52 protein-coding genes and 2 pseudogenes (1 of these 54 running past the window's edge) are annotated in these 55,631 nt (G+C 70.9%); 28 read left to right on the top strand and 26 right to left on the bottom strand.

What is annotated here, in order from left to right; translation table 11 throughout:
• Nucleotides 1–11 precede the first annotated feature (11 nt).
• The gene (locus tag AB0K67_RS00005) at nucleotides 12–125 is read left to right on the top strand and encodes an RICIN domain-containing protein (protein ID WP_364057352.1); all 114 of its coding nucleotides are present in this window, start codon (nucleotides 12–14) and stop codon (nucleotides 123–125) included.
• Nucleotides 126–270: 145 nt separating this feature from the next.
• Here AB0K67_RS00005 and AB0K67_RS00010 read toward each other — a convergent pair whose 3' ends face one another.
• Nucleotides 271–870 (bottom strand): ABATE domain-containing protein, encoded by a 600-nt coding sequence (locus AB0K67_RS00010; RefSeq protein ID WP_364050225.1) that lies wholly within the window; start codon nucleotides 868–870, stop codon nucleotides 271–273.
• A 289-nt stretch (nucleotides 871–1,159) separates the two neighbouring features.
• Here AB0K67_RS00010 and AB0K67_RS00015 point away from each other — a divergent pair, with 289 nt between their 5' ends.
• Nucleotides 1,160–1,750, top strand: coding sequence for an MBL fold metallo-hydrolase (locus AB0K67_RS00015; RefSeq protein ID WP_364050227.1), 591 nt, complete (start codon nucleotides 1,160–1,162; stop codon nucleotides 1,748–1,750).
• Between the two features lie 170 nt (nucleotides 1,751–1,920).
• Nucleotides 1,921–3,207: an MFS transporter gene (locus AB0K67_RS00020; RefSeq protein WP_364050230.1), complete on the top strand. Its 1,287-nt coding sequence runs from the start codon at nucleotides 1,921–1,923 to the stop codon at nucleotides 3,205–3,207.
• Between the two features lie 91 nt (nucleotides 3,208–3,298).
• Here AB0K67_RS00020 and AB0K67_RS00025 read toward each other — a convergent pair whose 3' ends face one another.
• From AB0K67_RS00025 to AB0K67_RS00045, 5 genes are read right to left on the bottom strand one after another with little or no spacing between them, the layout of a single operon-like run.
• On the bottom strand, nucleotides 3,299–5,323 hold the full coding sequence (locus AB0K67_RS00025) for a right-handed parallel beta-helix repeat-containing protein (RefSeq protein WP_364050233.1): 2,025 nt from the start codon (nucleotides 5,321–5,323) through the stop codon (nucleotides 3,299–3,301).
• A 26-nt stretch (nucleotides 5,324–5,349) separates the two neighbouring features.
• Entirely contained in the window at nucleotides 5,350–6,486 is a 1,137-nt protein-coding gene (locus AB0K67_RS00030; protein ID WP_364050236.1) for a mandelate racemase/muconate lactonizing enzyme family protein, read from the bottom strand.
• Between the two features lies 1 nt (nucleotide 6,487).
• Entirely contained in the window at nucleotides 6,488–7,315 is an 828-nt protein-coding gene (locus tag AB0K67_RS00035; protein ID WP_364050239.1) for a carbohydrate ABC transporter permease, read from the bottom strand.
• The gene (locus tag AB0K67_RS00040; protein ID WP_364050242.1) at nucleotides 7,315–8,250 is read right to left on the bottom strand and encodes a sugar ABC transporter permease; all 936 of its coding nucleotides are present in this window, start codon (nucleotides 8,248–8,250) and stop codon (nucleotides 7,315–7,317) included. Before AB0K67_RS00040 ends, AB0K67_RS00035 begins: the two co-directional genes overlap by 1 nt.
• A 2-nt stretch (nucleotides 8,251–8,252) precedes the next feature.
• Entirely contained in the window at nucleotides 8,253–9,521 is a 1,269-nt protein-coding gene (locus tag AB0K67_RS00045; protein WP_364050245.1) for an extracellular solute-binding protein, read from the bottom strand.
• Between the two features lie 138 nt (nucleotides 9,522–9,659).
• On the opposite strand from AB0K67_RS00045, the gene AB0K67_RS00050 reads away from it, so the two are divergent.
• Complete coding sequence (locus AB0K67_RS00050) at nucleotides 9,660–10,430, top strand: FadR/GntR family transcriptional regulator (protein ID WP_364050248.1); 771 nt, start codon at nucleotides 9,660–9,662, stop codon at nucleotides 10,428–10,430.
• Here the strand turns inward: AB0K67_RS00050 and AB0K67_RS00055 are convergent.
• From AB0K67_RS00055 to AB0K67_RS00070, 4 genes are read right to left on the bottom strand one after another with little or no spacing between them, the layout of a single operon-like run.
• Complete coding sequence (locus AB0K67_RS00055) at nucleotides 10,427–12,079, bottom strand: beta-xylosidase (RefSeq protein WP_364050251.1); 1,653 nt, start codon at nucleotides 12,077–12,079, stop codon at nucleotides 10,427–10,429. The genes AB0K67_RS00050 and AB0K67_RS00055 overlap by 4 nt on opposite strands.
• A 45-nt stretch (nucleotides 12,080–12,124) precedes the next feature.
• Nucleotides 12,125–13,042: a carbohydrate ABC transporter permease gene (locus AB0K67_RS00060; RefSeq protein WP_364050254.1), complete on the bottom strand. Its 918-nt coding sequence runs from the start codon at nucleotides 13,040–13,042 to the stop codon at nucleotides 12,125–12,127.
• Nucleotides 13,026–13,925, bottom strand: a complete 900-nt coding sequence (locus tag AB0K67_RS00065) for a sugar ABC transporter permease (protein ID WP_364050257.1) — start codon at nucleotides 13,923–13,925, stop codon at nucleotides 13,026–13,028. Before AB0K67_RS00065 ends, AB0K67_RS00060 begins: the two co-directional genes overlap by 17 nt.
• A 60-nt stretch (nucleotides 13,926–13,985) precedes the next feature.
• Nucleotides 13,986–15,302 carry an extracellular solute-binding protein gene (locus AB0K67_RS00070; RefSeq protein ID WP_364050260.1) on the bottom strand — a complete coding sequence of 439 codons (1,317 nt, stop codon included), beginning with the start codon at nucleotides 15,300–15,302 and terminating at the stop codon, nucleotides 13,986–13,988.
• 179 nt (nucleotides 15,303–15,481) lie between these two features.
• Between AB0K67_RS00070 and AB0K67_RS00075 the strand changes: the two genes are divergently transcribed.
• From AB0K67_RS00075 to AB0K67_RS00105, 7 genes are all read left to right on the top strand, one after another.
• The gene (locus AB0K67_RS00075) at nucleotides 15,482–16,522 is read left to right on the top strand and encodes a substrate-binding domain-containing protein (protein ID WP_364050263.1); all 1,041 of its coding nucleotides are present in this window, start codon (nucleotides 15,482–15,484) and stop codon (nucleotides 16,520–16,522) included.
• A gap of 156 nt (nucleotides 16,523–16,678) precedes the next feature.
• A complete protein-coding gene (locus tag AB0K67_RS00080) occupies nucleotides 16,679–17,659 on the top strand; it encodes a LacI family DNA-binding transcriptional regulator (RefSeq protein WP_364050266.1) in 981 nt (326 codons plus the stop codon).
• A gap of 178 nt (nucleotides 17,660–17,837) precedes the next feature.
• Nucleotides 17,838–19,985: an alpha/beta hydrolase-fold protein gene (locus AB0K67_RS00085; protein WP_364050269.1), complete on the top strand. Its 2,148-nt coding sequence runs from the start codon at nucleotides 17,838–17,840 to the stop codon at nucleotides 19,983–19,985.
• A 167-nt stretch (nucleotides 19,986–20,152) separates the two neighbouring features.
• Entirely contained in the window at nucleotides 20,153–21,550 is a 1,398-nt protein-coding gene (locus tag AB0K67_RS00090) for an extracellular solute-binding protein (RefSeq protein WP_364050272.1), read from the top strand.
• Between the two features lie 173 nt (nucleotides 21,551–21,723).
• Complete coding sequence (locus tag AB0K67_RS00095) at nucleotides 21,724–22,578, top strand: sugar ABC transporter permease (protein ID WP_364050275.1); 855 nt, start codon at nucleotides 21,724–21,726, stop codon at nucleotides 22,576–22,578.
• A complete protein-coding gene (locus AB0K67_RS00100; RefSeq protein WP_364050278.1) occupies nucleotides 22,575–23,453 on the top strand; it encodes a carbohydrate ABC transporter permease in 879 nt (292 codons plus the stop codon). Before AB0K67_RS00095 ends, AB0K67_RS00100 begins: the two co-directional genes overlap by 4 nt.
• 466 nt (nucleotides 23,454–23,919) lie before the next feature.
• The gene (locus AB0K67_RS00105; RefSeq protein ID WP_364050281.1) at nucleotides 23,920–25,296 is read left to right on the top strand and encodes an AI-2E family transporter; all 1,377 of its coding nucleotides are present in this window, start codon (nucleotides 23,920–23,922) and stop codon (nucleotides 25,294–25,296) included.
• On the opposite strand, the gene AB0K67_RS00110 is transcribed toward AB0K67_RS00105, so the two are convergent.
• Nucleotides 25,262–25,672, bottom strand: a complete 411-nt coding sequence (locus AB0K67_RS00110; protein WP_364050284.1) for a hypothetical protein — start codon at nucleotides 25,670–25,672, stop codon at nucleotides 25,262–25,264. The genes AB0K67_RS00105 and AB0K67_RS00110 overlap by 35 nt on opposite strands.
• Before the next feature lie 136 nt (nucleotides 25,673–25,808).
• Here AB0K67_RS00110 and AB0K67_RS00115 point away from each other — a divergent pair, with 136 nt between their 5' ends.
• Nucleotides 25,809–26,399: a hypothetical protein gene (locus AB0K67_RS00115; RefSeq protein WP_364050287.1), complete on the top strand. Its 591-nt coding sequence runs from the start codon at nucleotides 25,809–25,811 to the stop codon at nucleotides 26,397–26,399.
• 251 nt (nucleotides 26,400–26,650) lie between these two features.
• Here AB0K67_RS00115 and AB0K67_RS00120 read toward each other — a convergent pair whose 3' ends face one another.
• From AB0K67_RS00120 to AB0K67_RS00130, 3 genes are all read right to left on the bottom strand, one after another.
• On the bottom strand, nucleotides 26,651–27,592 hold the full coding sequence (locus AB0K67_RS00120) for an oxidoreductase (protein WP_364050290.1): 942 nt from the start codon (nucleotides 27,590–27,592) through the stop codon (nucleotides 26,651–26,653).
• 140 nt (nucleotides 27,593–27,732) lie between these two features.
• Entirely contained in the window at nucleotides 27,733–27,999 is a 267-nt protein-coding gene (locus AB0K67_RS00125) for a YciI family protein (protein ID WP_364050293.1), read from the bottom strand.
• Between the two features lie 177 nt (nucleotides 28,000–28,176).
• Nucleotides 28,177–28,488, bottom strand: coding sequence for a carboxymuconolactone decarboxylase family protein (locus AB0K67_RS00130; protein WP_364050296.1), 312 nt, complete (start codon nucleotides 28,486–28,488; stop codon nucleotides 28,177–28,179).
• 305 nt (nucleotides 28,489–28,793) lie between these two features.
• Between AB0K67_RS00130 and AB0K67_RS00135 the strand changes: the two genes are divergently transcribed.
• The 4 genes from AB0K67_RS00135 (at nucleotide 28,794) to AB0K67_RS00150 (ending at nucleotide 33,958) form a co-directional block, all read left to right on the top strand.
• Nucleotides 28,794–28,946, top strand: coding sequence for a hypothetical protein (locus tag AB0K67_RS00135; RefSeq protein ID WP_364057570.1), 153 nt, complete (start codon nucleotides 28,794–28,796; stop codon nucleotides 28,944–28,946).
• Between the two features lie 421 nt (nucleotides 28,947–29,367).
• Entirely contained in the window at nucleotides 29,368–29,727 is a 360-nt protein-coding gene (locus AB0K67_RS00140; protein ID WP_364050299.1) for a CU044_2847 family protein, read from the top strand.
• Nucleotides 29,724–30,965, top strand: a complete 1,242-nt coding sequence (locus AB0K67_RS00145) for a trypsin-like peptidase domain-containing protein (protein WP_364050302.1) — start codon at nucleotides 29,724–29,726, stop codon at nucleotides 30,963–30,965. Before AB0K67_RS00140 ends, AB0K67_RS00145 begins: the two co-directional genes overlap by 4 nt.
• A gap of 20 nt (nucleotides 30,966–30,985) precedes the next feature.
• Entirely contained in the window at nucleotides 30,986–33,958 is a 2,973-nt protein-coding gene (locus AB0K67_RS00150; protein WP_364050305.1) for a WD40 repeat domain-containing protein, read from the top strand.
• Nucleotides 33,959–33,962: 4 nt separating this feature from the next.
• Here AB0K67_RS00150 and AB0K67_RS00155 read toward each other — a convergent pair whose 3' ends face one another.
• The gene (locus AB0K67_RS00155) at nucleotides 33,963–34,826 is read right to left on the bottom strand and encodes an NAD(P)H-binding protein (protein WP_364050308.1); all 864 of its coding nucleotides are present in this window, start codon (nucleotides 34,824–34,826) and stop codon (nucleotides 33,963–33,965) included.
• A 143-nt stretch (nucleotides 34,827–34,969) separates the two neighbouring features.
• Here AB0K67_RS00155 and AB0K67_RS00160 point away from each other — a divergent pair, with 143 nt between their 5' ends.
• Nucleotides 34,970–35,647: a TetR/AcrR family transcriptional regulator gene (locus AB0K67_RS00160; protein WP_364050311.1), complete on the top strand. Its 678-nt coding sequence runs from the start codon at nucleotides 34,970–34,972 to the stop codon at nucleotides 35,645–35,647.
• Nucleotides 35,648–35,669: 22 nt separating this feature from the next.
• Here AB0K67_RS00160 and AB0K67_RS00165 read toward each other — a convergent pair whose 3' ends face one another.
• Both AB0K67_RS00165 and AB0K67_RS00170 read right to left on the bottom strand, forming a co-directional pair.
• A complete protein-coding gene (locus tag AB0K67_RS00165; protein ID WP_364050314.1) occupies nucleotides 35,670–36,338 on the bottom strand; it encodes a pyridoxal-phosphate dependent enzyme in 669 nt (222 codons plus the stop codon).
• 88 nt (nucleotides 36,339–36,426) lie between these two features.
• Nucleotides 36,427–36,642 (bottom strand): annotated as a pseudogene (locus AB0K67_RS00170) (hypothetical protein); the annotation flags it as partial.
• Nucleotides 36,643–36,764: 122 nt separating this feature from the next.
• Here AB0K67_RS00170 and AB0K67_RS00175 point away from each other — a divergent pair.
• From AB0K67_RS00175 to AB0K67_RS00195, 5 genes are all read left to right on the top strand, one after another.
• Nucleotides 36,765–37,529 carry an SGNH hydrolase domain-containing protein gene (locus AB0K67_RS00175; RefSeq protein ID WP_364050317.1) on the top strand — a complete coding sequence of 255 codons (765 nt, stop codon included), beginning with the start codon at nucleotides 36,765–36,767 and terminating at the stop codon, nucleotides 37,527–37,529.
• Between the two features lie 197 nt (nucleotides 37,530–37,726).
• The gene (locus AB0K67_RS00180; protein WP_364050320.1) at nucleotides 37,727–38,932 is read left to right on the top strand and encodes an acyltransferase; all 1,206 of its coding nucleotides are present in this window, start codon (nucleotides 37,727–37,729) and stop codon (nucleotides 38,930–38,932) included.
• Nucleotides 38,933–38,943: 11 nt separating this feature from the next.
• Nucleotides 38,944–39,462, top strand: coding sequence for a hypothetical protein (locus AB0K67_RS00185; protein WP_364050323.1), 519 nt, complete (start codon nucleotides 38,944–38,946; stop codon nucleotides 39,460–39,462).
• A complete protein-coding gene (locus tag AB0K67_RS00190) occupies nucleotides 39,459–40,139 on the top strand; it encodes a response regulator transcription factor (RefSeq protein ID WP_364050326.1) in 681 nt (226 codons plus the stop codon). The genes AB0K67_RS00185 and AB0K67_RS00190 overlap by 4 nt, the downstream gene beginning before the upstream one ends.
• On the top strand, nucleotides 40,136–41,575 hold the full coding sequence (locus AB0K67_RS00195; protein WP_364050329.1) for a HAMP domain-containing sensor histidine kinase: 1,440 nt from the start codon (nucleotides 40,136–40,138) through the stop codon (nucleotides 41,573–41,575). The genes AB0K67_RS00190 and AB0K67_RS00195 overlap by 4 nt, the downstream gene beginning before the upstream one ends.
• Here the strand turns inward: AB0K67_RS00195 and AB0K67_RS00200 are convergent.
• A complete protein-coding gene (locus AB0K67_RS00200) occupies nucleotides 41,547–45,674 on the bottom strand; it encodes a CHAT domain-containing protein (protein WP_364050331.1) in 4,128 nt (1,375 codons plus the stop codon). The genes AB0K67_RS00195 and AB0K67_RS00200 overlap by 29 nt on opposite strands.
• 440 nt (nucleotides 45,675–46,114) lie before the next feature.
• Between AB0K67_RS00200 and AB0K67_RS00205 the strand changes: the two genes are divergently transcribed.
• The gene (locus tag AB0K67_RS00205) at nucleotides 46,115–46,495 is read left to right on the top strand and encodes a hypothetical protein (protein WP_364050334.1); all 381 of its coding nucleotides are present in this window, start codon (nucleotides 46,115–46,117) and stop codon (nucleotides 46,493–46,495) included.
• 8 nt (nucleotides 46,496–46,503) lie between these two features.
• On the opposite strand, the gene AB0K67_RS00210 is transcribed toward AB0K67_RS00205, so the two are convergent.
• The 4 genes and pseudogenes from AB0K67_RS00210 to AB0K67_RS00225 all read right to left on the bottom strand — a co-directional run.
• The gene (locus tag AB0K67_RS00210) at nucleotides 46,504–46,884 is read right to left on the bottom strand and encodes an SDR family oxidoreductase (RefSeq protein WP_364057355.1); all 381 of its coding nucleotides are present in this window, start codon (nucleotides 46,882–46,884) and stop codon (nucleotides 46,504–46,506) included.
• A 77-nt stretch (nucleotides 46,885–46,961) separates the two neighbouring features.
• The gene (locus AB0K67_RS00215; RefSeq protein WP_364050337.1) at nucleotides 46,962–47,774 is read right to left on the bottom strand and encodes an enolase C-terminal domain-like protein; all 813 of its coding nucleotides are present in this window, start codon (nucleotides 47,772–47,774) and stop codon (nucleotides 46,962–46,964) included.
• A gap of 66 nt (nucleotides 47,775–47,840) precedes the next feature.
• On the bottom strand, nucleotides 47,841–47,936 hold the full coding sequence (locus AB0K67_RS00220) for a hypothetical protein (protein ID WP_364057358.1): 96 nt from the start codon (nucleotides 47,934–47,936) through the stop codon (nucleotides 47,841–47,843).
• Between the two features lie 76 nt (nucleotides 47,937–48,012).
• Nucleotides 48,013–48,156, bottom strand: a pseudogene (locus tag AB0K67_RS00225) (hypothetical protein); the annotation flags it as partial.
• A gap of 121 nt (nucleotides 48,157–48,277) precedes the next feature.
• On the opposite strand from AB0K67_RS00225, the gene AB0K67_RS00230 reads away from it, so the two are divergent.
• Both AB0K67_RS00230 and AB0K67_RS00235 read left to right on the top strand, forming a co-directional pair.
• Nucleotides 48,278–50,581 carry a polysaccharide lyase 8 family protein gene (locus AB0K67_RS00230; RefSeq protein ID WP_364050340.1) on the top strand — a complete coding sequence of 768 codons (2,304 nt, stop codon included), beginning with the start codon at nucleotides 48,278–48,280 and terminating at the stop codon, nucleotides 50,579–50,581.
• 157 nt (nucleotides 50,582–50,738) lie between these two features.
• Complete coding sequence (locus AB0K67_RS00235; RefSeq protein ID WP_364050343.1) at nucleotides 50,739–51,317, top strand: dihydrofolate reductase family protein; 579 nt, start codon at nucleotides 50,739–50,741, stop codon at nucleotides 51,315–51,317.
• 50 nt (nucleotides 51,318–51,367) lie between these two features.
• Here the strand turns inward: AB0K67_RS00235 and AB0K67_RS00240 are convergent, their stop codons facing one another.
• Nucleotides 51,368–51,793, bottom strand: a complete 426-nt coding sequence (locus AB0K67_RS00240) for a peptidase inhibitor family I36 protein (RefSeq protein ID WP_364050346.1) — start codon at nucleotides 51,791–51,793, stop codon at nucleotides 51,368–51,370.
• A gap of 216 nt (nucleotides 51,794–52,009) precedes the next feature.
• Between AB0K67_RS00240 and AB0K67_RS00245 the strand changes: the two genes are divergently transcribed.
• The 3 genes from AB0K67_RS00245 (at nucleotide 52,010) to AB0K67_RS00255 (ending at nucleotide 53,781) form a co-directional block, all read left to right on the top strand.
• Nucleotides 52,010–52,159: a GPGG-motif small membrane protein gene (locus AB0K67_RS00245; RefSeq protein ID WP_345405630.1), complete on the top strand. Its 150-nt coding sequence runs from the start codon at nucleotides 52,010–52,012 to the stop codon at nucleotides 52,157–52,159.
• Nucleotides 52,160–52,266: 107 nt separating this feature from the next.
• The gene (locus AB0K67_RS00250) at nucleotides 52,267–52,740 is read left to right on the top strand and encodes a hemerythrin domain-containing protein (RefSeq protein ID WP_364050351.1); all 474 of its coding nucleotides are present in this window, start codon (nucleotides 52,267–52,269) and stop codon (nucleotides 52,738–52,740) included.
• A gap of 150 nt (nucleotides 52,741–52,890) precedes the next feature.
• The gene (locus AB0K67_RS00255; protein ID WP_364050354.1) at nucleotides 52,891–53,781 is read left to right on the top strand and encodes a LysR family transcriptional regulator; all 891 of its coding nucleotides are present in this window, start codon (nucleotides 52,891–52,893) and stop codon (nucleotides 53,779–53,781) included.
• Between the two features lie 12 nt (nucleotides 53,782–53,793).
• Here the strand turns inward: AB0K67_RS00255 and AB0K67_RS00260 are convergent, their stop codons facing one another.
• The 3 genes from AB0K67_RS00260 to AB0K67_RS00270 all read right to left on the bottom strand — a co-directional run.
• Entirely contained in the window at nucleotides 53,794–54,837 is a 1,044-nt protein-coding gene (locus tag AB0K67_RS00260; RefSeq protein ID WP_364050357.1) for an alpha/beta hydrolase, read from the bottom strand.
• A 90-nt stretch (nucleotides 54,838–54,927) separates the two neighbouring features.
• Nucleotides 54,928–55,260, bottom strand: a complete 333-nt coding sequence (locus AB0K67_RS00265) for a YnfA family protein (RefSeq protein WP_364050360.1) — start codon at nucleotides 55,258–55,260, stop codon at nucleotides 54,928–54,930.
• Nucleotides 55,261–55,506: 246 nt separating this feature from the next.
• Nucleotides 55,507–55,631 carry the 3' end of a DUF190 domain-containing protein gene (locus AB0K67_RS00270; protein WP_364050363.1) on the bottom strand. 238 nt of this gene lie beyond the right edge of the window, so the window shows 125 of its 363 coding nt (coding positions 239–363); its start codon lies beyond the right edge, outside the window; it ends in the stop codon at nucleotides 55,507–55,509.

A 55,631-nucleotide genomic window follows, 5' to 3' on the forward strand; every position in this document is an offset into this window, starting at 1 on the left:
CCATCACCGGCGTGCAGTCGAACCTGTGCCTCGACGCGATAGGCCAGGGCACCGCCAACGGCACCGGCCTGCAGCTCTACACCTGCCACGGCGGCCCCAACCAGCGGTGGTCGCACACCTCCTGAACGAACCCCTGGACCCGCCCGCGCCGGAAGCAGAGGACGACTTCCGGCGCGGGCGCAACCTTTTGTGCGGCGCGCCAGCGAGACCCTTGTGCGGCGCGCCAGCCAGACCCTTGTGCGGCGCGCCAGCCAGACCTTTTCAGGCGTGTCAGCCGGGCTTCGGCCGGCTGCGCCGGGCGTAGGCGCGGGCGGCGCGGGCGCGATCGCCGCAGCGGGTGGAGCACCAGTGACGGCGGCCGTGGCGCAGCAGGTAGCGGTTGCAGGGGGAGGAGTCGCAGGTGATGAGGCGCTCTGCGTCGGGACCGGTGAGCAGGTCGGCCGTATTGGCGGCGAGGGTCGCAAGAGCGTGGTCCAGCACCTCGTTGACGGGGCACGGTGCCGCGCGATAGGGGCCGCGCTTCTCGTCCCAGTACAGCAAGGGGGCCGTGGGGGCCCTGGTCAAGGCGTCGTTGACGGCGGCCAGAGCCGCGGGCAACGCGGGCAGCCCGGCGACGCGGGCGGCGAGCAGCGCCCTGACATGTTCGCGCAGTGAGCGCAGCTGTGTGACGCACATCTCCTGGACCCCGGCGCCGGGCGGGGCGAGGCCGCGTTCGGCGAGCCACCGATTCGTCGACTCCGGGGTGCCGAGGAGATCGATGAACTGCCCGCCCGGCAACGCGATGGCGCTGTTGGCGAAGTCGAGAGCGACGTAGTCCGCCGCTCCCGGTGCGGGCGGCGGCACGGACTCGGCGGTCACGGTCTCCCTCATGTCTCTCATGGTACGGCTTGCAGCCATCCGTGAGATACGTCTACATTGCTCACGGATAAAGCGTCCCTTATCCGTGAGGTGTTGGAGATGACTGACAGCAGCAGGACCGCCGAGCAGATTCCTGTCCGCGTTCTCGGCGGCCCGACCGCCCTTTTCGACTACGGAGGTCTCCGCTTCCTGACCGACCCGACCTTCGACGGTCCCGGGGACTACGAGGTCCCGGGCGGACGGCTGACCAAGACGGCCCCCTCCCTCCGCCGCCGTACCGGGCGACCTCGGCCGCATCGACGTGGTCCTGCTCTCGCACGACGAGCACCCCGACAACCTGGACGACTCCGGCCGGGCGCTGCTCGCCGACGTCCCGCTCACGCTCACCACGCCCGGAGGCAGCCGCCGCCTGGGGCAGGGGGCCAAGGGGCTGGCGGACTGGCAGGCGATCGAGCTGGACCGCCCCGGCGGCGGCACGATCACCGTCACAGGCGTGCCCGCCATTCACGGACCGGGACCGCGCGAGGAGGTCGAACCGGTCACCGGCGAGGTCGTCGGCTTCGTCCTGACCGGGGCGGGTCTGCCCACCGTCTACGTCAGCGGCGACAATGCCTCGCTCGACGCGGTCGAGCAGATCGCACGCCGCTTCGCCCCGATCGACACCGCCATCCTGTTCGCCGGCAGCCCCCGATTCGCGGTGCTCTTCGACGGCGAGCCGATCGTTCTCGACAGCGCGCGGGCCGCCGAGGCCGCCAAGATCCTGCGCGCCCGGCGGGTGGTTCCCGTCCACTACGACAGCTGGGCCCACCTCACCGAGGGGCGCGACGCGCTGGTGGCGGCCTTCGCCGCCGCAGGGCTGGCCGACCGGCTTGACCTCGCCCGGCCGAGCTGACCGGGCAAGCATCGCCAGGCCGGCCGCCGGACACCGGGTGCCAGGCGTGGACACCTACCTTGCCGCCTCGGCCGGCAGCAGCCGGGCGGTCGGCCGGCTCCGCCTTCGTGCGCGCTTGCCCGGGGCCGCCGCGGCGGCCTCCATCCGACCTCTACCGAAGGTGCCTTCTCGTGAGATCTGGTGTGCCTGCAACGACCGGGGACATCCCGCGCCTCCAGGCTCAGCGCCGTGCCCTGATCGTCCTGGTGACCGCGCAGATCCTCAGCGGTCTCGGACTGGCGGCGGGCGTGACCGTCGGCGCCCTGCTCGCGCAGGACGTGTTCGGCTCCACCGGCCTCGCCGGCCTGCCCAGCGCCGTGGGAACCGCCGGTGCCGCGCTCGCGGCCGTCGCCATCGGGCGCCTGTCGCAGGCTCGCGGCCGCCGCTCCGGGCTCGCCGCCGGGTACCTGGCCGGTGCCGCCGGCAGCGCGGGCGTCATCGCGGGCGCCGTCGTCGGCAGCGCGTTCCTGCTGCTCATCGCCCTGTTCGTGTACGGCGCCGGCACGGCGGCGAACCTGCTGGCCCGCTATGCGGGCGCCGATCTGGCCGCTCCCGCCCACCGAGCCCGTGCCGTGTCCATCGTGCTGGTCGCCACCGCCCTGGGAGGGGTGGCCGGGCCCAACCTCGCCGCGCCCTTCGGCGACGTCGCCGCCGCGCTCGGCGTCCCCGAGCTGGCCGGGCCGTTCCTCCTCTCCGGTGCCGCGTACGCGGTGGCGGCCGCCGTCCTGGCCGTCTGGCTGCGCCCGGACCCGCTGCTGCTGGCTCGCGCTCTCGACGCCGAACACGGCGCCGCGGACTCCGGCGACAGACCTGGCGACGCCGCCGACCCGGCACGCCGGGCGACCGTAAGGCGCCTCCCCGGCGTGCCGGTGGGTGCCCTGGTCATGGTGCTCACCCAGCTGATCATGGTCGCGATCATGACGATGACGCCCGTGCACATGCGCGACCACGGTCACGGTACCGCCGCCGCCGGTCTGGTCATCGCCCTCCATATCGGCGCGATGTACCTGGCCTCGCCCCTGACCGGCTGGCTCGTCGACCGCTACGGCCGTCTCACGATCGCCGTCGCCTCCGGGCCTGTTCTCCTGATCGCCGGAATCGTCGCCGCCACCGCCCCCGCGGGCTCCGTGGCCGCGTTCTCCGTGGCCCTCGCCCTGCTGGGACTGGGCTGGAACTTCGGCCTGGTCGCCGGCACCGCGATCGTCGCCGACGCCGTCCCGCCGGACGTCCGCGCGCGCACGCAGGGCATGGTCGACACCGCCATCTCCGTCGCCGGTGCCGCGGGCGGCATGCTCTCGGGCGTCGTCGTCGCCGTCGCGGGCTACCCTCTCCTCGCCATCGGCGGCGGTGTCCTGGCGGCGGCCGTGCTGGCGGCGGTGGTCATGGCGGCGGGGGTCTCCGCCGCGCGCAGCCGGTGAGCGGCGGGCAGGACGGCAGGGCCGCGCCGGGCGGCTCGACCGTTCGGGATCGAGCCGCCCGGCGCGGGCGCTCCACTCGGTGTCTTCGGGGTCAGCGCGCGTTCTTCGAGGTGGGACCGGCCTCGTCGATGATCTTCTTGGCCTCGTCGGGCAGGTCGCCGGCGGTGACGGTGGTGTTGTCGCGTACGGTGTTGCCGCGCTCGCCGTCCACCAGCCCCGTGATGGCGGGGTTCGTCGTGTAGTTGCCGGTCAGCGTGATGTCGCCGGTGCGGTTGCCGTTCTGGTTGTTGGCGTGCGCCCACTGGGCGGCGGTGCCGACGAACACGTTGCGGCTCGCCGAGATGTAGCGGGAGCCCTCGTCGAAGTACAGGCCGAGCTGTCCGCTCTTCTCGCAGTAATTCTGCTCGATGCGGCTTCGGGGCATCGCGGAGAGGGTGTAGATGCAGCCGGCGTCGAACATCGTGTGCACGACGTCGCGTACGTGGTTGCCCACGACCGTGACCTCGCTGGACGTGGTCGGCGTGTCGTAGATGGGCTGGAAGTCGTACAGGCCGCGGTTGATGTACTCGGGGCTGCCGCCCGGGTCGTTGGCGCCCCAGCCGAAGCCGATCCCGATGCCGGTGTACGGCATGTCGGCCACCTCGTTGTGCTCCACGGTCAGCCGCGTGACGTAGCTGGCGAAGATGCCGTCCTGGTCGAGGAACTCGCGGGCGGTGGAGTAGATGCGGTTGCCGCTGATGCGGATGTCCTTGTTGACCATGCGCGGGTCGGACGGGTGGTGCGCGTCGGGCCGTACACCGCCGACGACGATGCCGCCACCGGCGCTCGCGGTGAACGTGCTGCCCTTGACGGTCACGTTGTGCGCGCCCAGCCCGACCCCGGTGGCGTGGGCGTTGGCGTCATTGCCGATGCCGAGCCCGACCGAGCCGAGGTTGACGAACGTGTCGCCGGTGAACGTGATGTTCTCCGCGGCCGACACCTGCACCGCGGCGGGCGCCTGCGACCAGTTGTTGCGCGCGCCCTCGAAGCCCTTACAGCCGAAGGCGCACGAGGTGAACGCGTCCTGCGGCCGGTGCTCCTGTACGCCGGCGATGAACGTGCCGGTCTGCTGGTTGGCGTAGCCCTCGTTGGTGCCGGGCTGCAGCCACGTGGTGCCGGTGAAGGTCAGCCCTTCGAAGCGGAGGTTGCGGGCGGGCTCGTCGTACGTGCCGCCGATCTCCAGCAGCCGCTCCAGGCGGGGCAGCTCCACCCGCGCACGGGACATGTCCTGACCCGGCAGCGGCTTGTAGTAGACGGTCCCGGCGCCCCGGTCCAGGTACCACTCTCCGGGCTCGTCGAGGAACGCCCGGGAGTTCTGCAGGTAGAAGGTGGGGGTGCGCAGCGGGGACTGGATGGTGTCGTAGCCGAAGGTGTTGTTGTCCCAGGCCGGCTGCTGCATGACGACCGTGGTGCCGGAGATGCGCTGCACGGGCGCGAAGCGGTTGGTGAACGACAGCTTCGCCTGCAGCTCGATGCGCTGCTGGTCGGGCAGGCCGGCGAGGTAGGCCAGATCGGGGTCGTCGAGGGTGAAGCCGGTCGCGGTGAGCGTGATGGCGTCGCGGGGCAGCTCGATGCGGGCCCGCTGGGCCAGCGCGCCGTCCACGTAGAGCTGCCGGCTTTCGGCGTCCGTGCCGACCTGCGCCTTGTAGACGCCCTTGTCGGGGTCGTCGAGCGTCCAGCCGGTGACGGGACGGGCGCCGCTCAGCACGGGCCCCGCTCCCCGCGCGGCCTTCCAGGTCACCATGTGCCCCTTCTTGCCGGAGTCGGCGGGGCCGAACCGCAGCGGCTCGGTCAGCCGGTACGTGCCGTCGAGCAGCTCGACGGTGACGTCACGGCCCTCAGCCGCCGCCGCGCGGGCCCGGCGCTGCGCCTCCTGGAGGGTGGCGAGCGGCCTGCCGGCGTTGCCGGGGCCCCGGTCATCGGCGTTCTCGGCGCCGGTGGGCGCGACCACGATGGTCCGGGCCGGTGCGGCCTGGGCCGGTCCGGCGGCGGGACCGGCGATGAGCCCGCCGGCGATCAGTAAGGCGGCGGACGCCACGGCGGGCGTTCGCCTGCGCGACACGATGGGTGGACGCACGGTTACTCCCTTTCCTGTGAGTGCTGTCATGACGGGGGACTGAACAGCCGCAGCCCGGCGCGCTCCGGCCGCACGTCGGGGGTGCCGTCTCGCGGCAGGGGAGGCGTGGCGATCGCGGTCTCGTCGACGGTGATGCCGAGGCCCGGCGAGTCGCCCAGGACGAACGCGCCGTCCTCGACGGTCACGTCCACCGAGATCCCGAGCGGCGGACGCAGGTCCTGCAGCTCGCTGACCAGGTGGTTCGGCACCGACGTGGCGGCGTGCAGCAGCCCGACCGGGGTGGTGCCGATCGGGCTGACCGGCAGGTCGTGGGCGTGCGCCAGCGTGGCGACGCGCAGGAAGTGGGTGACGCCCCATACGGCGGCGGCCTGGACGACGTCCACCGCGCCCGCGGCCAGCAGCGGCCGGTACTGGTCGAGGCCGGTGAGGTTCTCGCCCGTCGCGACCGAGGCGCGGACCCCGCGCCCGACGGCGGCCAGCCCTTCGGCGTCCCAGCGCCGTACCGGCTCCTCGATCCACGTCAGGTCGAGCGTGCGCTCCAGCTCGGCGACGTGCCTGACCGCCTGCTTGCGGTGCCAGGTCTCGTTCGCGTCGAGCATCAGCGCGGGCCGCGCGCCGCGCCCCGCCTCGGTCAGCACGTCGCGGACCAGCTCCAGGCGGCGCCGGTCGCGGTCGATGTCGAGCCCGCCCTTCAGCTTGGCCGCGCGCAGCCCGTGCCGGGCGTACTCCTGGTGCACGCAGACGAGCTCGTCGTCGGTGAGCGCGATGTCCAGCCCGGAGGCGTACGCGGGCACCCGCCGGTCGCGGCCCCCGAGCAGCCGCCACAGCGGTTCGCCCGCCGCCTGCGCCTTGATGTCCCACAGCGCGGTGTCGAACGCGCCGATGGCGCCGAACACCGCGCCCGCGTGGCCGGCCTTGAACGTCCGCCGCAGCATGCGGTCGTAAAGCGCGGTGACGGCGCGCGGATCCTCGCCCTCGATCGCCGGGAACACGGCGTCGAGGTGGGCGTGCGGCCCGAGGCCCACGCCGGTGATCCCCTCATCGGTGTCCACCAGGACGATCGGCACGGCCACGTTCCCGTCGGCGTGCACACCGTTGGCGTCCCCGACGGGGCGGCCCCACGCCTGCACCGTCGTCAACGTCCGATACCCCGAGATTCGCATGTCAGCCCTTCGTAGAGCCGGCGGTGACCCCGTCGGCGATCTGGCGCTGGAGGAACAGATAGATCAGCAGGACGGGTATCGCGGCGATGAGCACCCCTGAGGCGAACTGGGGGATGTTGTCGGAGTACTGCCCGCGCAGCGAAGTGACACCGACCATGAGCGTGCGGTGTTCCGGCGACGGCATCATCAGCAGCGCGATGAGCACGTCGTTCCAGCAGAACAGCGCGTCCAGGATGCCGACGGAGAGCAGGGCGGGAGCGCCGAGCGGGATCATGATCCGCCGGTAGACGCCGTAGGTGGAGTTGCCGTCGATGCGGGCCGCGTGCACGATGTCGGCCGGGATGGTCCGATAGTGGCTGGTCATCAGGAAGACCGTGAAGGGCAGGAACTGCGCGACGTACGCGAGGATCAGCCCCGGATAGGTGTCGATGAGCCCGGTGTCGGCCATCACCTTGACCAGCGGCACCATGATCACCTGGAACGGGATGAACAGCGCCGCCAGGCAGCCGAGGAACAGCGCCGACGAGCCGCGGAAGCGCAACTGGCTCAGCGCGAACCCGGCCATCGACCCGAGGAGCAGCAGCACCACCACCGACGCCGTGACCACGATGAGCGAGTTGGCGAAGTAGCGCGCCATGCCGACGCTGCTCCACGCCGCGGCGACGTTGTCGAGGTGCAGGCCACTGGCAGGGGAGAACCGGTCGAGGATGTACTCCCGCCGGGTCTTCACGGCCACGTTGGCGGTGAACACCAGGGGATAGATGGTGGCCAGCGCGAGCAGCGCCATCGGTACGGCGGCCAGCCACCGGCCCAGACGCAGGACGGGCATCAGTCCTCGCTCCCCGCCCTGCGCAGCAGCGCCACCTGCGCGACGCCGACCACGAGCATGATGAGGAACAGGACCGTGGAGGCCGCCGAGGCGAGCGCCGGGCGGTTCATCTGCCCCTGCTGGATCCACACGTAGAACTCCGGCAGGTACGTCGAGCCCTCCGGTCCTCCGCTGGTCATGATGTACAGCAGGCCGAACATGGACGTCAGCATTCCGATCATGGTGGTGACGACGACGAACTGGATGGTGCGCGACAGCCCCGGGATGATGACGTGCCAGATGATCCGCGGCAGCGACGCGCCGTCGATCCTGGCGGCGTCCAGCAGGGCGGCGTCGAGGGTGGAGAACCCGGCCAGGAAGACCACCAGCGCCATGCCGAACGTCGCCCAGATGTGCACGCCGATGACCGTGAACTTGGCCAGCGCGGGGTCGCCGAGCCAGTCGACGGGCCCGAGGCCGAAGGCGGCGAGCGCGGTGTTCAGCGGGCCGTCGTAGCCGAGCATCAGGTTGAAGATCGCGCCGACGATCACGGGGGAGAGCACGGCGGGGAAGAAGTAGACGCTGCGGAAGAACCGGTGGCCGGGCACCTTCAGATAGATGAACGTGGCCAGCAGGCCGGGGATCGCCACCGCGACCGGCAGCAGCAGCACGAGCAGCCCGACGTTGCCGAGCGCGGTGCGGAACAGCGGGTCGCCCAGCAGCTCGGCGTAGTTGTCGAAGCCGACGGGGGTGCCGTTGCGCTCGCCGTCGCCGGTGAAGGAGAAGTTGACGCCCAGCACCAGCGGCCACAGCCGCAGCGCCACGATGATGAGGACGGCCGGCGCCACCAGGACGAAGGGCGCCAGCCGCTCGGCCCTCGCTCCCCGCGGCAGCCCCGGCCGCCCGTGCCCGGTCCGGCCGGGGCGCAGCGCGGGTGAGGTCGTTCCGACCGGCACGGTCAGCTCGCCTCGTCCGCGGCGGCCAGCTGCCGTACGACGTCGTCCACGCCGGCCGATCCGCTCAGCAGCTGCTGGGAGAGCCGGCCCATCAGGTCCAGGACCTTGCTGGACAGCGCGACGTGCAGCGCGGGCTTGCCGCTGGTGATCTGCGGCACGATCGCGGCGACGGCCGGTGCGTCCTGCGGGGCGGCGATGGTGGTGTCGGAGGTGATCGCGCCGGCGTCGGCGGAGAAGGCGGTCAGCGCGGCGGTCGAGGTCAGCGCCCGTACGAGGTCGGCGGCGAGCGCCGGATCCTTGGTCGTCTTGGCCACGCCGTAGCCGATGCCGCCGTCATAGGGCAGGACGGGCTCGGCATCGCCGGTGACGACGGGCGCGGTCATGACGCCGACGTTGTCCGGGCCGAGGAACTCGCCGAAGTCCTTCCAGTGGCCGACGTCCGACATCAGCCCGATCACGTGGGCGGCCTTGCCGGTGTCGAAGAGGGCGAAGGCGTCGTTGAACAGCGCGGTGGAGTTGGCGCCGTCGTTGTTCAGGCCGTCGTCCTCGGCCTGCTTCCAGAGCCGGAAGATCTCCTTGACGTGGGGCGAGGTCCAGTCGCGCTTGCCCGCGATCCAGTCGTCGTACTCCTTCGGCGTCAGGATGCCCGGTCCGAGCCCCGACATGAAGAACTGGATGCCGAAGCCCTCCTTGTTGCCGAGCGCGAAGCACCTGGCGCCGGTGGCCTTCTTGATGGCGGCGCAGCCGCGGACGAACTCCTCCCACGTCTTCGGCGGGTTCGCCGGGTCCAGCCCGGCCTTGGCGTAGATCGCCTTGTTGTAGTAGACGGGGTGGCCCTGCAGCGTCACCGGGGCGGCGTAGATCGTGCCGTCCTTGCTGAAGGCGTCCCAGCCGGCCAGCCGCTGCTTGTCGGGGGCCACGTACCGGTCGAGCGGCAGCAGCATGTCCACGCGGTCGCGCAGCTGCCCGCCGCCGTTGAAGAGCATGACGTCGGGGCCCTTGCCGGACTGAGCCGCCGTGCCCAGCAGCGTGTAGTACTGGTCGTACGGCTGGGCCACGAACTCGACGGTCACGTCGGGGTGCTTGGCGGCGAAGTCGGCCTTCGCCTTCTCGAGGTAGGACGCCACGCCCGGCTCGCCGGACTTCCAGTCCCAGACGACGAGCTTGTTCGTGGTGCTTTCGGATGAGGGCCGCGCCGGTGCGGCGCTTCCGCAGCCTGTCAGGGCCAGCCCGACGGCGAGCGCGGCCGCCCAGAGGCTTCGCTGCTTCATGGCTTCACTCCCCAGAGCGCGGTCGGCGTCCCCGGCCGCATGCCACGAAAACGTAACTCGTATGACGTATTACGTCAATGGGGGTGGCCTATACTGGCGGGGCGCCGCCCCGGCGGCGGCGCTGGTGTGGAGGGGGATATGACGGCGTCGCAGGAATCGCCCGGGGGCGTCTCGGTCCCGCCCGCGTGGGTGCGCAGGCCGGCCAATCTCGCCAGGGCGGTGACCGCGGAGCTGGTGGAGCGCATCGTGCGCGGCGTGCACCCGTCCGGCACGCCCCTGCCCCCTGAGCCCGTGCTGTGCGAGACGTTCGGGGTGAGCAGGACCGTCGTCCGCGAGGCGGTGAAGATCCTGCAAGAGAAGGGCCTGGTGCAGGTCAGGCAGGGCGCCGGCACCATGGTCACCCCGTCCACGTCGTGGGACATGCTCGACGAGCTCGTGCTCGCGGCCACCATTGACATGGACGAGAGCCTGGCGATCCTCGACGACCTCGTCGTCACGCGCCGCCTGCTCGAGTCCGACATGGCCTACCTCGCCGCCCGGCTGGCCGGCGAGGAGACCATCGAGAGGCTGCTCGCCCTGGTCGATCGCATGGACGAGCTGGTGGACGACCACGTCACCTACGCCGACCACGACCGGGCCTTCCACGATGTGATCATGCAGGCGTCCGGCAACCGCATCGCCAGGGCCGTCGTGCGCGCGCTGGAGAGCCAGGTCATCAACACCGCCCGCTACATGGGCGACCCCCAGCGCGCGCAGTGCGTGGCCTCCAACCAGGGCCATCGCCGCATCTACGAGCGCATCGCCGCGCACGATCCCGAGGGCGCGAGCGAGGCCATGTTCACGCACATCACCGAGGCGTGGCTGGTCCGCCGCAAGGCCTCCAGCGCCCCGGTGCGGTTGCAACGCTAGCCCCTGGCCTCCCGTCCCGACTGCCGCAGCGACATCACCGCCCAGGGCGCCAGCTCGACGTCGAGCTTCAGCACGCCGTCGTCGGGCACGGTCAGCGTGTACGCGCGCAGCGCGTCGGCCACCCTGCCCAGGTGCTCGCGCTGCGCCCTGGTGAGGTTGAGCGGCGCGCCGAGGGCGTACCACGCCTCGGCGACGTTGCCGTGCTCCCAGTCGAGCACCTCGACGAGGAACGTGCTGCCCGGCTCCAGGCCCTCGATCGTGTGGCGGATCCTGCGGCTCGGCCCGACGGCGGCCAGCTCGCGGGTCGCCGCGTACGTGCCGCGCGCGCTCAGCCCCTTCAGCCCCATGCCGTCCGGGTAGTTGAAGAACACCGCCGACACGGCCGAGGTGCGGCTGTCGCGGGTCACCACCCCGTCGGGCGTGGCGAGCAGCAGCCGGTCGCCGAGCCGCTCCAGCATGGTGAACGCGTGGTAGGTCGGCTTGTGGACGCCGTCCTCGTTGATCAGGCCGAACCCGCCGTGGAACGGTCCGATGCCGGCCCCGCCCTCCTCGAAGACGTCGGTGAACGTCCAGTAGGAGATCGAGTCGGCGAGGGACGCGCACTGCAGGTACGAGCGGGTGATGGAGGTGGCGGCGAACACGGTGTCGTGGATGAAGTCGCGCGACGACGGCGAGGTGGACCACTCGGTGATGTGGATCTCCGCGTCGGGGTAGGCGCTGTCGCGCAGCAGCGCGCGCAGCAGGGTCAGGTCGTCGTACGTGGCGTCGGCGTACCGGGTGATCTGCACCGCCTGGCCGTCGGCGCCGTAGGCGTAGTCGGTGGGGTAGAGGTGCGTGGAGACGAAGTCGACCGGCAGCTCGCGCTCGGCGCACCAGGCGAGGAAGTCCTCGATCCACACCGGCCGCCAGTCGAGGGCGTCCACGTCGGTCGCGGCGGCCGTCTCCACCATCGCCGAGCGGTCCTCGGTCTCGCCCTTGTAGCGGTCGTCCGGCACGAAGACGCTGGTGGAGGGGCCGCCCACCTTCAGCTCGGGGTCGATCGCCTTGATCGCCCGCACGGTGGCCTCGTACAGCTCGAAGTACTGGGTCTTGGTGCCGGTCCAGAAGTGGGGGACGAGGTTGGGCTCGTTCCACACCTCGAAGCGCCACCGGCGCACCTCGTCCAGGCCGTACCGATCGACCCAGTGCTCGACCGTCCTGGTGACGAGCTCGGCCCAGCGCGCCATGTCCTTGGGCGGGCTGCAGTGCGCCCGCCACCAGAACAGCGTCTCGGTCTGGGTGGCCAGCTCGCGCGGCATGAAGCCCAGCTCCACGAACGGGCGTACGCCCTGCTCCAGCAGGAAGTCGAAGACCTTGTCCACGTAGGAGAAGGTGTAGACGGGGGAGGGGAGCGGGCTGTTGGGGCCGAAGCCGCCGCCGTAGCTCTCCCGGTAGACGAACATGTCGTCGTGGAAGAGGCCGTGGAAACGCACGTACTTCACGTTGAGTGCGGCGGCCACCTCGGCGAACTGCCGCTGCCAGTCCGCGCGCAGGGCCTCGTTGGCCCGCCCGGCTCCGATGCAGGCGCTCCACACGTGCGGGAACGCGGTCTCGTCGCGCTCCTCGCCGTCGATGAGCAGCCGGGATGCGGGCACAGCGTCGCTCGTCATGGTCTCGCTTTCATTCGAATGAGCAGGAAAACAACAGGAGAGGGTTCAGCCCTTGACGGCGCCCACGGTCAGGCCCGACTGCCAGTACCGCTGCAGGCAGAGGAACGCGATGATCAGCGGGATGATCGTCAGCAGCGACGAGGTGATGACCAGGTTCTGCACGAGGGCGCCGTTGCCGGCCGACGAGCCGAGCTTGTTCCACTGGTTGATGCCGACGGTCAGCGGATACCAGTCGGGATCCTTCAGCATGATCAGCGGCAGGAAGTAGTTGTTCCAGATCGACACGAACGAGAACAGCAGCACGGTCACGCCCGCCGGGGCGAGCAGCGGCAGCGCGATCTGCAGGAACGTGCGGAACTCCCCGGCGCCGTCGATCTTCGCCGCCTCCAGCAGCCCGGTCGGCACGGCCTCGGCGGTGAACACCCACATCAGGTACAGCCCGAACGGGTTGATGAACGACGGGATGAGGATCGCCCACGGGGTGTCGGTCAGGCCGAGCTTGGCGAACAGCAGGAACTGCGGGATCGCCAGCGCGATGCCGGGCACCGAGATCGACCCCAGGATGACCAGCAGGAAGATCCGCTTGCCGGTGAAGTGCAGCTTGGCCAGCGCGTACCCGCCGAGCGCGGCCAGGAACGTGGAGACGGTCGCGCCCACCACGACGTACAGGACGGTGTTGAGCAGCCACCGCGAGAAGATCCCGTCCTGGTAGGTGAAGACCCCGACGATGTTGTCCCATAGCGCGAACTCGCGGCCGGGCGCCAGCCCGAACGTCGAGACGAAGTCCGCCTGCGACTTGGTCGCGTTGATGACCAGCCACACCAGCGGCAGCAGGCAGTAGAGCGTGAACAGTCCGGTCATCACGGTGAGCGTGGTGCTCTTGCGCGGGTTGTCCACCGTGTAGAGCCGGGGGCCCCGGCGGAGCGTCCTCGCCGCGGCCGGAGCGCTACTGGTCGCTTGCATTCCTCAGCCCTCTGATCTGTACGGCGTAGGCGACGGCGATCGTGATAGCCGCCATGACGAGCGCCAGCGCTGCCGCGTACCCCTGCTGCGAGCCGGTGAAGGCCAGGTTGTACGCGTACAGGTTCGGCGTGTAGAAGCTGGTGACGCCGCTGTTGGCCACCATCGTCGGCAGGATCTGCGGCTCGTTGAACATCTGGAACGTCCCGATGATCGAGAAGATCACGGTGACGACCAGGGAGCCGCGCAGCGCCGGCAGCTTGATCGAGCGGACGATCTGCCACTCGTTCGCCCCGTCGATCGCGGCCGCCTCGTACAGCTCGCGGGGGACCGCCTTGAGCGCGGCGTAGAAGATGAGCATGTTGAAGCCGGTGAACGCCCACGTCACCATCACGCCGATGGAGATGAGCGTGGTGTCGGGGGTGAACGGGTCGATGTCGGTGCCGAGGGCGTCGTTGAGGCTGCCGAACAGGCCGTACTTGACGCCGAGCAGGAACCCCCACATGAGGGTCGCCACGATCGCCGGCACCGCGTACGGCAGGAAGATCGTCACCCGCAGGAACCGCGCGCCGTGCAGCCGCCGGCTGTCCAGGGCGAGCGCCAGCGCCGTCGCGAGCAGCAGCATGATCGGCACCTGCACCAGCGTGAAGCCGGCGACGCGCCCGACGCCGTCCCAGAACTGCGGGTCCTGGAAGAGCTTGGTGTAGTTGTCCAGGCCGACGAAGACGTTGCCTCCGACCAGCTTGTCCTGGAAGAGGCTGAGGTAGGCGGCGTACGCGATGGGCACGATGAACACCAGCGCGAACAGCGCCGCGAAGGGCGCGATGAACGCCAGCCCGGTCTGCGACCGGCGCCGCCTGCGCGCCGGTGCGAGTGCCTGGGTCATGTCGGAGTTCCTTCCGGTTCCTGCCGGGGACGAGGCCCGCCCGTCCCCGGCACGAGTCCGCTAGTCCACCTGGAAGCCCTGCTCGTTGCCGTACTGGATGCAGCGCTGGCGCCACTGCTCCAGGATCTCGGCGAGCGAGCCCTGGCCCGAGGTGTAGTACGGCGAGGCCAGGTCGCCGTAGATCGAGCGCGCATACTCGAAGAACGGCGGGAACTGCCAGTCGGAGGGGACGATCTCCGTGGCCTCGGCCAGCACGGCGCCCACCTTCTGGTCGCCGAAGTACTCGTTGGGCTTGCCGGTGAAAGCTTCGTTCTCCAGCACCGAAAGGTTCGGCACGAACGCGCCGGCGTCGACGCGGGTCTGCAGGCCGTCGCCGTGCGTGAAGTACTCCAGGAAGGCGAAGGCCGCCTCCTTGTGCTCGGCCGCCGCGGGGATGCCGAAGGAGCTGCCGCCGTTCGCGGCGCCGACCTTCTGGCCCTTCTCCCACTGCGGCATCAGGGCCACCTTGAAGTCGCCCTTGGCCTCCGGCGCGCGTTCGGGAAGGGTCGAGGTCAGCCAGCCGCCCATGGTCTGGGTGGCGAGGGTGCCGTCGTTGAGCGCCCGGTTCCAGTCGTCCGACCAGCCGGTGATCTTGGTGTTGATCAGGCCCTCGTCCAGCATCCTCTGCCAGAACGCCACGGCCTTGGTGGTGCCGGGGTCGCTGAAGTCGATGTGCACCTTGGTGCCGTCCACCTTGAACGGGCGGCCGCCGGCCTGCCAGATGAGCGAGAGCAGGAAGAAGATGTCGCCGGTGTCCTGGGCGATGTAGTAGTCGTCGCCCAGCTTGCGGATCTTCTTGGCCGCCTCGTAGTACTCGTCCCACGTGGCCGGCGGCTCGTCGATGCCGGCCTTCTTCAGCGTGGCCTCGTTGTAGAACATCGCTGACGGCCCGTAGTCGGACGGCAGTGCGTAGACCTTGCCGTTGACCGTCACGTCGTTCCACGCGGCGGGCACGTAGTCGCTCTTCAGTTTGTCCGCGCCCAGCTCGCCGAGGTCGGTGAGCTTGCCGGGGACCGCGAAGTACGGCACCGCGAAGTACTCGAACATCACCAGGTCGGGCACGCCGGATCCGGCCTGGATGGCGTTGTCGAGCGCCTTGTACTCGTCCTGCGACGAGCCCGCGTTGACGACCTCGACCGTGATGTTCGGATGCGCGGCCTGGAAGCCGGGTACGGCGCGTTCGACGGTGCCGTCCCAGCTCCAGACGGTGATCTTGACCTTCTCGCCGCTGTCCGCGCCCTCGGCGCCCGCCGTGCTGGAGCCGCCCGAGCACGCGGTGAGCGCGAGCATGGGTGCGAGTGCCGCGCAGAGGAGCTTGAGCTTCCGGGAGAGCCGCATGGGGTCTCGCCTCTCGTCCTGAGCCGGTTACGAAATTATTTCGCAACATGTTCGGTGTTGCGAGGACATTAGGTGTCCTGTCTGTCCGGTGTCAACGGGTAAATCACGATGCGATCCAGGGAGTCCGAGGCACGTGGTAGGTTGCGAAATAATTTCGTAGAGCCTGAAGGGAGCCCTGGATGGGACGGCGAGGTCGTTCCGAGCGCGTCACCCTGGCCGACGTCGCCCGGTTGGCCGGCGTCTCGCCGACGACGGCCTCGAAGGTGCTCAACGGCCGCAGCGACGTGGGCGCGAAGACCCGCGAGCTGGTGCTGGGCGTCATGGCCGAGATCGGCTACAAGCCCACGGCGGCGCGGCACGAACGGCCCCGCGACAACACGCTGGTCACGGTGCTCGACATCGTCGAGTCCCGGTATGCGGGGACGGTGCTCCAGGGCATACTGAAGGCCGCGACCGCGGCGCAGGCCGAGCTGCTGCTGCGCCTGCCGCCCAGCGAGCCGGTCAGCACCAGCCGCGCGGCGGCCCGCTCCTGGCTGGAGGATCAGAAGGCGTCCGGAGTCGTCGGTCTCATCGCGCTGGCCGTCGCCGTACCCGACCCCGTGATCGAGGCGGCCGAGGACGTCGAGCTGCCCATCGTCACCATCGATCCCATCGACACCACCGAGTCGCGCTTGGTCAGCATCGGCTCCACCAACTGGGCGGGCGGCCGCTCGGCGACCGAGCACGTCATCAAGCTCGGCCACCGCCGCATCGGCTGGATCGGCGGCCCGCTCGGCTCGGCCCCCTCATTGGAACGTTTTCACGGCTACCAGGCCGCGCTCGACTCGGCCGGCATCACGCCAGACCGCGCGCTCATCCGGCACGAGGCGTTCGCCGTCGAGGCCGGGCAGCGGCACGGCCGCGAGCTGCTCACGCTCCCCGACCGGCCGACCGCCATCGTCGCGGGCAACGACGAGATAGCGGTCGGCGTGCTGGCCGCGGCCGGTGAGCTGGGCATCTCCGTGCCCGGCGAGCTGTCGGTGACCGGCTTCGACGACACCCCGCAGACGCAGTGGACCACCCCGCGCCTGACGTCCGTCCATCAGCCGCTGGTCGGCATGGGCAGGATGGCCGTCGAGACCGTGCTCGGCATGGCCGAGGGCGTGCAGCCCGCCTCCCGGCATCTGCAGCTCGCGACGAGCCTCAGCATCCGCGACTCGACCGGGCCCGCTCCGTCCTGATCACCTGGTCAGTCACAGTTCGGTCATCACCGAAATTTACTCTTGTTTTTCGCGAACGTTATTGCTTACGTTGTCGTCGCAAACGTAACCGATAACGATTGCACCGAGTGAGGCGGTATGGCCGTGGGCGGCGGTTCGCCCGTGACGATGAGTGACGTGGCCAGACTGGCGGGCGTCTCCACCACAACGGTCTCACGCGTGGTCAACGGGCGGTACGGCGTGAGCGCCAGCACCATCGCCCAGGTCCGCTCGGCGATCGAACGGCTCGGCTACGAGTCGAGCCTGGTGGCCTCCAGCCTGCGGCGCCGCAAGACGGACGTGCTGGGGCTGGTGACGCACAGCTTCCAGTCCTACACGGCCGAAGTGCTCAAGGGCGTGATGGACGCGCTGCGCCAGTCCGGCCTCGACCTGATCATCTACGCCGACAGCGACCTGTACGGCACGTACGCGGAAGGCTGGGAGCAGCGGCACCTGTCCCGCCTCGCGGGCACGCTCACCGACGGGTGCATCGTGGTCACGCCCTCGGGCGAGATCCGCAGCAGCACACCCGTCGTCGCCATCGATCCCGCCACCGACTCGACGGTGCCCTCGGTCACCGCCGCCAACTTCGAAGGCGCGACCGCCGTGGTGGAGCACCTCATCGAGCTCGGGCACCGGCGTATCGGCTTCATCGCGGGCCGCTCGGAACTGGTCGCCTCCCGCTCCCGCGAGGAGGGCTACCTCCAGGCGCTGGCCCGCGCCGGCATCCCCGCCGACCCGGCGCTGATCGCGAAGGGCGACTTCCACCCCGGCTCCGCCGCGCCGCTCGCGCGGGCACTGCTGGAGCGGCCCGACCGGCCGACGGCGATCTTCGCGGCGAACGACGACATGGCGCTGACGACCCTGGAGGTCGCGAAGGACCTCGGGCTCAGCGTGCCCGGCGACCTGTCGGTGGCCGGGTTCGACGACATCCCGGAGGCCGCGCTGGCAGAACCCGCGCTCACGACGGTCGACCAGTCGGTCTACCGGCTCGGCTACGAGGCCGCCCGCATGCTCAAGGCGCTCGTACGCGGCGAGTGGGACGGCCCCCACCAGATCGTGTTACCGGCCCGCCTGGTCGTGCGCCGCTCCACCGCACCACCGAGAGCGGCGATGTGACCACGTTCGGTAACGAAGGCCCGCGCACCTGACACCCGCGGCCACGGGAGTCAGGTGGGCAAGCGGATCCACACGACGGATTGGAGGTGCGAAGCACACCAACCATCAAGTGTCCATCGCACGAATCAGGCCGACCAGCACAGCGTCAACCACGGTCGGCCATCAAGGGAGTTTTTGCATGCCTTCTTTACTTTATCACGGCAGGTCACGCCACCCAGGCGTGCTGAGGATCACCGCCGCGATCACCGCGGGGCTCATCGCGATCGCCGCCGCGGTCCTCGCACCGCGCCCGGCCCTTGCCGCCACACCGTGGCTGGACGTCTCCGACGACCGCTACGCATCGTTCACCGTCCCGGTCTCGGAGGTCGAGGCGGAGGCGGGCGGCTCGGTCTCGCAGGTCCTCATCGAGGGCAACTTCGGCCCCTCCTTCACGTGGGCGCAGTTCGGCCTGACCCTGCGCGGGCAGGCGTTCACCGGCGTGCTCGGCCCGCTGCCGCCCGGCCTGTACACGTACCAGGTCACGGTCAACGGGACCAAGGGGCTGAAGGACCCGACGAACGGCACCCGCGTCGCCTCCAAGCCGCTGTGGAGCACGTTCTTCGTGCCGGGTGACGAGGCCGCGCTGCTCGCCGACGTGCCCGAGGGGCAGGGCGGCAACGTCGAGACCCTCGCCTACGGCAGCGGCGGCGAGCAGCGTTCCGCCCTGGTCTGGACGCCGCGCGGCTACACCGGCAAGGGCAAGAAGCTGCCGGTGCTGTACCTCAACTCCGGGAACGGCATCGCCGCGAGCGACTGGCTCGACCTCGGCAGGGCCAAGCAGATCCTCGACAACCTCTCCGCCCGCAAGGCCATCGAGCCCATGGTGGTCGTCTTCAGCGACGGCGAGGCCGGCAAGGAGCTGCGCACGGCGGTCGCCGACCGCTACAACGTGCACGGCGGCCCGGCGCACCAGGCCATCGCCGGCGCGGGCGAGGGCGGGTCGCAGGCGCTGCGCGCCGCGCTCGGCCACCCCGCCGAGTACGACTACGCCGGCTCGTTCTCGGGCCTGCTGACCGAGGCGAACGGCCCCGCCCGCAACCTCAAGCTGCTGCGCCTCTACACGGGCAACGTGACGGACCCCGCGTACAACGCGACCGTCAAGCTGACGAAGGCGCTGGACCGCGCCCGCGTCAAGTACGAGTTCGACGGCGTGAACCCCGACGCCGGTGCGAACTGGAACGCCTGGCAGGAGAACCTGATCGACTTCCTGCCGCGGCTGTTCCGCAACGTGCGCGACCACGGCCCGAGCAAGGGGCACGGGAAGCTGAAGGGTGAGTTCACCCCGCCGCCGCCCGGCACCACGCCGACGCCGTTCCTGAGCGACGACGGGTTCGTCACGTTCGAGACCACGACCGAGTTCGCGAACGCCCAGCAGGTCACGGTGTGGGCGAACTGGGCTCCCGGCGGAAGCTGGCTGCGCGTCCCGCTCGCCAAGGCGGGGGACCGCTGGCGCGGCACCGTCGGCCCGCTGGAGCCGTGGTTCTACCACTACCGGCTGATCGTGGACGGCACCGCGGTCAAGGACACCTCCAACCCGACGAAGGTCACCTCCGAGCCCACCTGGAGCACGTTCCTCATCGAGGGCGAGCGTTCCAGGCTGCTCACCGACGTGCCCGAGGGCAAGGGTGGCAAGGTCGAGGAGCTGACCTACCACAGCAACGTCGTGAACCAGGAGCGGACCTCGCTGGTGTGGACTCCGCCGGGCTACGACCCCGACCGCGCGGAGCCGTACCCGGTGTTCTTCCTCCAGCACGGCGGCGGCCAGAGCTACACCGACTGGACCGAGATGGGCCGGGCCAAGCAGATCCTCGACCGTCACTTCCTGGACGGCAACCTCGTCCCGATGGTCGTGGTGATGAGCAACGGCAACGTCCCGGACTTCAACGCCGAGCTGCTGGAGAACGTCGTCCCGGCGGTCCAGGCCCGCTACAACGTCTCCGACGACCCGTCCCAGCAGGCCCTCGCCGGCCTGTCGATGGGCGGCGGCCAGACGTACGGCGTGCTCAAGGCGCATCCCGGCAGGTTCGCCTACATCGGGGTGTTCTCGGCCGGGTTCGGCAGCGCCGAGGGCGTCGACGCCGAGGCGATCAACCGCGGCACCAAGATGCTGCGGCTGTACATCGGCGACCAGACGGACTTCGTCTACCCGTCGTTCCAGGACACCCTGGCCACGCTGGACCGGCTCGGCATCCGCTACGAGTTCGACGGCGTGACCCCCGGCCCGCACGGCTGGGACGTCTGGCAGAAGAACCTCATCGATCTGGCACCACGCCTGTTCAAGCGCTGAGCACGGCGTCCCGGCCGGGCAGTGACCGGCCGGGATCGTGTTAGCGCTCACACGAGGACCGGCGAAGGACGGGGCACGGACGCCATTCGTGCCCCGTCCACGCCGATCACTCCGCCCCACCGGTGGCGCACCACCCCCGCGTGCGCCGCGATCGCAAGGAAACACACATGAAGAAGACACGGCTCTCCACTGCGGCGATCATGCTCGCCGCCGCGACCGCACTCGCGGGCTGCGCCCCCGACCTCGGTGGCGGCACGGGCACGAACGGCACCGACGGCACCAACGGCGCGACCGCCGCAAGCGGCGGCGACAGCGCGAGCAACTGCACCAACACCATCCCCAAGAAGGACCTGCCGGTCGTCACGATGTGGGGCTGGTACCCGAACATGCAGCTCGTCGTCGACAACTTCAACAAGCAGAACAGCGAGGTGCAGGTCTGCTGGACCAACGTCGGCCAGGGCAGCGACGAGTACGACAAGTTCCAGACGGCCATCGCGGCGGGCACCGGGGCACCCGACGTGATCATGATCGAGATGGACCGCATCCCGACCTTCCAGATCCAGAACGCGCTCGTCGACATCAAGCAGTACGGCTACGAGTCCGTCAAGGACAACTACAGCGAGGGCGCGTGGAAGGACGTCTCGGTCGGTGACGCGATCTACGGCGTGCCGGTGGACGGCGGCCCGGTCGCGATGATCTACCGGAAGGACATCTTCGACAAGTACGACATCAAGCCGCCGAAGACCTGGGCCGAGTACGAGCAGGCCGCCCAGAAGGTCAAGGACGCGGGCGGCCCGGCGTTCGGCGACTTCGCCGCCAACGTCTCGGCGCTCACCATGGCGCTGCAGATCCAGAAGGGCGCCAAGCCGTTCACCTACGACCCGGCGCAGAAGGACACGATCGGCATCAAGCTGAACGACCAGGCGTCCAAGGACGTGCTCGAATACTGGGGGCGGCTGGCGAAGAAGGGCCTGGTCGGCACGCAGGACCAGTTCACGCCCGAGTACATCTCCGGCGTCATCAACGGCAAGTACGCCACCTACATCTCGGCGGCCTGGGCGCCCGGCTACCTCACCGGCGCCGGCGTCGGCAAGGGCGAGGACACCGGCAAGTTCGCCGTCGCGCCGCTGCCACAGTGGGACCCCGACAACCCGGTGCAGGTGAACTGGGGCGGCTCGGCCTTCTCGGTGACCAGCCAGGCCAAGAACCCCGAGCTGGCGGCGAAGGTCGCCTACGGGCTCTACGCCGACAACGAGTCGCTCACCGACGGCTGGACCAACCAGATCATCTTCCCGCTGAACCTCAAGGCGCTGAAGGACCCCGCGTTCGAGGAGCTGAAGGTCGAGTTCTTCGACGGCCAGCAGGCCAACAAGGAAGTGTACGTCCCGGCGGCCAACGCCTATCAGGGCATGACGTACGCGCCGTTCGGCCAGTACTACTTCGACGCCATGACCAAGCAGGTCAGCGCGCTCATCGACGGCTCCGTCACCGCATCGGAGGCCGCCGACAAGCTGCAGGAGGACGTCACCCGCTACGCCAAGGAGCAGGGCTTCACCGTCCAGTGACGCCACGCCGTGGGACCGGCCGCCGCCCGAGCGTGGCGGCCGGCCCGCATACGACCCCCTGAGCAAGACCGTTCCCGGAGCCAGAAATGACCCTAACGATGGAGAAGAGTGCGCCACGCACGCAGGGCAGGAAATCGAGCAGTCGCGGTAAGGTGCGCCTTCGCGAGCATCTGATGGGGTGGCTCTTCGTAGGGCCGTTCGGGCTCGTCTTCCTGGCGCTGCTCATCGCGCCACTGGCGTACGCGCTGTATCTCAGCCTGTTCCAGAAAAGGCTGATCGGCGGCACCAGTTTCGTTTTCCTCGACAATTACGTAAAGGCGTTCACCGACCCGAGCTTCCTCTCCGGCACCTGGTTCGTCATCCGCTTCTCGCTGGTCTCGATTCCGCTGCAGATCATCGTCGCGCTGGTGCTGGCCCTGATCCTCGACTCGGTCACGTCGCTGTTCGCCCGCTTCTCGCGCCTGATGATCTTCCTGCCGTACGCGATCCCCACGGTGATCGGCGCGGTCATGTGGGGCTTCCTCTACAGCAAGAGCTTCGGGCCGCTGACCGACATCTTCGGCCTGTTCGGCGCGACCGCCCCCGACTTCCTCAGCAGCAACCTGATCTTCTACGGCCTGGTCAACATCGTCACCTGGCAGTGGGCCGGCTACTACATGATCATCCTGTACGCGGCGCTGCAGGGTATCGACCCGGCACTCTACGAGGCCGCCCGCATGGACGGCGCCAGCGGCTGGCAGATCGCGCTGCGCATCAAGATCCCGATGATCGCGCCCGCGCTGCTGCTGATCCTCGTCTTCTCCCTCATCGGCACCCTGCAGTTCTTCAACGAGCCGCAGATCCTGCGCTCGCTCGCGGCCGGCGCCATCGGCCCCGACTTCACCCCCAACATGTACGCCTACCAGCAGGCCTTCGGCCTGGCGAACTTCACCTACGGATCGGCGATCTCCTTCGCCCTCGGCGGCGTCGTCTTCGCCGGCGTCTACGCCTTCCTGTTCTTCACCCGCAAGCGGAGGAGCTTCCTGTGACCACCGCCAGCACGCGCACCGGCCGCCGGCCGAACCGCAACCTCCCCCTGCACCTGCTGCTCGCCTTCCTGGTCGTGTACTTCCTCGTGCCGTTCTGGTGGGTGATCGTCAACAGCTCAAAGGACGCGGCGGGCCTGTTCGGCGGCGGCAACACCCTGTGGTTCGCCGAGAACATCGACTACATCGGCAACCTGCAGCAGCTGTTCACCTACGACAACGGCATCTACGGCAGGTGGATACTCAACTCCACCCTCTACGCGCTGGCCGGCGGCATCGGCGCGACGATCCTGGCCGTCATGGCGGGCTACGGGTTCGCCAAATACCGCTTCATCGGGCGGCGCTTCAGCTTCTCCCTCGTGCTGGGCGCGCTCATGGTCCCGGCCACGGCGCTGGTGATCCCGACGTTCATGATGTTCTCCCAGGCCGGGCTGACCAACACCATCTGGGCGGTCATCCTGCCGTCGCTGCTCAACCCGTTCGGCGTCTACCTCATGCATGTGTACGCGCGCGACGCGGTCCCTGACGAGATCCTCGACGCGGCACGCTCCGACGGCGCGGGCGAGATCCGCACGTTCCTCCAGGTCGCGTTCCCGCTGATGCGGCCCGCGGTGGTCACCGTGCTGCTGCTGTCGGCCGTGGCCTCGTGGAACAACTACTTCCTGCCGCTCGCCATGCTGTCGGACAACCGGCTCTTCCCCGTCACCGTCGGGCTCGGCCTCTGGCAGGGCATCGCCTCGGCCAACAACGCCGGCACCACCTCGCTGTGGAGCCTCATCATCCTCGGCGCGCTGGTGTCGATCATCCCGCTCATCATCTCCTTCTTCGTGCTGCAGCGGCACTGGCGCGGCGGGCTCTCCGTCGGCGGCCTCCGGTAGCGGCCGGGGCTTGTGCGCGGCGGCGCCGCGTGGCAAATGGGGGCATTGCCACGCGGCAGACCCGCCGGTACCGCAGCGAGTTCGGCGGCGTCCGGTGGAGCCCCGGCGTACGGCCCGGCGAGTCGTCCTGGAACTACGGCGAGCGCCCCCGCGGGCTGCGAGGAACGTCCCGCCGCGATCGAACAGGCGCACCGTCCGGCTGTGAGCTGAGCGCCGCCTCGCGCTCGCTCGCACGCCGGCCCGGCGCGGGGCCGCTCCGCCTTCCCGCGCGGGGAACCGTGAGCTGAGCGGTCGCCCGCGCCGTTCGCCGTCGGCCGGTGCGGGTGACCGGACCGGCCGCGGCCGCGACGTGGCGACGTGGCGACGTGGCGACTCAGTGTGTCGATCTCGTGGCCGAGATCGTGCATGGTGGCTTGGCAGGGGGAAGAGACTGGTGGTGGAATCCAGGTCCGCTCAGGAGAATGCCATGACCAAGCCCGCCGAGCCGCGCGACCCCGGCAGCCGGAAGCACCGCTCCGATGAGCCGCGCCGCGTCCAGGTGCTGCTGTCGCCCGCCAACGTGTGGCGGGTCGGGTTCGCCGTCGTCGCGGTCGCCGTCGTGGTGTACCTCATCAGGTTCATCCTCACCGACGCCGGATCGCTCGTCATCGTCGTCGTGATGGCCTGGTTCCTGTCGCTCGCCATGGAGCCCGCCGTGGGCCGGCTGTCACGGCACATGCGCCGCGGGGCCGCGGCCGTCCTCGTGATGGCCGGCATCGCAGTGCTCGCGGGCCTCTTCCTCTACCTGTTCGGCAACCTGTTCGTCGAGCAGGCCGCGCTGCTCGTACAGGCGCTGCCCGACGTCGTCACCGGCGCCATCGACTGGATCAACGGAAGATTCGGCACCCGCTACGACATCGATACCATCCTCAGCTCCATCAACCTCACCCCGCAGCAGGCCGCCACCTACGCGCAAGACCTGGTGGGCGGCGTGCTCGGGCTGCTCGGCACGATCACCGCGGCGGTGTTCAACACCTTCGCGCTGCTGCTGCTCACGTTCTACTTCTCCGCCGACGGGCCCCGGCTGCGGCGCTGGCTCGCCCAGCTCCTGCCCGGCCGCGTCCAGCAGGTCTTCATCACGATCTGGGACGTGTCGCTGGTCAAGACCGGCGGCTACGTCTCCGCCAGGCTCATCCTGGCGGCGATCAACGCCTTCTGCTCGACCCTGGTGTTCATGCTGATCGGCCTGCCGTCGTGGCTGGCGCTCGGCGTGTGGACGGGCGTGGTGGCCCAGTTCGTGCCCACGATCGGCACGTACATCGCGATCGCGCTGCCCACCGTCGTCGGCCTCGTCTCGCCCCGGCCCTGGGTCGGGCTCGCGGCGCTGGCCTGGGGGATCCTCTACCAGCAGGTGGAGAACCTGACGCTGGAGCCGCGCATCAGCGGCCGGTCGGTGAACATGCATCCCGGGGTCGCGTTCGCGGGCGTGCTGCTGGGGGCGCAGCTGTTCGGGGCGGTGGGCGCGCTGCTGGCGGTGCCGGTGCTGGCCATGCTGCTGTCGCTGGTGGACACGTTCGTGGCGCGCAAGGAGATGATGCCGCTCATGCCCGAGGTGCCGGAGGCGTACCTGGCCGAGGACGAGGGCCCCGCCGACGCACCGCCCGGCCCCGAACCGGACGAGGAGAAGCCGGAGACGCCGGGGGAGGGCGACGCGGACCCGGCGAAGACGCCCGAGGCGGAGCGTCCGGCCTCCAAGGAGGGGCGTCCGGCCTCCGGGGCGGGGCGTGCGGCACCTGAGGCGGCTGAGGGTGAGCGGCCCTCCGTCGGGTCTACGCCTCCCCGGCCGCCTGGGAGCGCTGCTTGAGCTCCGCCTCGTACACGTGCCGCCGCCCGCCCGTGAGCCGGTCCCGCACCTGCTTCTCGATGTCGCGGAACACGGCGTAGTAGTAGTCGTCGTACGTCTCCACGACCTGGAACGTCCAGTGGCCCGGCAGGACGTCGCGGCCGACCAGCTCGGTCTGCAGGAGTTTGGCCAGCTCGTCGTGCCCGCCCTCGCGCAGCAGCTTCACGGCCTTGTGCAACGTCGCGTGGGCGGAGCCGGTGAGCTGGTGGAACGAGTACAGGTGCCCCCGTGCGCGCTCGACCGTCTCCAGCGCCTCCGACACCATCCCGGCGGCGCGTACCGCCTGGTCATCCGCCCCCTCGGGGCGGCGGTGCTCCTGATCGGGTGTGTATCCCATGCACTCTGCGTTACCCGATGTCGCGGGGAGGATGCGCGCGGGTTCGCGATCGTACGGGCGCTGCGGCCCTTGTGCCGGGACCGGTCCCGGCGGGTGATCCCTAAGATGGGCGATCTCGGCTCAGAAAGGATGACCGATGCCGGGCAAGACGAGCGTGGCGCCGCGTACCGCCGCCCGTGCCGTGCGCTCAGCCATCGCGCTGCCGTTCCTCCTGCTGCTCGCCGTCTGTGCGCCGGCCGTCTCGGCGAGCGCCTCACCCGCGCCATCGCCGTCGGGCTCTCCAGGCCCCGAGGTGTACGAACAGCCGGTCCTGGTGCACAGGAAGGACGGGAGCTTCGAGTGGATCAAACTCTATTCGGTGCGCCACAAGGAGACCGGCGAGTTCGTCATCATCGATTCTCAAGGCAAGGACTATGAGGATCTCGACGACTTCCGCGCCAACAACGACCTCTTCACCGAGGAAGACAAGATCACCATCCCCAGGAACTTCCCGACGCCTTCCGGCGGGAAGGACCTCCAGCTCATCACGGTCCCCGGGCACACCTCGAACGCCGGGACGTGGTGGCTGGCCGGCGGCATCGCAGTCGCGGTGCTCGTTTCGATCGGGGTGATCGTGGCCGTGCGCGGGCGCGGGGAGAGCCGCTCGTACGACGCCTGGCTGGCGGGCCTGCCGGACGACCGCCGGGAGCAATCCCAGGACGGCGACCAGACGAGGACCGACTCCTGAGCGCCGGACCGACGTACCGACTCCTGAGCGCCGGACCGACGTACCGACTCCTGAGCGCCGGACCGACGTACCGACTCCTGAGCGCCGGACCGACGTCAGGCCGAGTCGCCGCTCACGTGCCGGACCGTGAACGGCGAGCATGACGGCGACGGGCCGCTCGTCGGCGCGGAGCTCGCGTTAAGGCGTCGCTGCCCTCCAACCCGCCGTCGATGGCGGCGGGAAAGGAGGCGCCGCCGGTCGCGGCAAGCGGTTCACGCGGGCTTGGGCAGGTCGTACGTGACGCCGGTGAGGCGCTCCGACAGCTCCCAGACGCGGCCGGCCGTGACCGCGTCGTACAGGGCGGGCTCGCGAGTGCGCCGGGTCGGCTCGCCGCGCATCTGCAGCGGCCAGTCGGGCACGATGTACGAGCCTCCGGGCAGGCCGGGCACGGTGGCCGCGTACAGGGAGGTCTTCGCCCCCTCCTCGGGCGGCCGGAACGCGATGCGCTCGGCCAGCCGCATGGTGGCCAGATACAGCTTGCCGCGGGCGGCGTTGGCGCCGCCGGTCATCACGTTCGTCCTGGTGAAACCGGGCTCGACACCCATGCTGCGCAGCTTCAGCCCGGCGGCCTCGGCCCGGCGCTGCAGCTCCATGGCGAAGTAGAGCACGGCCCGCTTGGTCCGCCCGTAGTGGAAGGCCGCGCGGTAGGAGCGTTCTGCGTTGAGGTTGTCCAGGTCGAAGCGGACCAGCCGGTGCGCCATGCTGCTCACCGAGATCACCCGCGCGGCGGGCGCGGCCCGCAGGTGCGGCAGCAGCAGCCCGGTCAGCGCGAACGGCCCCAGATGGTTGACGCCGAACTGCGACTCGAACCCGTCGGCGGTCCGTGCGAACGGCACCGCCGCGATGCCCGCGTTGTTGATCAGCAGGTCGAGCCGGTCGTGGTCCCACCCGGCGGCGAACTCGCGTACGGACGCCAGGCTCGCCAGGTCCACCTGCCGCAGCTCCAGCCGCGCGTCGGGAACCTCCGCGCGCATCCTGTCCAGCGCGTTCTTGCCGCGCTCGGGATCGCGGCAGGCCAGCACGACGTGCGCGCCGCGCCGGCTCAGCTCGCGCGCCGTGACGTACCCGATGCCGCTGTTGGCACCGGTGACAACCACGATCTTGTCAGATTGGTCGGGTATATCGGTCAAGCTCCAAGAGCGGGGGGTGCCCATGCTCGTCACCTCACGGGGGGTTCCGGTACGTACGACAGAGCATGCCCGATTTGATCATCCGGAAGCCATGATCTCGGGCGGCGGGCCGAAACGAGGCTTCGTATCAGGACGCCGGGGTGGTCCTGATACGAAGCCACTCGTCACGGGAGGATCGGGGTCCACTCCTTCAGCAAGGCGATGTCGTACGCGTCCACCGCCGTGTACGGGTCGCGATCCAGGATCTCGCGCAACTCCGCCTCGTCCTCGACCTCGTAGATGTGCATCGCGCCCTTGTCGTCGGCCCACGGCCCCGCGGTGACCAGCCGGCCCTGCTCGAGCAGTGCCTGAAGGTGCTCCCGGTGGGCCGGGCGCACCTTCAGGCGGTCGTCCTCGTTCTTGAACTCGAGCAACAGTACAAATCTCGCCATGGGCGTCACATTAGTACCAAGACGATCTTTCGGGTGTCCCGCTACCAGGTCTTGCCGGCCTGCTCGCGTATCGCCCGGTTGATCCGGTTGAAGCAGTTGGTCAGGCGATGTGCAGGATGATCGACGAGAGCTGGTCCTCGTCGAAGTACGCGGCCGCGGCGTCCCAGATCTCGTCGGTCACTCCGGCGCGCCGTCCTGGATGCGGGTGGCCGCCTCCGTGAACGCGAGCGCCGCACGCTCGGCGCCGGTGTAGAACGGCGTCTCGCGCCAGGCCACCAGGCTGTGCAGCCGCTCGTCGGTCTCCCCGTGCTTCTTGGCGGAGGCGACCCCGGCGTACACGCAGGGGCTGCAGCCGTTGATCTGGCTGGCGCGCAGGTGCACCAGCTCCAGGAGGCGGGGATCGACGCCGCCCGAGTGGACGGCCTTATAGAGGTGCCCGACGGCGGTGGTCACGTCCGGGTTCGACGGCCGGTTCATCCGTGCTTGCATGGGTCGTGCTCCTTCATCGGTTACCTGTGCCCTTGCGGGCTCGTCATCCCCATGACGGAGCGGATGCGAGGAAGGTAACGACATGTCCCAGACCGGCCCGGTGACGTCGGGGGCTTCGGCGGCTTCGGTGGCTGCGGCGTTCGAGGCGCAGCGCGACCGGCTGCACGCGGTCGCGTACCGCATGCTGGGCTCGCACGCCGACGCCGACGCCGAGGACGTGGTGCAGGAGGCGTGGCTGCACCGCGGTGGCCGCCGGCGCGCGCCGCCGCTGGACGGCTGGGGTCGCGGCGAGCCGGCCTGTGCTGGTGGACGGGCGGCCCGGGGTGGTGGCCTGGCGGGCGGACGGCAGGCCGCTGTCGCTGCTGGCGTTCAGCGTCGCCGGCGGGCGTATCACGGCCATCTCGATCGTGACGGATCCGGAACGGCTCGCGCGCCTGGACCTGCCGAAGCCGGCCTGATCCGCGTCGGGCGGTGCTTGCGCGCCCTTGCGCCGCGCCCGGTTGGTGGGCCTCCCGTGGCCTGGCTGTAGTGGATGGTGCCGTTCGGGGCGCGGGCGGCGGTGGCTCGGCGGCGGGCGGTTGCGGCGTGTCCAGTGCCTCGAGAGTAGCCGCGCCGGTTTTCCCGATATTTACGGTATTTGAGGATATTCGGGCGGGCTCTTATATGGCGACGGCGCGTGCACAATTGCGTCGTACATTCCCGGCGGTCGAATCGCCTGCGGCGCGGGGGTGCCGATCGGTAAACTCCAGCGATTACCTGCGGATAATCGCCCGTTTACTCGCCGATACAGCCGGCGCGTTTCGCAGTCGACCTGCCATGTGAAGAAGCTGTGGCCGTGCCGTTCACCCGGGCCGGCCGTGCGAACGTCTGGAGGATGCCGTGAGTGTTCGTCCCGTGCACACGGTGGAGGTCCCGGTGAGCGACGACGGCGGCGACGTGGTGCGCGTCCAGATCAGGGAAGTGGACGAGGGGCTCGTGCGGGTGGGCCGGGGCGACGGCGCCGTGACGCGGGCGGGGCGCTCGCTCGGCCGCATGCTGGACACTGTACGTCCCGTCGCCGAAAGCTTCGTCACACGCTTCAAAGAGCTTGAGAACGCGCCGGACGAGATGGTGCTGGAATTCGGGGTGTCGTTGTCGGCCGAGGCGGACGTGGTCATCGCGAGCACCGCAAGCGAGGCGAACTTCTCGGTGAGCCTGACGTGGAAGCGCCCCGAGCGGCCGGAGGCGTCCGAGCGGTGACGGAGACGGCGCGGGCGTGGTCGGGCAGCCTGTACGACACCTTGGCCGCGGGCATCGTCCAGGTCAGAGCCGCCTCCTTGGGAGGTGCGGGCTTCCTCATCGCCCCCGACCTGGTGCTGACCTGCGCCCACGTGGTGTCGGACGCGCTGGGCCGGCCCCGCGACGACAAGGTTGCGGCGGGCACGCCGGTCAGGGTGGAGCTGCCGCTCGCCGAGCCCCCGCCGGACGGCGGCCCCCGCACCGGATGGCCTGCCTCGGTCGAGACCTGGGTGCCGGTCAGAGCCGAACGGACCGGCGACCTCGCCGTGCTCCGCCTGCGGGAGCCCATCCCCGGGGCCCGCCCGCTGCCGATGGCCGAGGCCGACGGCGTACGCGGCGGGCGCGCACGCGTGGTGGGCTTCCCGCGCGACGCGCCCGGCGGCACCTGGTTCGAGGGCAGGCTCGGCGGCCCCACCGGTGAGGGCTGGATCGAGCTGTCCAGGGCCGACGGGCAGACCGCGCACGTCCGGCCCGGCTTCAGCGGCAGCCCCGTCTGGGACGACACCCTCAACGCGGTGGTCGGGCTCGTGGTGGCCGCGCAGCCGGTGGGGGAGGCGCAGCAGGCGTACGCGCTGCGTACCAGGACCATCGTGCGCGAGATCCCCGCGCTCGGCCCGGTCATCCGCCCGCGCTCGCCCTTCCGGGGGCTGAAGCCGTACCAGGAGGGCGACGCTGAGGTGTTCTTCGGCCGCGAGGACGACATCACCGCCGTCGTCGCCGCCCTGTACGCCTCCCGCACGGTGACCGTCTACGGCCCGTCGGGCTGCGGCAAATCCTCGCTGGCTCGGGCGGGCGTGGTGCCTCGCGTCCGGGCGGACGGGCACGAGGCGCTGGTCTTCAACGCCGGGGACATCTCCTCGATAAGGTTCGTGCTGGCCACCGAGCTGCACGAGGCATGTGGCCGCTCGTACGGCGTGGACAAGATCGAAAGCTGGCTGCGGGACCACGGGCTCGGCGACACCCTGCACCGCGTCCGCCGGGACGCGACCGGCGACCTCGTCATCGTCCTCGACCAGGCCGAGGCGCTGCTCAACCGCACCCCCGCCGAGATCGACGAACTGGTCGACGTGCTGTTCACGCGCTTGAGCGGCGTGCGGGTGCTCGTCACACTCCGCTCCGACCTGGTGGACGCGGTGCTGCGCCACCCCAAGCTGGGCCCGGCGCTGCTCGGCGGACGTACGGTGCCGCTCGCCCCATGACAGCGGGTCAGCTCGAAGAGGTGATCACCAAGCCGGTGGAGCGGCTCCCTGCGGTGTCGTACGAGCCGGGTCTGGTCCGCCGCATGCTGGACGACGCCGGTGACGAGCCGGGCATCCTGCCGCTTTTGGGGTTCGTGCTCGAGCAGCTATGGGAACGCCAGGACGGCGGCCACTTGCGCAACGCGGCGTACGAAGAGCTCGGCCGGGTCTCCGGCGCGCTGGAGCAACACGCGGACGAAACGTGGAAGCGTCTCTTCGCCGGCCGCCAGGAACGCGAGAGGGCGGCGCGCCGGCTGCTCACCAGGCTCGTACGGATGCTGCCCGACGGCGGCATCCTGCTCCGCCGCAGGCTCACCCGTGACGAGGTGGACGACCAGCAGTGGCGGATAGCGACCGAGCTGGCCGAAGCGCGGCTGCTGGTGCTGCACGGCGGCGAGGGCGAGCAGGAGAGCGCCGAACTCGCCCACGAGGCCCTGATCACCGCCTGGCCCGCCCTGCGCGACCAGGTGGAGAAGGACCGGCGCTTCCTGGCCGGGCAGGCGGAGCTGGAGCAGGACCTGCGGCGGCACGAGCGCGGCGGCCCGCTGCTCACCGGTGCGCAGCTCGCGGCGGTCGAGCAGTGGTCGGCCGGGCGCGAAGGGGATCTGACGGAGGAGCAGCGGCGCTTCATCGCCATGTCACAAAAACGGGATCGGGCGGATAAGCGGCGCGGTCGTCTCCTGCGGACCGCAGTGGCGGCTGCGGTCGCGCTGATCGCGGGCCTGGCCACCTTCGGTGTTACTCAGAGCCAGGCCACCGCGGAGCGGGAGAAGGAGAACACCTCTCGCATACTGGCGAGTTCCATCGAGGGCTTGCTGGAGAGCGATCCGGGGCTGGCAGCCCTGGCGGCCGTCGCCGCCTATCGGGTCGCTCCCACTCAGGAGGCGGTGAACGCCCTGTTGCAGCGATACGAAGCGTTGAACGACGCGGCCTGGATGCTCTCCGGTTTCCAGGGCGAAATCATGAACATGGCGATGAGCGCCGACGGCTCCGCGCTGTTCGGCGTTTCCAAGGGCGGTCGGGGGACGATGTTCCATCGGCAGGCCGGTGGGAAGGTGCTGCGAAAGCACCTCGGGCTCCCAGGAAACGCGACTTTCCCGCTGATCAGCGGGGATGCCCGGCGCATCGCGTACACGCTAGACGGTAGCGACTCGATGTACTGGCACGACGTGCGCTACACCGAGCGCGACATCGTCCTAGGACCGGCGCAGCGGCTGCCCGGCGCCGCGCTGCGGAAGTTCACCCTCGGAGGACGGGACGGCGGCCACAACGTCGTCTCCTTCTCGCCGGGCGCACGGCGGATCGCGACGGCGGCCTTCGAGGGCCAGGTGCGGGTGTGGGACTTAGTGACGCGGCGGCTCCAGAACCCGCCGAAACGGCTGCCGAAGCTGCGGCAGGTCTGGTTCGGTCCCGACGAGCACACGTTAGTGGGCACGCTGCTGACTGATGATGAGCCTTTGGTGAGGATCGATCTGCGCACCGGAGCCGTGTGGAAGTTTGAACGTGACGTGCACGCGTTGCTGTCGCCGAGGGTCGACATCTCGGCGGACGGCAGCGTCGCGGTCGTGTGCAGGAAACCAGCCGAAAAAGCCGTCTATCGGGTCTTCCGCGTCGCGGATGGCCGGGAGCTGACCCGCTACGTTTCTACCGCCAGGTACAGCGTGTGCCACGACCCTGCCATGTCGGCGACCGGTGATCGCATCGCCGTCAACGAGGGGAGCGGCACCTGGGTGATCGTCGGCGATAGAGCGAGCACGCCGCCACAACGATTCACCGGGCCAGACATTACCTCCATCGGTAAGATGGGGCCGCTCCTCGGCACGCCCGAGGAGCCCGTCGTGGTCCAGCGCGGCCAAGCCGACGTGAGAGGGTGGCGGTTGCACGGCGATGCCGGGCTTGGCGCGTTCAACCCGCCGGTGCTCCTCAGAGGCGGTCAAGCAGCTGTGTTCCGGACGGGGAAGAGAGGCGGGAAGATCGCGGACCGTCTGGTCGTCGCGGAGGTCGAAGGCAAGGGGAGAACGCTCGGTTCGGCGCCCATCCCTCCCGTGCCCTCCGACGCGAACCACCTACTCGCCACCAACCGGAGCCAGACGCTGGTGGCCGACGTGTCCGGCTCGAACAAGATCACCGTCTACACCCTGCCTGACCTGCGCGAGGTGAGCACGTTCACTGCTCGCCTACCTTCACGCGACTCGACGGGGAGCCAGCCAGAGGTGAACCTCGTCTTCCTGTCTGACGACGAGATCGTGACGGTCTCCGGCACCGTGGTCGAGCATTGGAACGCTCGCGACGGTCGGCGCATATCCGAACCTATCGACCTGCGTGGCGTGTTCAAAGGCGGGCTGGCGCTCAATGACTTCCAGGTACTGCGGCACTACAAGCCCGGGTATATACAGGTTGCGCACAGGACCAGCCACAGCCTGCACGCAGTGAGTCTGGCGACCGGTAAGGAGGAGCCGAACCTGCGCATACGGCTGGGAGACGACATGGTCACCGCGATGGTGGAGCCTAGCGGGCGCTATGCCATGGTGCTGACGCGCGGTTCGGTGATCGAGCTGTGGGCGGTGGCCGATCGCCAGAACCCTCGGAAAATCTACGGCGGGCTCGGACCCCTGGCGCCTGAAAGTTCCCAGGTGGGGAGGATGGAGGAGGACGGTGACGGCAACCCCGGCTTCTTTCTGACGTTTGGACGTTTCGTCCACTTCTTGCGCTTGACCGGCTCGGGCGAGGTGAACGTGGAGGCCTACTCCTTTTCCGGCCAGCAGAAGTTCATGGCGTCGGCCGACGAAGGCAGAACGTTGCTGCGTGATCGCGGCGAGTTCGCCGATGTGCTCCGGGTCGATCCGGAGCTGTGGGCCTCGCGGCTCTGCGCCATCCTCGGACGTGACCTTGACGCCGAGGAGCGGCGCGGCCTGCCTCGAGACGTACCGGAAACCGTCTGCCCATCCGCCTGACCGCTCAGCGTGAGCGTACGGCGGCCTCCAGCACCTCCTCCACGGACCTCGCAGGACGTCCGAGCGCGGACTCCAGTGCCGGGCTGGTGACGTCGAACTCCCCCTTACGCGATGCCAGGAACATGGTCAACAGGAACGCGGCGGCCGGTCTGGGCATGCCGTCGGCGACCATCGCCGCCACCCACTCCTCATCCTCCATGACGACCCGCTCGATGGTCCTGCCGGTGATGCGGCTGAGGATGGCGGCGACGCCGGCGAAGTCGAGCGTGCGGGGAGCGGTCAGCGGCGGCGTGACGCCGTCGAACACGCCGTCTTCGGTCAGCGCGAGGACGGCGGCCTCCGCCAGGTCCTCGTGGGAGGTCCAGGACACCGGGCCGTCCAGCGGCGCGGCCAGCCTGCCGGTCTCGATGGCCGCCTCGAGGAAGAGTTCCAGCGTGGAGGCGTAGAAGCCGTTGCGCAGGGCGGTGTAGGGGATGCCGAGCCGCCGCAGGTGCTCCTCGGTGGCCGCGTGCACGGGCTGCGGCGCGAAGAGCGAGGCCGGGGAGGCGGCCTGGTGGCTGGTGTAGAGGACCCGCCGCGCGCCCGCTGCGCGGGCCGCGTCGATCGCGGCGATGTTGGCGGCCGTGGCGGCCTCTCCCCGGATGGAGGCGGAGATGACCAGGACCCGCTCGGCGCCCTCGAAGGCGAGCTTGAGCGTGTCCGGCTCGGTGAAGTCTCCGGCCCGTACGCGTACGCCGCGCTCGGCGAGGGCGGCGGCCCTGGTCACGTCGCGGACGCTGATCCCGACCTTTTCGGCGGGCACGCGCTCAAGCAGGCGGTCGAGGATCAGCGAGCCGAGACGGCCGGTGGCTCCGGTGACGATCAGCATGGGTTGGCTCCAGTCTGCACGGGATGTTCTAGGTGGAACGCCTCTGACGTTAGCACTGATACTAACGTTGTTACTACCGTTGTTGTCGAAACCGGCTGAAGGCTTGCTTTCAACGCGATGGCGCTGGGAGTACCATCGTTCACATGGCGCAGATCCAACAGCGGCGTGACCTCACCCGCGAGCGCATCGTGACGACCGCGGCCCGCCTGCTGACCGAGCAAGGGCCCGCCGCGGTCACCACCCGCCGCGTCGCCCAGGAAGCCGGATTGCAGCCCCCGGCCCTCTACCGCTTCTTCCCCGACAAGGACGCCCTGCTGGACGCCGCCGTCGAGCACGTCTTCGCCGAGCACGTGGCGCGCAAGCGAGCCACCGCGCCCACCGGCGACCCGGTGGCCGACCTGCGCGCCGGCTGGGACACCCAGATCGGCTTCGGCCTCGACCACCCCCACGTCTTCAGCCTGCTGCTCGCCCGCCCGCGCGACACCCCGGCCCAGGCCGAGGGCCTGCGCATGCTGGCCGAGCTGGTCCACAGGATCGCCGTCGCCGGCAGGCTCAAGGTGAGCGAGGAACGCGCGGTCAACCTCATCCACGCGGCCGGCATCGGCACCGTCCACACGCTGCTGACGCTGCCGCCGGACCAGAAGGACCCGCGCCTGGCCGACGCCGCCTTCGACGCGGTCGCCCGCGCCATACTCACCGACGACACCGCCCCCGCCGAGGACCCCGCAGCCGTGATCGCCGCCTTCCGCACCCTGCTCCCCAGCCTGCCCACCCTCACCAGAGCCGAGGCCGCCCTCCTCGACGAGTGGCTCCGGCGCTGAACCGTCAGCGGAGGGTGGTCGCTCACGGTTCCAGGACCCAGCGGGCGAAGTCGGTCGGGAGGACGTTGCTGCCGCACAGGACGGTGGTGACGCGGCGGCCGGTGAAGCGGGCGGGGTGTTCCATGACGGCGGCGATGCCGAGGGCGGCCGAGGGTTCGGTGACCAGGCCGGCATGCTCGTACACGGCCCGCATGCCGGCCTTGATCGCGTCCTCGCCGACGAGCAGCACGTCGTCCATGACCAGCAGATCGTCCAGGACCTCCGGGATCGGGCAGCGGCCGGCGACGCCGTCGGCGATCGTGTCGATGCGGTCGGTCTCGACGACGGTACGGCGCTGCCACGACAGGGCCATCGCGGGCGCGCCGGTCGGCTGGATGCCGATCACCTCCGCGCCCGGGGCGAGCGCGTGTACGGCGTAGCCGACGCCGCCGGCCAGCGCGCCGCCGGCCAGAGCGACGAGCACGACGTCGAGGTCCGGGTCGTCGCGGACGAGTTCGGGGCCGATCGTCGCGGCTCCCTCGCAGGTGGCCAGGTCGAGGCTGTCCTCCACGTGGTACGCGCCCTCGGCCTCGGAGAGCTCGCGGGCCAGCAGGCGGGCGTCCTCGATGTCCTGGCCATGGAGCCGGAGGTCGGCGCCGAGTGCGGTGATCTGGGCGAGTTTGAGCGGGTTCGCGGTGATGGCGGCCACCACGGTGACGTCGATGCCCCGGCGCGCGCCGGCTGTAGGCCAGCGCCTGGCCGAGGTTGCCGGCGCTCGCGCACACCATGCGGGACGCGCCCCGCGCGGCGGCCTCGGCGGCGACGGTCTCGGTGCCGCGTCCCTTGAAGCTGCGTACCGGATTGAGCGTCTCGACCTTCAGCGTGATCGAGGAGCCGAGCGCCCGGCCCGGAGACGGGCACGGCATGGCCGGCGTGTCCAGGAACACCGGATCGATGGCGGCGGCTGCGGCGCGAATGCGGTCGAGCCGGAGCCGGACATGATCGAGACCGCTCATGGTCGCGAAGCCTGTCACGGAACGGCCCCGTACGGCGGCGTTCGTGACGGCGAATCACGCGTTGTGTGATGGAACGGTGACAACGCGGCCCACCCGCCGATCGGCCTGCTTGCCTGAGGGGCATGCGACTCATTCCCCACCCCCTGTCACGCCCGATCGGCGCCCTGGTCCTCGCCGTGGTGGCCGGCGCCGCGCTCGGGGGCTGCGGCGCCTCCTCCTCCGCTGACGACCGGCCCGGTGTGCGCGTGCTCTGGACGGGCGACTCGATCGCCGGGGCAGAGGCCCCTGCCGTGCAGGCGGCGCTGGAGGCCGCAGGCGTGACGGTCGAGAACGCCACCTCCGACGGCGGCGGCAACCTCGTCCCCGGCGACCACCCGGTCACCACCAAGGCGGCCGCCGAGGCGTGGAAGGCGCTCAAGGAGCGCATCGCGTCCTTCCGCCCGACGGTGATCGCCTACCAGATCACCACGTACGACTGGGGCACCGCCCGCCAGCAGCTCGCCGCCTACCGCAAGCTCGCCGAGACGGCCGAGGACGCCGGGGCCCGGCTGGTGCTGGTCTCCGCGCCGCCGTTCAAGATCGACGACTTCTACCGGCCGTACGCCGCCGCCATCAAGTCCGCGCCCGCCATGGCAGCCCAGGCCGCGGCGGGTCCGGGCGCCCGCTTCCTGGACGCCTCTGAGCTGTGGGGCACCGACTACGCCGCGGACAAGGCCCAGCGCAGCAAGGACGGCATTCACTCCTGCCAGCAGGGCTCGGCGGCCTTCGCCACGTGGTTCGCCAAGCGGCTGGGCGAGCTGGCCGGCTTCACCCCGGCCCCTCCCGCCGCGTGGGCCACCGGCCCGTGGACGGACGATGAGCGGTTCAGCAAGCTCGGCTGCTCCTGATGCGCGCCGGACGACGACTTCCAGGGCGTCTGACGCGGGCCGGACTGCGACGTCCGGGCCGTCTTATGCGGGTCGAGGGCGGCAGCGGTTCCGGCCACGACCGCCCCGTCTCCGCTGCCGGCGTAGAACGCCCCATCGCGTCCGCCTCCGGCGGTAAGCGCCCGGACGGCTCTGCCGCCGGCTGCGCGCCCGCTGCGGTGGGCGCTTCCGAGGGCGGGCGCGCGGCTCCGTCCGGCGCGCAGCCCGCCCCTCGCCGGGCCCACATCGCGGCGCTGGACGGGTTGCGCGGAATCGCGGTCATCGGGGTGCTGCTGTTCCACGCGGGCCACCTGAGCGGCGGGTTCCTCGGGGTCGATCTGTTCTTCGTGCTGTCCGGGTTCCTCATCACGGGCCTGCTGCTGCAGGAAAAGAGACGTCTCAACCTGGCGGCGTTCTGGGAGCGGAGGGCCCGCAGGTTGCTGCCCGCGCTGGCCGTCCTCATCGTGATGACTCCGCCGCTGGCCTGGGCGGCGGGCAGGACCGACCTGCTCAGGACGGCGCAGCAGGACACGCCGTGGGTGCTCGCCCAGGCGGTGAACTGGCACTACATCGCCGAGCGCATCGGCTACTGGAACGCCTCGGACACCCGCCCGTTCGCGCACCTGTGGAGCATCGCGGTCGAGTGGCAGTTCTACCTGGCCTGGCCGCTCATCGTCGCGCTGCTCGGCGGGAAACGGTGGCGGGTGGCGGTGGTGGCGCTCACGGGTGCGGTCGTGTCGCTCCTGCTGATGGTCAGGCTGGGGGCGGCGGTGGACACTACGCGCGCGTACGAGGGCACCGACACCCGCGCCTTCTCCGTGCTGCTGGGGGCGGCGGCCGCGACCATGCCCGTCCGCGAGGCCGTGGCCCGCCTGCCGCGCACGGCCGTGGACCTGACATGCGCGTTGCTGCTGGGCGGGCCGGCCGTCGCGTGGGCGGTGACGGCGGGGGAGGAGGCGCCGGGCCTGTTCCAGGGCGGCATGTTCGCCCACTCGCTGGCCTGCGCCGCGCTGATCGCGCTGCTGGCCGGAGCACCGGAGGGCCGCGCAGGGCTGGTCCTGGGCAGCGCGGTGCCGCGCAGGATCGGCGAGGTGTCGTACAGCCTGTACGTGTGGCATTGGCCGATCTACCTGCTGCTGCCCCGCCACGGCGGGCTGGACGGCTGGGCCTGGACGGCGGTCGCCGCCGGGCTGTCGCTGGCGGCTGCAGTAGTGTCGAAGGCCCTCGTCGAGGATCCGGTACGCCACCGCGCCCGCTGGACCACCGGCCGCCGCGGATGGGCGGCGCTGGCCGCAGCCGTCACGGTCGCGGCGGTGGCGTGGGCGGCGATCCCGCAGCCGCGGCCCGGCGCGGGGACCGTCGATGTGAGCAGGCTCGAAGAGTGAAAGGGGAACACATGCCGCGCATGCCCGGCCGCCTGGCGGCCGTCGCGGCGGTGGCGGCGCTCGCGGCCGGCTGCGGCATCACCGGCACCGGCGTACGCCCGGTGGGCGAGCCGGTCCAGGGCGGCCTGACCGGGGAGAGCGGGCGGCTGCTGCGCGTCTATTTCGTCACGCCCGAGGGCACCTGGCCGGTGTCGCGGCCCGTCGTGGCCGGCGACGGCGTGCAGGAGGCGGTGGACGCGCTGCTCGCCGGGCCCACCGCCGACGAGCGCGCCCGCGGCCTTGCCACGCGGGTGCCCGCGACGAAGGAGCAGGTCCGGGCGCGGACGTCCGGCGGGCGGGTCGAGCTGCGGCTGCCCTGGCTGGTGCGCGACCTGCCGCACCTCGCGGTGAGCCAGCTCGTCTGCACGGCCGCCGGAGGCGGCGGTCCGGTCGTGGAGGTGTACGAGCCGGGCATGGGGGACCGCGCGTGGGAGGTCCGCTGCGACGACCACGGCACGGCGGTCCCGGCCGGCGGAGAGGGGACGTCGTGACCCGCGTTCTGGTGATCGAGGACGACCCGGCCGTGCGCCGCGGCGTGGGCCTCGGCCTGCGCCATCAGGGGCACGAGACGCTGCTGGTCGCCACCGGCGAAGACGGGCTGGCGGAGCTGGTGGCGAGCGCGCCCGACATCGTGCTGCTCGACCTCATGCTGCCCGGTATGAGCGGGCTGGAGACGTGCCGCCGCATCCGCGCGTTCAGCCAGGTGCCGATCGTGATCCTGTCGGCCCGCGACGACGACGTGGACGTGGTGGTCGGCCTGGAGGCCGGCGCCGACGACTACGTGATCAAACCGGCCAGCACGGAGGTGATCGAGGCGAGGATGCGGGCGGTGCTGCGACGCACCACGCAGGCGGCGACCGGTAACGCCCGCTCAACGTACGGCGACCTGCTCATCGACCGGGTCGCGCTGCGGGTGCTCAAGCGCGGCGAGGAGGTGGCGCTGGCCCCGACGGAGCTGAAGCTGCTGCTGTTCCTGTCGGCCGCGCCCGAGCAGACCTTCAGCCGCCAGCAGCTGCTCGAACAGGTGTGGGAGCACGCGTTCCACGGTGACTACCGGCTGGTGGACGCGTGCGTCATGCGGCTGCGCGCCAAGATCGAGGACGACTCGCGCAACCCCCGCTACATCCAGACCGTACGCGGGTTCGGCTACCGGTTCGGGCCGTTGTGATCCGCCCGCGTCTCGCCCGTGGCCTGCGCGCGCAGCTCGTGCTGGCGTTCCTGCTGGTCTCGGCGCTGAGTGCGGTCACCGCCGCCGCCGTCACGTATCGGCAGGGCCGCGACGCCATCGCCGAACGCGCCGAGGCCGACCTGCTCCAGGAGCTGCGCGGCCACCTCGCCGCCCGGGTCCCCGACCTGCCCGCCGACCCCGAGGCGGCGGATCTGCGGGCGCTGGCGGTGCAGCTCGACCGGGCCGCGGGGGCGCGCGGGTGGCGTACGGCGCTGTCGTACCGGGGCGGGGCGCTCGTCGCCGCGAACCCGCAGGCGCCGCCGCTGCCCGCCCCGCTGCGCGCCCAAGGAGCGACGGCGACGACCGCGCTCGCCCAGCGCTTCCACCAGGGCGAGACGCCATGGCTGGCGGTGGCCGTCCCGGTCACCGCCGCAGGACGCCCGCACGACCCGCCCCCGCTCACCGTCTACGCCTCCATGTCGCTGGCCTCCCAGCAGCAGGACGTCGATGACCTGGCCGCCGCCGCGCGCGCCGGGGCCCTGCCGGTCGCGCTGGCCTCGATCATCCCCGCGCTGCTCGCCGCCCGCAGGTTGCTGCGCCCGGTGCGCCGCCTGCGCACCGCGACGGAACGGATGGCGGCCGGCGGCCTCGACACGCGCGTCACCGTCACCGGCGACGACGAGCTGGCCGACCTGGGCTGCGCGTTCAACTCCATGGCGGCAACCCTCCAGGCCGACGCGGAGACGCTGCGCACCATGGAGGAGCGGGCCCGCCGCTTCGCCGCCGACGTCTCCCACGAACTGCGCACGCCGCTCGCGGCCATGTCGGCCGTGACCGGCGTGCTCGACGCCGACGCCGCCTCGGGACGGCTGCCGCCGGTCACCGCCGAGGCGCTGGCTCTGGTCTCCGACGAGACCCGCAAGCTCACCCGCCTGATCGAGGACCTCATCGAGGTGTCCCGCTTCGACGCGGGTGCGGCCGTGCTGCACCTCGACGACGTGGACCTCGGCGAGCTGATCGGCAAGACGCTGGCGCTGCGCCACTGGGACGGCCGCGTCCGCACCGACCTGCCGACCGGCCTGCGCGTCCGGCTCGACCCGCGCCGCGTGGACGTCATCCTCGCCAACCTGATCGGCAACGCGCTGCGCCACGGAGGCCCGGACGTGTCGGTGAGCGTGCGCGTCGAGGCGGACCCCGAACGGGTGGCCGTCATCGTCGCCGACGACGGTCCCGGCATCCCGGCAGACCTGCTGCCGCACGTCTTCGACCGCTTCACCAAGGGCGACTCCGCGCGCACTCGCAGCGAGGGCAGCGGCCTCGGCCTGGCCATCGCCGCCGAGAATGCCCGCCTCCACGGCGGCGCACTCACCGCCGCCCCGGCCCCTGGAAGAGGCACGGTCATGACACTCACCCTGCCTGCGGGTCCGACACGGTGATGGTGGACAGCGCCGGGGTGAGCCTGGCACGGTAGCGGCGGATGCCGAAGGTATGGTGTTCCACCTCCGCGGCGAGCAGGACGTCGGCGAGGTTGACGCGGCCGGGCACCGTCTGGACGAGAGCCGCCACGTGGTGATCGCCGACCAAGGGATATTTGCGGACTCGGCGGAATTGCCACATGGGCTTAGGCTGTCCGGCGCCGTGTCCCCGGACGATCCACTCGTGGTGAGCCGGGGCGGGATCGGGCGACTGACGTTCCGCCTGGATGTTCATCAGCCCCGCCTTGACCTCCAGCGTGATCTTGGACTGGGCGGCGGCGCCGGGAACGGTCCGCTCGCCCGGTTCGATCGCGCGCGCGATCGGACGGGGATCGTCGTGCTGCGGACCTGAGCCGTTCGGTGGCGGGCCGTCGGCGGCGAGCGTGCGCAGCGACAGGCCGAGGGAGGCCCGCACGAACTCGCCGCGCGCGTCCGGGCTCTCCGGATGGAACGAGCAGACCAGCACGAGGTGACGGAGCTCGCGGTCCGGCGCGGCCGCCGCGTACGCGACCCACTCGGCGGGCGCGATCCCCTCGCTCACGGGCAGGCAGTCCCAGCCGAACGAGAGCCTGCCGTGCAGCGCATCGAGGTCCGGAGGGGTGCCCAGGGTGCGTTCTGGCTGGAGATCGATGGGGTGCGTGGTGAGGTTCATGATGTCGTGATCCTGGCCTGGATGAGGGAGAACGCCCCCCCAGTCACGGTATTGGGGATAAGCGGCACGGGTGGCGAGCTGAGCTCCGCGGAATGCGTCGACGACGCTCGCGCTGCCGAGCCGGCGGTGCAGGTCCGCGAAGAAGGCCGTCGCGGGCTCGGGACGTACCGGCCACAGGCAGCCGACGATGGCCTCGGCGCCGGAGGCGAGCAGCGCTCCGGGGATGCCGCGCAGGTTGTCGCCCAGGTCGAACCGGCCGAGCGCGGAGTCGCACGCGGCGAGCGTCACCAGCCGGACGCCGCGCAGGTCCACCGAAAGCAGGTCATGGGCGAACACCCGGCCGTCGTCGTCCTGATCCGGGCTTAAGTACAGGCAGTGGAACCACGGCGCGGCGGGGTCGGAGGTGCCGTGCGCGGCGATGTGGATGACGTCGGCGTCGGCGAGCTCGCGCAGCAGCCGGTGCCGGGTCGCCTCGGGGCCGACGATCGCCGGCACGCCGGCCGTGGCGGCGACCTCGCAGGCGTGCTCCTCCAGCAGGTCCTCCGCGGTCAGCCCGAAAGGGGTTCCGCCCAGCGCGGAAGCGATCACCGCCGTACGGCGGGGTCGCACGCGCGCGGTCTGCGGCACCAGTGCGGAAAGACTCGGGATGGAGGTGACCGTCCAGTCGTCGGCGATGGTACGGCCGCCGACCGAGCACAGGTGGAACGGGAAGAAGTGCAATGATCCGTGCGGCCAGAGGATCAGCCGGTCCTTGCCCTGCCGCCGGCAGGCCTCCAGCACGCTCGCGCTGCCGGTGAGAAGGACGTTGTCGGCCAGTTCGCGCCGAGCGTCGGGCGTGAGGTCGTCGAACAGGGGATCGGCGACGATCTCCGCGCGTATCCTTCGGACGTCGTCGGTGAGCGGTCTGTGTGCGGACGCCTGCTCGTCCGCGGATCCGTCAGGGACGACGACGCGCACCGCGTTGTGGTCGCGGGTGAACGCGACCAGCACGACATCGCCAGGGATCAGCTCCGGCTCGGGTACGAACCAGGCCAGCAACACCGTGCGATCGTCCAGCAGGTTCCGCTGCTGCAGGAGGGGGATGATGTGCCCCATCACGTCGAGGGGTTTCCCGTTCCGCCCCTCGTGCAGCAGGCCCATGTCGATCAGGCGATCGGTGAACCGGCGCTGGTTACGGACGATCTCCGCCTCCGTGGCCCCGGACTCGGGCGGGTCGTCCTCCAACGGGGTCAGCAGATCCGTCGATGCGGGCGGCGAGGCCAGCTCCCTGGGATCCACCTCGGCTTCGGCTTGGCGGCACCGGCTGAGCAGCGGCGCGATCGCTCGCGGGAGGCTCTCCAGCGGGTCACGGGCGCCGTACCAGCGGGCGAATTCGGCCCCCTTGGCGCAATGCATGGCGTACAGGAGGTAGGTGAGCGGCATGTGCTCGATATGCCGGGTCACCTGCCACGTCAGGGCGTGCGCGACGTTGCGGATCGTGGCGGCGAGCTCACGGTCACGGCTGCCGTACAGGCTCGGCGCCGCCTGCATCAGCGCCGCGACGGCATGCCGCAGCGCCTGGTCGTCGGCTTCCCGCAGCCAGCGCCGGAACAGGGCCAGGTGGGCGCCCGCCAGGTCGAAGAGGCCCACCTCCGAATACCTCGCCGCGGCGTACGCGTGATGGGTCTGCGGGTGAGGCCACTGTTCGGATGGCGACTCGCAAGTGGCCGCCAGTGCGTGCAGATCCGCGGCGGCCAGCACGCCCGAAGCGGACCGGCGCCAGATGGATCCGTGGTCGATCAGGAGCTGCTGCCCCAGGTCGGCCAGGCCGGCCTCGCGTATGTGGGCCGCCAGGTGCAGGACGTCCGCCTCCGGCGGGCGGCGCCGTTCGTCACGGAAGCGATCCGCCAGTTTCGCGAGTTTCCTCTCCCCGGCCGAGCATGACACGCCCTCGCCGAGGTGGAGCCTGGCTTCCCACACCTGCCGCAGGTACGCCGTGTCGTCGTCCTCGCCCAACTGGTCCGCCCAAGCGAGGACCCGGGAGAGCAGCGCACGATCGCGCGCGTCGCGGGCGATCTGGAGTCCTTGCGAGACCACGTCGCGCGCCCGGCCGGTACCCTCGCCGCCGGCGTAGACGTCCGGTGGCTCGGCGAAGACGATCCTCGCGGCCTTGGCGGCGGTGGACGGGGTGACCAGCCGCAGGAGGGCGAGCCGGCAGGCGGGCTCCGGCCCGTCCTTGACCATCGCCGCCGCGAAGGCGTCGCCCGGCCGGGGCCGGGCTCCCATCCGCGCCTCGCAGACCAGGAGACGTGCACGGGTGGCGTCGTCGGCCAGTGACGCGGCCTCTTCCAGCAGGGGAATCGCCGCCACTTTGTGCTCCAGCGCGTCCAGCTCCTCGCCGGCGGCCTCAGTGAAATGCTCGAGCCTGCGCCAGGTCCGGCGGGCTTTCCTGCAGGACATCATCCCTGGCTCCGCCTCGGCGTACGCGTCCCCGGCCCGGTCGAGCGGCACCTGCATGGCCAGGTGCAGGCGCGCCGCGTTGACCAGCGCCCACCCGAGCTTCGCCGTCTCCCCGTCGCGTCGATACATCGCGATGCGCCGCCGTGACACCGCATCGGCGTCCCGGAACAGGCGCATGTCGCCGGTGACCCCGAGCGCCCGGACCGCGTGCTCGACCGTCAGGTCCGCGGCCCGCTCCCAGTACGTGCCTCCCTTCGCCTCCGTGATCTCGGTGAGCATGCGCGCGTAGGCGTACGCTCCGCGGACCTCGGTGCCGGGCAGCGTCGGCCCGGCGCGCAGCAGCAGGTCGAGCTGCGCCCCATCAGAGGGCCGGGCCGGCTCCGGCGTCGTCTCGGAGAGCTCCTGGACATCCCGCACCCTGCGCATGGCCTCATCGAGCGTCATGACGCCGTCGTTGACGAACTGCGCCAGGCTCAGCAGGTGGTCCATCGGGCTGTGGAAGATGCGCAGCGTGGGCGGGCCCTCCACGGGCTCGTGAACCACCCGGTCGAACCCCACCAGGCCACCCAGCACGTACCCGTCCTGCGCGGCGGACTCGAAATCGGCGACCACCGTGTCCCACGCGCCGGGATGGACCACCGCGAGGAGGACGGCGCCGCGCGCCCCGGCCGCCTCGGCCCAGCCACCGGGCAGATCGACGGCGCAGTCCTCGACGAACCTCGGGTGGTGCGGGGCGACGACGCCGAGCGTGCCCGACTCCAGGAGGACGCCCCAGCCCGGCAGGACCCGCTCGCCGGCCATCGCCCGCTCGACGGATCGCATCTCCGGCAGCCCATCGATCCGTGCCTTCTGTAATAACCCATTCGACGATTTCTGATACGAATTCGCTACGAGCAGGCCCGCCATCGGCTTTTCATCGCCGAGCAGCAGCAGAAACGCCAGTGCCGTGACGTCATCGTAGGTGCGCACATGCCCTCTCGAATAATTGACGAACCGACATGTTCGGCCACGATGAACGGAATGTCCCGGCCGGCGGCGGGCGATTCCACATCATCGCGGAGTCGTGCCACCAAGGGTGCTGGAGCAGTCGAGAACTGCGGTGTTTCGATACGCCCTCGGCCTTCTCGATGAGAAGAGATTCATCCTAGGTGATCATGGCGTTCGACGCTCCCTGATCGACGAATTCCGCATGCCGGTCGCATGGGGCCGCCGCGCCCGATGCGACCGGGCCCATCGCGGCGGCGGCCATCTCGACGGCAGGCGACAGAACAGGTCCCTACCAGCAGGAACGTGGATGTGGCGGCCGTCACACGCGGTGTGCGTATTCGTCCACAGTCATCCGGCGCGCAGCCCCGTACCGTCCCTGTCATCAAGCGGAACGCACCGAATGACAGGGGGAGGAACCCGACATGCGCAAGACCCTGGCGATCGCCGCCCTCGCCGGTTCGATGGCCGTCACCGGCCTCGCGATGAGCGCCCCCGCCCAGGCGAGCACCGGGACGAGCTGGGGCAAGGTCTTCTCCAGCGACCACAAGGCGTACACGTTCGGCAAGACCTGGACGTCCGGCGGCAAGGTGTTCACGAAGTGGTACGGCGTGGACAAGCGCGGCGGCACGAAGGGCTGGGTCTGGTTCGAGGTGTACCAGAACGGCCGCTGGGTGAAGTTCAACAAGGCCTGGGACGGCAAGGTCACCGGCGCCTGGAGCGGCCGCGGGATCAAGAAGGTGTACACCTTCACCTGCTGGGCCGGAAAATTCGACAACTGCGGCAGGAAGTACCGCATCTACTGATGGCGGCGTCAGCGGTTGAAGCCGCCCGACACCTCAAGGATCTGCGCGGTGACCCAGCGGTCCTCGTCGCCGGCCAGGACGGCGATCATCGCGGCGACGTCGTCGGGGTCGCCGATCTTGCCCAGGGCCGTGCGGGCGGCGAGCGGCGGGATCGCCTCGGGGTTGCGGTCGAAGGCGTCGCCGCCCAGCCGGGTACGGGTCGGGCCGGGCGCGACGGCGTTCACGCGGATGCCGCGCGCGCTGAACTCCTTGCCCATGTGGCCGGTCAGCACGTTGAGGCCGCCCTTCATGGCGGCGTAGGTCGCGTACCCGGGCGTCACGCCGTAGGCGGCGGTCGAGCTGCTGCCGGTGTTGACGATCGCGCCGCCGTCGGCGAGCAGCGGCAGCAGCCGTTACGTGAGGAAGAACGGCCCTTTGAGCGGCACCCGGGTGAGCCGGTCGAACATCTCCTCGGTGGTGTCCTCGATCAGCGCCGCCTGGGCCTGGCCCGTTGTTGACCAGGGCGTCGAAGGCGCCGCGCCCTCAGGTGCCGCGCAGCGCGGCGGCCGTCGGTGAAAGTGTAGGCGTGCGGGAAGACGGCCTCGGTCAGCTCGGTGTAGCCGGCGTACTCCTGGATGCCGAAGTTGTGGATCGCGAGGTCCAGGTGGATCGCGGCGGCCATGCCGACGGGGGAGATGTCCTCGGGTCCGTGGATGGCGCTCTTGATCGGGTACTGGGCGGCGTAGTCGAAGAGCTTCTTCAGCGGCGACACGCCGCCGAAGTGCGTGACGGCCGAGCGCACGTAGTCGATGAGCTGCTCGCCGATGAGCGTCCGGTAGTCGTGCACGGTGTTGAAGACCTCGCCGATGGCCGGCGGCGTGGTGGTGTGGGAGCGCACGAGCCGCAGGCCCTCCTGGTTCTCGGCGGGCGTGCAGTCCTCCAGCCAGAACAGGTCGTACGGCTCCAGGTCCTTGCCCAGCCGGGCCGCCTGCATGGGGGTGAGCCGGTGGTGGGCGTCGTGCAGCAGCGGCAGGTCGGGCCCGAACTCCTGGCGCACGGCGTCGAACACCTTGGGCAGGCTGCGCAGGTAGGCGCCGGTGTCCCAGTCCTCGACCACGGGCCGCGCGCCCTCGGACGCTGCCCCGGACGCTGCCCCGGCATGGCGGACGCCGTAGACGCGCTTGAGCCCCGGCACGCCCGTCTGCACGCGGATCGCCTGGTAGCCCTGCGCGAGCCGGGCCCTGATCGAGTCGAACAGCTCGGGCAGGTCACGGCCCGAGGCGTGCCCGTACGTCGGCACCCGCTCCCTGCTCGCCCCGCCCAGCAGCTGGTACAGCGGCAGCCCGGCGACCTTGGCCTTGATGTCTCACAGCGCGGTGTCCACGGCGGCGATGGCCGCCATCGTGACCGGGCCGCGCCGCCAGTACGCGCCCCGGTACAGCGACTGCCAGGTGTCCTCGATGCGGTGCGGATCGGTGCCGGCGCAGCACCTCGCGTACGACGTTGCGGCCGGCGCCGAACTGGGCGGCCAGCTCGCGCTCTGACGGAAGCTTGGCCCCTACCGCGATCTCGCCGGAGCGGATGTCGTGCTCCAGCTGTCGCGCGATGCGCTCGGTGAGCAGCCCCCGTAGGACTGTGCGATGTCCTTGCCCATCGCTGCTGGCGGATCGGCGGGCATGCACCGAGGATACAGGAGGCGGCCCGTGCTGAGATCGCCTCGCGGGCGCGCGGGCGACGCCGCAACGGGCGCCCTGACGACGGCATATGATCGCTACGTTGCTGGAGCTGTCCGGAAAGGCCCTTATGACCTACCCCCTCAGCCGCCGGTCCGCTCTGCTCGGAGCCGCGGCCGTGGCGGGCCTCGCCCTCGAGGGCGCAGCCGCCGAGGCGGGGACGGAGGCGGCGGTGGATGCTGCGGCGTTCGACACGGCGCGCAGGCAGTGGGTGAGCCTGCTGGCCGGCGCGAAGTACGACCCCGCCTACGCCGACAAGACCAGAGCCGTCGAGGGGTCGGCGAAGGCGGTGCTGCGCAAGATGAGGTTCGACCGGCGCCGCCCGAGCCTCTGGCCCGACCTGCCGCTGCGCGACCCGAACACCGGCAACTTCAACCGCTCCTACAACCGCATGCGCGCGCTCGCGCTCGGCTGGGCCACCCCCGGCACCTCCCTGCACGGCGACCCGAAGGTGGCCGAGACCGCCGTCAAGGCGCTCGACTTCCTGTACGAGCACGCCTACAACGAACACCTCGACCGGCGGGGCAGCAACTGGTACTGGTGGGAGATCGGCGTGCCGCGCGCACTCACCGACACCTGCGCCCTGCTCTACGACGGCCTGCCCAAAGACCGGCTCAGGCGCTGGCTGCGCCCGCTGCGCCGCTGGTGCCCCGACCCCGAGCGGCGCATCAGCCACCCCGGCGTCGTCGAGACCGGCGCCAACCGGGCGGGCAAGGCGATGGCCGTGGCCATGCGCGGCCTGCTCACCCACGACGACCGGCTGGTCAGGCGGGCCAGGAACGCGGTCGCCGACCTGCTGCGCCTCACCAAGGGGCCGGGCGACGGCTTCTACCGCGACGGCTCCTTCATCCAGCACGACATCTACCCGTACACCGGCAGCTACGGCGTCGACTACCTGGAGAGCGTGGCCCGGCTGATCGCCATGCTCGCCCGCTCGCCCTGGGAGATCCGCGGCATCGACGCGATCTACGACCTCGTGGACCGCTCCTTCGTGCCGTTCGTCTTCGACGGGCTGATGATGGACTGCGTACGCGGCCGGCAGATCTCCGTGCAGGGCCACCGCGACCACCACTCCGGCCAGAAGACCATCGAGGCCATCCTGACACTGCTGGACACCGCCCCCGACAAGCACGCCAAGCGGTGGCGGCCCATGGTCAAGGGCTGGCTGACCCGCAACCAGGCGGTGCCGTACCACACGCTCGCGCCGCTGGCCAGCGTCGCGCGGGCGGACGCCCTCTTACGGGACCCGTCGGTTCCGGTCGGGCCGCGCATCACCGGCACGTACGTCTTCGCCGACATGGACCGGGTCGTGCACCGCCGCCCCACCTGGGCGTACGCGATCAGCATGAGCTCGAAGCGGATCGGCTCCGTCGAGGCCATGAACAGGGAGAACCTGCACGGCTGGTACACCGGCGACGGCATGACGTACCTCTACACCTCCGACCTCACCCACTGGAGCGACGAGCTGTGGCCGACGATCGACCCGTACCGGCTGCCCGGCACGACCGTCGATCGCCGTAAGCGCGCCGACCTGCGCCACGGCACCCGCCGCCGCCCGCCGACCCCGTGGGCGGGCGGGGTGGCGCTGGACGGCGAGTACGGCCTGGCCGCGATGAAGCTGATCGGCGACGGCTCGTCGCTGCGGGCGAAGAAGGCGTGGTTCCTGCTCGACGACGCCGTGATCGCGCTCGGCACCGGTATCACCGCCTCCGACGGCCGCCGCGTGGAGACCATCGTCGAGAACCGCAACACCCACAACGCGCACCCGCCGCTGTCGCGGGGCGACGGCTGGGTGCACCTGGACGGCGTCGCCGGGTACGCGCTGCTGGACGGCGCCGAGCCGAAGGTGCTGCGCGAGAAGCGCACCGGCCGCTGGCGCGACATCGACAAGGGCGCCACCACCGGCGGCGACACCACACCCGTCACCCGCCACTACACGACGATCGTGCTCGACCACGGCGTGGACCCGCGCAAGGCGCGCTACGCCTACGCCGTGCTGCCCGAGGCGTCCGTCCACCAGACCGCCGCCTACCAGGGGCGCGTGCAGATCCTCGCCAACTCCGGCACCGTGCAGGCCATCTACCGTGACGGCATGGTGGCCGCCGTCTTCTGGAAGGCGGGCACGGTCGAGACCGACGAGGGGCCGCTGAGCGTGGACGGGCCGTGCGCGGTGGTGCTGCGCCGCGAGCAGCTCCAGGTGCGCCTGGCCGTCGCCGATCCGTCGCGGACGGCCGAGGACCTGAAGCTCACGCTGCCCTGGCGGATCAAGTCGGTCGTCAAGGCGGACCGGGGCGTGCGCAGGTCGAAGGGCGCGCTCAAGGTCGAGGTCGCCGGCACTCGCGGTCACGCGCGCACGGCGGTGCTGAACGTCTGACCGCACAGGGACCCTGTGCTTCTCCGTGCCCGCCGAGAAGGTTCTTCTCCATGCCCGCCGAAAAGGCCGAGCCGACGTGTCGAAGAGGGCGGGACGGCTCCGACTACCGGGTGACGGAGCCGGGAGGCGGCGCCGCCGGAGCGGAAGAAGGTGCACCATGAGCAAGATCGTGCTGGACGTGTCGATCTCCCTCGACGGTTTCTCGGCCGGTCCGAACGTGCGGCCCGACGAGCCGATGGGCGACGGCGGCGAGCGGCTGCACGACTGGATGGCGGGGGAGGGGCCGGACGCCGTGACCGGCACGGGGGCCGACATCGAGGTACGCGACGCGGTCAACGCCTCGGTCGGGGCCGCGCTCATCGGCCGCCGAACGTTCGAGCTGGGCCTGCGCCCGTGGGGCGGCACGCCCTGGCCGCACACCCCCGGCTTCGTGGTCACCCACCGGATCGAGGAGGACTTCACCGGCGACAACGGCGGCAGGTTCTCCTTCGACGGGCTGGAGGCGGCGGCGCGGCGCGCCAAGGAGGCCGCGGGCGGCAAGGACGTCCTGGTGCTGGGCGCGAACCTGGCCGGGAGCCTGCTCACGGCGGGCCTGCTGGACGAGGTGCACCTGCACGTCATGCCGATTCTGATGGGGGAGGGGACGCCGCTGTTCGGCGGCGTGCGGGCCGAGCTGGAGCCCCTGGGCGCACCGGTCGGCGGCGTCGCCGCCCACCTGCGCTACCGCGTGCGGTGAGGGGGGCGCCGCCGCCCGCCGGTGCCCGGGCGGCGGCTCGCGAAGGCGGCTCAGCGCCAGCGCAGGAAGTCCACCGTGTCGTTGTCGCCGGGCGGCTCCTCGATCGATTGCCAGGGGAACAGCAGCCTGATCCTCAGTCGCCTGAGATCGACCAGGACGGCGGTCGAGCCCGTGCGGTTGACCCAGGAGGAGACGTTGTTCGCCGCGGTCGGGCCGCCGACGCCGCCGGGCATCGGCAGGTCGAACAGGTCGACGTCGGAGCCGGCGCGGACGCCGTACGCGGGGCCGCTGCGGTTGTAGTCCCGGTACAGGCACAGGGTCGCCCGTGGGCAGGGCTGGCCGTCGGCGAGCCGGAAGACGCCTTTGGGCAGCGCCAGGCGGGGCGCGGCCTGGGCGGGGAGCGTGGTGGCCGTGACGGCGGCGGCGACGGCGAGGCCGGTCAGCAGGCGCGCGGCCGTGGTGGTGATGCGGCGCATCGGGGTGTTACCTCCATGGGAGTGCTGCGGTTCGGACGATCCCACCCTCTCGTAACCGTTCGCGTTTGGAAAGTTACACACGGTGATACCGCGCAGCTCATGGCGGTAAGCCGACCTGGCTACGCGGTCACCTTGGCATTCGACCGTGATCGAAGCGTTACCACGCGCGCCAGGCGATTCCGTTTCCCGGGCGGGCCTGAGGGCAGTCGCGGTCCCATGGCTACACTTCTTTGGATTCTCGCCGTCATCCTCGTCGTCGCCGGTGTCTACGTGCTTCTGGCGCGGCGCGACATCCTGTGGGGCATCGTCCTCATCGTGGTCGGGCTGCTGGTCGGCCCCGGCGGGGTGAGCATCTTCAACGTCTGACGCCCGGCACGACCCGGGCCCCGGCGGGCGCGTACGGGCCGCAGAGCGCGGCCTGACCACGCCCGGACACCACCGTCCCCCGCACACCCCCTGAGGAGAAGCCCTCGATGGACGCCATCGTGCTGCTCAAAGACGACCACAAGACCGTGGAGAGGCTGTTCAAGCAGTTCGAGAAGGCCGGGCCGAAGGCCCACAAGGAGAAGCAGAAGATCGTCGGGCAGGTCATCGAGGAGCTGACCGCGCACACGTACATCGAAGAGACGATCTTCTATCCCGCCGCTCGCGCGGACGTGCCCGAGACCGGCGGCCACGTCCTGGAGAGCGTCGAGGAGCACCACGTCGTCGTCTGGATGCTGTCGGAGCTGAAGAAGCTCGACCCCGCCGACGAGCATTACGACGCCAGGATGACCGTTCTCATGGAGAACGTGCGTCACCACGTCGAAGAGGAAGAGCAGGACTGGTTCCCGAAGGTGCGCGAGGCGCTCGGCCGCAAGCGGCTGCAGGAGCTGGGCGAGCGCATGGCCGAGGCCAAGAGCGAGGCGCCCCGCGATCCCCTCAAGATCCCCAGCTCCGCCCGGTGACCCCTGACCGTTCCACGGGACCGCGCCGCCTCGGCGCGGTCCCGCCGCGTGTCACCGCCGTCAGCTCCGCCAGGTCGTGCGGTCGAAGGGTACGGACTCGCGCGGCGGCCGGACATCATCGGCGGATGGCCTGACGGCTATAACCGGAGTATGAACCTCCAGCAATTACGGTATGCCGTCGCCCTCGCAGAGGAGCTCCACTTCGGCCGGGCGGCGACGCGGGAGGGCGTGCGGCAGCCGCCGTTCAGCCGGCAGATCGGCAAGCTGGAGGAGGAGCTGGGCGTGCGGCTGTTCGAGCGCACGACCAGGCAGGTCCGCCTGACCCCGGCGGGTGAGGCGTTCGTGGCCGAGGCCCGCGCCGCCCTCGCCCATGCCGACCGGGCGGCGGAGTCGGCCAGGCTGGCGGGCCGGGGCGAGTCCGGGCGGCTGGTGCTCGGCTTCGTCGGGTCGGCGGCCAACGGCACGCTGCCCAAGGTGCTGCGCCGCTTCCGCGCCCGCTACCCGGGAGTGGACGTCGAGCTGCGCGAGCTGCCCACCGCACAGCAGGCGGAAGAGCTGCGGCAGGGACGGCTCGACGTCGGCCTGCTGCACGCGCCGCTCGCCGGAGCCGCCGCCGAGGTGCTCTCGACCCGGACGGTGGCCAGGGAACCCCTGCTCGCCGCGCTGCCCGCCCATCATCCCCACGCCGCCCGGACGTCGCTGCCGCTCGCGGCGCTCGCGCGGGAGCCGTTCGTGATGTTCCCGCGCCGGTACGGGCCGGGGCTGCACGACCAGATCACCGGCGTGGCCAGGGCGGCCGGGTTCGAGCCCAGGATCGTCCAGGAGGCCGTGCAGATGCAGACCATCGTGGGGCTGGTGGCCGCCGGGATCGGCGTGTCGATCGTGCCCGAGTCGGTGGCGCGGGTGCGCCGCGGCGACGTCGCCTTCCGCCCGCTCGTGCCGCCGGCCAGGGTCGTCACGCTGGACCTGGCCTGGCGCACCGGCGACGCCAACCCGGCGGTGCGGAACTTCCGCTCGCTGTTCGACGGCGCTCTTGCGTGAGCGATGGCGCTTTCACGTGAGCCAGCGGGTGATCTCGCCGATCAGCCGGTCCCTGCCGCGCTCGGCCCGGTCGAGGTGCGCGAAGTGCGTCGCCTCGTCGAGCCGTACGGCGCGCACGTCCCGGGCGTTGTCCAGGTCCGCGACGAGCGTGGAGACGTCGCCTTCGCGTGACCAGAAGTCGTACTCGCTGCGCATCACGAGCGTCCGAGCGGTGATCTTGGAAGCGTCCCAGAGCTTGTGCCCGGTGGCCAGGTAGAAGCTGTCCTTCATGGCGCCGGTGGGTGCCCGGAAGCTGGGCGGCTCGCGGTCGCCGGACGTCGGGTCGCTCGCCAGGGCGTGCTCGGCGTACGCGGCGGCCACCTGCGGATCCCGCCACTTCGTCTTGTCCTCGACCGGGATGCTCGCATCCCAGCTCGTCAGCAGGCTCGGGCCGGTCGACAGCCGATACGCGCCGTGCCGGGCGTCGTCGAAGTGGCCGGGCCGATCCGGATCCTCCCACTGCGAGCCGCGGCCGAGCGTCGGATGGTCGTCCAGCTCGCCGTACAGGCTGTTGTACAGCACCAGGCTCTCGACGCGGGACGGGTGCTCGCTCGCGTACCAGGCGGCCCAGTGCCCGCCGGTCGCCCAGCCGACGATGCCGACCCGCTGCTGGCCCGTCGTCTTGCGCAGCCAGTCGACGACCGACGCGATGTCGTCCACCACCTCCTCGCCGGTGACCGCCGGCGGGTTCGCCGAGGCGGGCTCGTCGAACGAAGCCGGCCGGTCGGACGTGCCGTAGCCGCGCGCGTCCATGACGAACACCCGATGCCCGCGGCGCGCCAGGTCCGCCGCCAGCGACCCGCCGCGTACCGGCAGGTCGAAGGACGGTATGCCGGGCACCCGCGCACCGTGCAGCAGCAGCACAGGACGGCCCCGCGCCGGGCCGTCGCGCCGGACCTCGCGCACGCCGAGCCGCCCGGCCTGGCCGCGAACCTTCCAGTCCTTGCGCACCACCTCGTGGGCTGGTGCGGACAGGGTCGTGACGGCCAGGACAAGCGAGAGGATCACCTTCAGCATGCCGCCAGCCTGCCGCCCGCGCGGTCACGCGAGCCGATTGTGCGCCTGATCGGAGGTCATTCATCCGGTACGGATATGAGTACCGGGCGGTCAGCCGCGCGGCGCATACATGATGACGAGCACACCCACCAGGCAGATCAGCGCGCCGATGACGTCCCAGCGGTCCGGGCGGAAGCCGTCCACCACGACGCCCCAGGCCAGCGAGCCCGCCACGAACACCCCGCCGTAGGCGGCCAGGATGCGGCCGAAGTTCGGATCCGGCTGGAAGGTCGCGACGAAGCCGTACAGGCCGAGCGCGATGATGCCCGCTGCCACCCACAGCAGGCCGCGCTGCTCCCGCACGCCCTGCCAGACCAGCCAGGCGCCGCCGATCTCGGCGAGCGCGGCGAGAGCGAACAGCAGCAGCGAGCGCAGGACGGTCATGGCAGGTAGTACACCGCATGCGGGGCGGCGCTCAATGCTCGGGGGCGGTGATGATCCGCAGCCCCTCGGCCGTCAGGCGTTCCATCGCGCCGCCGCTGATCGCTGAGCGGGTGGGTGTGGACGCGGTCCGAGCGGAGACCGGCGCGGACCAGGCCGAGCTTGTACGGCGGCTGGGTCCGCAGAGCCCCTCGCGCGGTTGCTGCACCGCCCGCCGCGACCCGTGGCCCGTCATCCGCCGTGCCCCTGTCACGATCGGGTGGGGCCGCCGGTGGGTGCGGGGCCGGGCAGGTAGCGGCGTACCTGGACGCGGTCGGTGATGACCAGGCCGCCGGTGACCAGATCGTCGAGCGCCTGCAGGAAGTCACGGATCT

Source organism: Nonomuraea sp. NPDC052634 (genome assembly GCF_040678535.1).
Classification (GTDB): domain Bacteria; phylum Actinomycetota; class Actinomycetes; order Streptosporangiales; family Streptosporangiaceae; genus Nonomuraea; species Nonomuraea fastidiosa.

What these genes read in the sequence shown, in the direction of transcription:
- AB0K67_RS00010 (WP_364050225.1), bottom strand. Translation starts at nt 870, where the DNA reads ATGAGGGAGACCGTGACCGCCGAGTCCGTGCCGCCGCCCGCACCGGGA.
- AB0K67_RS00120 (WP_364050290.1), bottom strand. Translation starts at nt 27,592, where the DNA reads ATGGGCACCCCCCGCTCTTGGAGCTTGACCGATATACCCGACCAATCT.
- AB0K67_RS00255 (WP_364050354.1), top strand. Translation starts at nt 52,891, where the DNA reads ATGAACCTCCAGCAATTACGGTATGCCGTCGCCCTCGCAGAGGAGCTC.
- AB0K67_RS00235 (WP_364050343.1), top strand. Translation starts at nt 50,739, where the DNA reads ATGAGCAAGATCGTGCTGGACGTGTCGATCTCCCTCGACGGTTTCTCG.
- AB0K67_RS00105 (WP_364050281.1), top strand. Translation starts at nt 23,920, where the DNA reads ATGACCAAGCCCGCCGAGCCGCGCGACCCCGGCAGCCGGAAGCACCGC.
- AB0K67_RS00065 (WP_364050257.1), bottom strand. Translation starts at nt 13,925, where the DNA reads ATGACCCAGGCACTCGCACCGGCGCGCAGGCGGCGCCGGTCGCAGACC.
- AB0K67_RS00035 (WP_364050239.1), bottom strand. Translation starts at nt 7,315, where the DNA reads ATGCCCGTCCTGCGTCTGGGCCGGTGGCTGGCCGCCGTACCGATGGCG.
- AB0K67_RS00030 (WP_364050236.1), bottom strand. Translation starts at nt 6,486, where the DNA reads ATGCGAATCTCGGGGTATCGGACGTTGACGACGGTGCAGGCGTGGGGC.
- AB0K67_RS00055 (WP_364050251.1), bottom strand. Translation starts at nt 12,079, where the DNA reads ATGACGAGCGACGCTGTGCCCGCATCCCGGCTGCTCATCGACGGCGAG.
- AB0K67_RS00110 (WP_364050284.1), bottom strand. Translation starts at nt 25,672, where the DNA reads ATGGGATACACACCCGATCAGGAGCACCGCCGCCCCGAGGGGGCGGAT.
- AB0K67_RS00060 (WP_364050254.1), bottom strand. Translation starts at nt 13,042, where the DNA reads ATGCAAGCGACCAGTAGCGCTCCGGCCGCGGCGAGGACGCTCCGCCGG.
- AB0K67_RS00185 (WP_364050323.1), top strand. Translation starts at nt 38,944, where the DNA reads ATGCCGCGCATGCCCGGCCGCCTGGCGGCCGTCGCGGCGGTGGCGGCG.
- AB0K67_RS00160 (WP_364050311.1), top strand. Translation starts at nt 34,970, where the DNA reads ATGGCGCAGATCCAACAGCGGCGTGACCTCACCCGCGAGCGCATCGTG.
- AB0K67_RS00070 (WP_364050260.1), bottom strand. Translation starts at nt 15,302, where the DNA reads ATGCGGCTCTCCCGGAAGCTCAAGCTCCTCTGCGCGGCACTCGCACCC.
- AB0K67_RS00175 (WP_364050317.1), top strand. Translation starts at nt 36,765, where the DNA reads ATGCGACTCATTCCCCACCCCCTGTCACGCCCGATCGGCGCCCTGGTC.
- AB0K67_RS00090 (WP_364050272.1), top strand. Translation starts at nt 20,153, where the DNA reads ATGAAGAAGACACGGCTCTCCACTGCGGCGATCATGCTCGCCGCCGCG.
- AB0K67_RS00075 (WP_364050263.1), top strand. Translation starts at nt 15,482, where the DNA reads ATGGGACGGCGAGGTCGTTCCGAGCGCGTCACCCTGGCCGACGTCGCC.
- AB0K67_RS00245 (WP_345405630.1), top strand. Translation starts at nt 52,010, where the DNA reads ATGGCTACACTTCTTTGGATTCTCGCCGTCATCCTCGTCGTCGCCGGT.
- AB0K67_RS00205 (WP_364050334.1), top strand. Translation starts at nt 46,115, where the DNA reads ATGCGCAAGACCCTGGCGATCGCCGCCCTCGCCGGTTCGATGGCCGTC.
- AB0K67_RS00265 (WP_364050360.1), bottom strand. Translation starts at nt 55,260, where the DNA reads ATGACCGTCCTGCGCTCGCTGCTGCTGTTCGCTCTCGCCGCGCTCGCC.
- AB0K67_RS00155 (WP_364050308.1), bottom strand. Translation starts at nt 34,826, where the DNA reads ATGCTGATCGTCACCGGAGCCACCGGCCGTCTCGGCTCGCTGATCCTC.
- AB0K67_RS00085 (WP_364050269.1), top strand. Translation starts at nt 17,838, where the DNA reads ATGCCTTCTTTACTTTATCACGGCAGGTCACGCCACCCAGGCGTGCTG.
- AB0K67_RS00095 (WP_364050275.1), top strand. Translation starts at nt 21,724, where the DNA reads ATGGGGTGGCTCTTCGTAGGGCCGTTCGGGCTCGTCTTCCTGGCGCTG.
- AB0K67_RS00115 (WP_364050287.1), top strand. Translation starts at nt 25,809, where the DNA reads ATGCCGGGCAAGACGAGCGTGGCGCCGCGTACCGCCGCCCGTGCCGTG.
- AB0K67_RS00240 (WP_364050346.1), bottom strand. Translation starts at nt 51,793, where the DNA reads ATGCGCCGCATCACCACCACGGCCGCGCGCCTGCTGACCGGCCTCGCC.
- AB0K67_RS00230 (WP_364050340.1), top strand. Translation starts at nt 48,278, where the DNA reads ATGACCTACCCCCTCAGCCGCCGGTCCGCTCTGCTCGGAGCCGCGGCC.
- AB0K67_RS00130 (WP_364050296.1), bottom strand. Translation starts at nt 28,488, where the DNA reads ATGCAAGCACGGATGAACCGGCCGTCGAACCCGGACGTGACCACCGCC.
- AB0K67_RS00050 (WP_364050248.1), top strand. Translation starts at nt 9,660, where the DNA reads ATGACGGCGTCGCAGGAATCGCCCGGGGGCGTCTCGGTCCCGCCCGCG.
- AB0K67_RS00045 (WP_364050245.1), bottom strand. Translation starts at nt 9,521, where the DNA reads ATGAAGCAGCGAAGCCTCTGGGCGGCCGCGCTCGCCGTCGGGCTGGCC.
- AB0K67_RS00260 (WP_364050357.1), bottom strand. Translation starts at nt 54,837, where the DNA reads ATGCTGAAGGTGATCCTCTCGCTTGTCCTGGCCGTCACGACCCTGTCC.
- AB0K67_RS00250 (WP_364050351.1), top strand. Translation starts at nt 52,267, where the DNA reads ATGGACGCCATCGTGCTGCTCAAAGACGACCACAAGACCGTGGAGAGG.
- AB0K67_RS00125 (WP_364050293.1), bottom strand. Translation starts at nt 27,999, where the DNA reads ATGGCGAGATTTGTACTGTTGCTCGAGTTCAAGAACGAGGACGACCGC.